Raw genomic sequence first — 56446 nt, 5'->3', positions numbered from 1 at the left:
GAAACTGACGAAGAAAAGCCCTCCCTCAGTCGCCGAACGATGGCTCTTATTGCGGATATGCGTGCACAGTGGAGTGAAATGGATCGCCGCATTGCAGCTTTTGACGATGAATTCAAAGCCCATGCCCGGTCCGATCAACCATGCCGGCTTCTGGCCACTATCCCTGGCATTGGACCTCTCAATGCGACTGCGTTGGTTGCGTCAGTTGGGGAGGCGCAAACCTTCGGACGCGGCAGAGACTTGGCGGCCTGGCTAGGCCTTGTGCCACGACAGATGACAACCGGGGGAAAACCGAGATTGCTTGGTATCACCAAACGAGGAAATGGATATTTGAGAAAGATGCTAATCCACGGTGCGCGCGCAGCTCTTCCGATGCTTTCCAAATCTCCGACAGCTCTTGGCGACTGGTTGCGGGGGCTACTTGGTCGCGCTCACAAGAACAAAGCGATCGTCGCGCTTGCCGCAAAGTTAGCGCGTATCGTGTGGGCTGTTTTACAAAGCGGCCGTCCCTACAAAGATAACAGCTTGGATTCGGTGGTCCAAGCATAACCAAATAATCGGCAACGATCGCCGCCGGCGGGCGCTGCTGAAGATATCTGCATGTGGTTGTGAAAGATGGCCTGACTGTCGAACGGTGTTCCGAAATCCTGGTTAAAAAAATGGCGCTAGCCGCCGAGGAAGTTATGAGGATCGGAATGCGCGGAGCTCCATCTTGGCCAGGGATTTGCCCTGAGACCGGATACGTTGGCGCAGACTGTTTAGACATCTATCAAAACACTTGCAGACGGGGCGAGCCATACGTTTTTTAAATGCTTCTACCGCTTCTGCGTCCTGAGCATGATGCCGGGGGCGCGCCGAAAGCTTGCGATACCCCATAGCGCGCACCTCGCGCCCCAAGGTCTCTTCGCTCACCGAGACCCGGAATTCCTCCCAAATCCATTGAGCCAGATCACACAGGCGCCATCGAACGACCCCATCCAGATACGGGGTCGGCCCGCGTTCAATAGCCCGCGCCAGGGCTGCTCGCTGTTCGTCGTTCAGCAGCGAAGGCTTGCCATTGATCAGGCCGTCGGCACCCCGATCATTGAAACGCACGACCCAGTCGCGAACGATTTGAACCGTGACACTGCCGAGACGAGCGGCATCACCGCGCGAGCCGCCATCATAGATCGATGCAAGCGAAAGAAGTCGCCGAGCCTGATCGGCATTACGTGTCTGCCGAGCCAGAAGCCGCAGCTTCGCCCCATCAAAATCCGACCGCAATGAAATCGCTGAACCCATCGCAAACCTCCCGTTTGCACAATAGATTCAGATTCGACGGCATTTGGGAATCCCGTGAGTCAGATTCACTGACGACTGGTATTAGTCGTGTAGATGCTGAAACCAGCGGAGCTTGTAGTCGAACTTGGCTTAAGCAAAACGGGCATGCGATCGTTGAAAGGCCTGATCTTCTCGAATCGCCGCCATGCCAACAGCGCCAACGGCAGCGCACAGTAATACTAGCTAAGTTTACTAGAGACTTAAAGGTATAGCCTCAATGTATTGACATGGCCGCGCGAATGGTGACAAGAAATACGAATTGATCCGTTAAGAGCCGTGTCATCGCGACAGCTAAACAGGCGCGTTTGTGCCTGCAACCTCTTCGAGAAGCGTCTTTACGAGTTGCGCTGCTGGGAATTCCCGGGCGAGCAGCGCCCCCTGCCCTACCCAATGAGCGGCAAATTCGTTGGTGCCCTCCCTCGTCGCAGCTGCATGAAGCTGCTTTGCCAGATCATATGCTATCGGGTAGTCGGCTGGCGGCAGTCCTGCGCCCGCCTCGCCGTGCTCGATCAGCCGGTTGACAATCCCGCGGGCGGGCCGGCCCGAAACCACGGATGTCAATTTTGTTAAGCCAGATCGACCGCTCTTAAGAATTGCACGGTATCCCTCATCGGCCGCCGATTCAGGACACAAGATGAAGGCTGTGCCTAGTTGGGCGGCCACGGCACCCTGTTCGAGCGCGCTCTTGATGCCGAGGCCATCCATTATGCCGCCAGCCGCGACCACAGGTAGCCTGCTCTTTCGGACCAACAGCCGGACCAAAGGAATTGTACCGAGTTGATCGTCTTTTGCGTGGGGATCAAACATGCCGCGATGTCCTCCAGCCTCGATACCCTGGGCGATTATGCCGTCGACACCGGCTGCTTCGATTGCCCGCGCTTCCTGCAGGTTAGTCGCTGTTGCCAGCGTCTTGATGCCAGCCTCCCTGAATGCGGCTATCTTTTCGACCGAAGGAATGCCGAAATGAAAACTGACGAATCTGGGGCGCACCTCTAGAAGCATTCGGAACGCGTCCTCATTGACAACAAAGGTCTGGTAGATCTCGTTGAGACTTTCCGGCGGCTCCGCACCAAATTTATCGAAAAATGGAGAAAAATGGCTGATCCAAGCTGCCTCGATGGTCCTGTTTCGCCGCGGTGGAGCGTTGCAAAAGACGTTTACGTTGATCGGCTTGTGGGTAAGTGACTGAGTTTGAATGATTGCTGATCTTGCCTGGTCAACCGAACTTGCACCCACCCCAAGTGAACCGAGGGCACCAGCGTTGGAAACCGCCGCAGCCAGAGCCGGAGTAGAAATACCTGCCATTGGTGCCTGGATAATCGGGTGAGCTGTGCCCAATAACTTGATCATGATGGATTCCTTAGTTTTCGAACCTTCGCAGCCTGGCGTCAGGATTGGGAGAAGAAGGCAGGTGTGGTCCGGCTCTTCTCAGTTATTGAGCGACATCGGTTTAGTTCCGCCCCTGGGCAGACCGAAAACGCGTCTTACCCAATTAAGGAATAATCCGTAAGGCCGCCCGAGAACCAGCATCATAACTGTTGCGCCAATGATACCACTCAGCAACCCGGCCCCCGCTGCGCCGCTCACCGCGATAATGGCCGCGTAAATCGGCACCTGGAAAGTCATGAGCGCAGCGCAGTCCCAGATCAGTTGCGAAAGCGCCGTCTCCCTAGCGCGCTTCATGATCCAGTCACGCCAAAGGCCATAAGGCCGCGCAACCGGCACCATAAAGACCGCTCCCAGCAGCCGGGCATGAAAGACCTGCTCCCATGTCATTCCGGCGATCATTCGCTCGTTGATTATGCCTGTCGTCGTAAAGAAAAGAAGAAGCGACAGTGTGTCGGCAATAAAGGATCGTCGACCGACTGATTTTTCCTCCGGACTAACAGGCATGAAGTCGTCCCCTCCTGTGTTCCACACATCATGGCTTGCAGTACTGGCGCCTGAAGCCACGAGCTGTCTTCCAAATCCATTTATTTGGAAGCTTCCTCAATCAGTTCCGCTACGACCTCTGGTTTCGAGATCATGACTACGTGCGACGCACCTTCGACGACGACCGTGCGCTTAGAGCCCGCGCGATCGGCCATAAACCCCAGCGCCTTGGCCGGAATGTTCTTATCGCCGTCACCGTAAACAAAGTAGGATGGGAGTGATTTCCAGGCAGGTTCGCCAGATTTCTCTGTCAGTGCGGCTTCGGTGATCGGCCGTTGGCCGGCGGCCATCAACGCGGCAGCCTCGGAGGGAACGTCGTGAGCAAACTGGTGATGGAATTTTGCCTGATCAATGTAGAGATCGACTCCACCTCCGGACAGCTTGACCGGAGCGGCTAGCGCTTCTCCGAGCGTTCCGCCTGGAAACTTACCCGCCAGATCAGCCGCCGCTTCTCCAGCTTCCGGTGCGAACGCTGCCACGTAGACGAGCGACCTGACGTTATCGTGTCCGTTCGCGGCAGTCGAGATAACCTGGCCGCCATAGGAATGTCCGACGAGAACCACTGGTCCTTCGATGCCCGCGACGACGTCAGAAACAAGGCGCGCGTCGCTCGAGACACTGCGCAAGGGATTAGCAACAGCAACGGCTCTGTATCCGTCTCGCTGAAGTCGGGTAATCACGCCGTTCCAGCTTGACGAGTCTGCAAATGCCCCATGTACGAGAACGATGGTAGGCTTTGCTTGTTGAGCGACAGCAGTTCCGGACAAAAGGGCGCTTGCAACGACAGCCGTGACGGCAAAATTGGACATGGAATTCTCCCTGAGTTCGTAGTTGATGCGATAAGCGGGGTTGATTGTATTTCATTAGTTCGCAGAATTTCGTGAAAGCAGCTAGGGAATAGGCGTTCCTCTATTCGCGACAGACTTTTGCAATCCACGCGTCTATTCAGCCAGTTCACGCAACGTTACGGATCGCTTTACAGAATTGGCAAGGAACGATCTCCAAGTACAGCCAGCTGCATGGCTCAAAGGTGAGCTGCCAAACGCTCGTGGCTGCGTGCCGGGCAAGCTGACAAAACGGGAGGCGAATTCATGGCTGAAGCAAGCTTGGGACAGACGATCGGGCCTGCGATCGTTCTGATGGGAGCGGCCGTGGTCGCAGTGCCGCTGTTCAGGCGGCTCGGGCTCGGTTCGGTCCTGGGCTATTTCGCCGCCGGCGTGCTGGTCGGCCCGTCAGTGCTCGGATTGTTCGCCGACGCCCTGTCGATCCTCCACTTCTCGGAGCTCGGCGTGGTGATGTTCCTGTTCGTGATCGGGCTGGAGCTGCGCCCGTACAAGCTGTGGGCCATGCGCGGCCAGATTTTCGAGCTGGGGCTGGTGCAGGTCGCCTTTGCGATTGCGGCCCTTGCGCTGACCGGCATGCTGGTCTTCGGTCTTTCCGGGCCGGTGGCCTTCATCGCCGGAGCGGGTTTCGTCCTCTCCTCGACGGCCGTCATCATGTCGGTCCTGCAGGATCGCGGCGAGACCTTGAGCGTCGAGGGCCAAAAATCGGTCTCGATCCTCCTGTTCGAGGATCTGATGATCGTCCCGCTTCTGGCGGTGGTCGCGTTCCTGTCGCCCTTGTCTGAAGGGCAGGCGGGCTGGACGGACATCCTGCTGGCGCTCGGCGCGCTGCTGGTTCTTCTGGGCGTGGCAAAATGGGGCCTGAACCCGTTCTTCGCCCTGCTGGCGCGGTCGCGAACGCGCGAGGTGATGACGGCGGGCGCGCTGCTGGTGGTTCTTGGCGCCGCCTTGCTGATGGCCGGGTCCGGGCTGTCGATGGCAATGGGCGCCTTCCTCGCCGGCGTCATGCTGTCGAGCTCCAGCTACCGGCACCAGATCGAAAGCGACATCGAGCCGTTTCGCGGCCTGCTCATGGGCCTGTTCTTCATGGCCGTCGGCATGTCGCTCGATCTCTCGGTAGTCGCTGCGGAATGGCGGGTTCTCCTGTCCATGCTGGTCGCATTCACCATTGCAAAAGGCGCCGTGGTCTATGCGGTGGCACGATCGTTCGGCAGTTCCAATCATCAGGCCTTGCACCGCACCTCGATGTTCCTGCAAGGCGGCGAATTCGCCTTCGTGCTCTATGCCGCCGCAACCACGGGCGGCGTGATCGGCGTTCGCGAAAATGCACTCTTCACCACCGTGGTGATCTTCTCCATGGCGCTGACCCCGCTTCTCATGATCGCGGCTGAGCGGCGGCTCAAAGGCGAGGCGTCGATGGATGGCGTCGACGTCGCCCGTGATCTTGATGGGCGGGTGCTCATCGTCGGTTTCGGACGTTTCGGGCAGATCGCGTCGCAACTGCTGCTGTCCAGAGGTGTCGGTCTTTCCGTGATCGACATGAACCCCGACCGTATCCGCGAAGCCGCGCGGTTCGGGTTCAAGGTGTTTTTCGGCGATGGCACCCGACTCGATACCCTGCACCACTCCGGCGCCGGCACGGCGGAGGCGCTGATGATCTGCGTCGACGATCCCAAGGCCGCTCTCCAGATCGTCGAACTTGCACAGCACGAATTCCCTCAGGCCAGGATACTCGTGCGCAGCTATGATCGCGGCCACGCGGTGGAACTGATCCGCGCCGGCGTGGACTATCAGGTCCGCGAGACGGTCGAATCCGCCTATCTCATGGGGGCGGAGGGCCTGCGGGCGCTGGGTTACGCCGAGATGGATGTCGAGGAAGCGTCCGAAGACGTTCGCCGACGGGACAATGAGCGACTGTCCGAGCAAGTGCAGGGAGATGACATGTCCGGCCGCGACCACCTGCACATCCGTCCTGTTCCGGAACCGCTTATCGGACCGGCTGCATCGCGATAAGGTAAGGCGTCTGGAAGCGAAAGAGCCGAGGGGAAGATGAAGACCTACAAAATCGCCATCGCAGGTTTCGGAGGCGTGGGACGCGCGACGGCAAGCCTGCTTCTGTCCCGGCGGATGCGCTATCGCGACGTCTACGGCGCGGATGTCCGGCTGGTCGCGGTCTGCGGATCGCGGTCGGGCATCGCGGATGTGGACGGTCTCGAAGAGGAACGGCTGCTCACGCTCGAGGACGGTTTGTCCGGCCCGGCCTTCATCGAGGCGAACGGCGCCGACATCCTGATCGAGGCGGGGCCGAGCGATTTCCGCACCGGCGGCCCGGGGCTTGCCTATATCCGGTCGGCCTTGTCGGCCGGGCGTGACACGATCGTCATCTCGAAAGGCGCGCTGGTCCATAGCGGAGGGCAGTTGCGCGAGCTTGCCCGGGGCTCCGGCGCGATGCTGAAACTCAGTGGTGCCGCCTCCGCCGCCCTCCCGACCGTCGATCTCGTCGACCATAGCCTCAAGGGCTGTAAGGTGCTCTCGGTTGAGGGCATCCTGAATGCCACCACCAATTACCTGCTCGACGCGATGACCACACGCGGGATCGGCTTCGAGGCGGCCTTGCGCGAGGCACAGCAGGGCGGTTTCGCCGAGGCCGATCCGCGCAACGATACGGAAGGCTGGGACACCGCCTGCAAGCTGCTGATCCTTGCCAATTTCGGCCTCGGCGCCGATCTGGACATGGATGATCTGACCGTCGAGGGCATACAGTCAATCACCGGGGACCGTATCGAGGCATGGCGCAGCGAGGGGCTCGTTCCGAAACTCATCGGAAGGCTGACGCGCGTGGACGGCACGTTTCGCGCCGCGGTCGGCATCAGGACCTATCCGCTCGCCGACCCGTTCGCCAACATCCACGGAAAGGACAAGGCGATCCGCATCGTCACCGACGCGATGGGCGAAACGATCGCGATCGGATCCGGCAAGGAGCCGCTGGCCACCGCCGCCGCGGCCCTGAAAGACCTCGAACACATCCTGGCGGCGCGGATCGCAAAACCCCTTTCGGCTTCGGAGACGATATCATGACGAAACGCAAAGTTCAGGCCATTCGCCATATAGGCTTCGAGGATCTCGGCAGCTTTCAGGCGCCGTTGCGCGCGGCCGGTTATGAGATCGAATATGTGGACGTGGCGGAACAGGAGGTCGCGAGCCTCGATCCGCTGGCTGCCGATCTTCTCGTGGTCCTGGGCGGCCCGATCGGCGTCAACGATCATGCAGCCTATCCGGTTATCACCGAGGAGATCGAGCTGCTGCGGGCGCGTCTCGCCGCCGACCGGCCGACGCTCGGCATCTGCCTCGGCGCGCAGGTAATGGCCGCCGCGCTGGGTGCTCGCGTCTATCCCGGGTCGCAGAAGGAGATCGGCTGGTCGCCGCTCGAACTCACGGCGACCGATACGCCCAACCCTCTTGCCGCGCTGCATGATGTTCCGGTTCTGCATTGGCATGGCGATACGTTCGATCTGCCGGAGGGATGCGCGCGCCTCGCTTCCACTCCGATCTGCCACAACCAGGCCTTTTCGCGCGGGCCGAACATTCTCGGCCTCCAGTTCCATCCAGAGGCGCTTGCCGCACGGTTCGAGCATTGGCTTTTGGGCCATGCGAGCGAACTGGCGACGGCGGGCGTCAGTCCCGTCGCGCTGCGCCGCGACACCGCGCTCAACGGAAAAACGCTCGAGGAGGCCGGCACCCGCCTGCTGGCGGAGTGGCTGGCAAGGCTCGCCTGATGGCAGCGTAAGCGAGGAGACATCGATGAAAGCAGCAGTCTATGACAATCCCGGTCCCCATCAGTCCTGACATATGCCGAGGTACCCGATCCGGTCTGCGGACCGGACGATGTCCTGATTGCCGTCGAGGCAATTTCGGTTGGGGGCGGCGACCTGATCAACCGGCGCCTGACGCCGCCGCCGCAGTCCCCGTAGATCGTCGGTTATGCGGCCGCCCAGACGGTGGTATCGGTCGGTGAGACGTAAGCGACCGCACGGTCGGGCAGAAGGTCACGGCCTCTTCACGGGCCTGCTCTTCGAGAGGCTGGACGTACATGGCTGGTGGACGATTTTTCAGATCGGTAGCCAAGAAACACCTCGATGTTGCGATCGATTGAACGTTTCCGCTGCAGACGTAGGGTTGGCACACGATGCAGAGACGACCAGACCACTTGGTCGCGATAGAATTACGTCCACCCCTCAATAATTGGCTCTACGCTTAGTAACGAACGCCTTGTCCAGCGTTCAATAACGGAAACGAGAACTCTTATGGTTAAGTCTGAGCTTCCGGAGAAAACCGCCAGCGCGCAATCAAGCTGGATCCCAATCGCAAGGTCGGCTTTAGACCATCCCCACATGACGGATGATTTTGCCCATGTATATGAGATGACCGCGAACCGGAATACAGGGCAGGTCGCCTCCGTGGCCCTGGATCGCATGGGAGGTATCGAGTGGGACACCACTGTCCTCGACATCGCGGCTGGCGCTGGTGCACTGAGCGTTCCGGCGGCTCTTCGTGGCGCAGCGGTGCTCGCCATTGATCATGCACCAGGTATGGTCAACCTTTTGAAACGACGGCTCGCGCCATTTCCATCGAGTGATGCAACGCTGATGGATGGTCAGCAGCTCGCTCTGGAAGATGACTCCTTCGATGCAACATTCTCACTCTTCGGAGCCAGTATCTTCCCGGACTGGCGACGCGGTCTGATGGAGCAGGCGCGCGTGACCCGGCGCGGCGGGAAAGCCTGTGTGGCGACATGGCGTAGACCGCCGGGCGGCGGTCCGTTCATGGTCATGGCGCAAGCGCTACGCTTGGTGTTTCCCGAGATGCGACCGCCTGCGCCTCCCGAGGGGTTTCTCCTGCTTTCCGAACCCGATCGGTTGGCCAAGGAAATGGCTCACGCCCACCTTTCCGCGATTGACGTCGAAGAGATCGAGACCGTCTGGGAAGGCCCCGCCGGGCACGCTTATCTTGACGAACTTCGTGACTTGCACAGCTATATGGGCGTCTACGCGCAGCTTGATAGCGATAAACGACGGCGTGTCGACGCGGCAATACTTGAGGTGATCGACGGATTGGCAAGCGGCAACACGGTTATCCTCCGCGCAACCGCCGTTCTGGCCGTGGGAACGAAACGATGAAGCGAGTTTGTTTCTCGGCTTGAGTGCGGTGGCCAAGCCGCTTCAGGCTGGCTCCCGATCCGAGGCTGGGCCTGACCTCCAGAGGCCCAGTCTTTGCCTAAAACGTCCGATCAATCTCTCCATGAGTGCTCCAGCTACCTGGTAATACTGATGCAGCTGAAACCTGAATGCCTGCCGGCGGTCGTGGCTGTAAGATCGTAAGTGGCAAAAGCACACCCGATGCAATCTGTCCGGAGGTAAAATGGCAGGGAGATCGGCTTCTTCACCCCCCCTCCACCTCGTTGGTCGCGATCGCCATTGTATGCCTGCCACGAGGCAATCTCGCAGATTCGGGCCGATACTCTTTTGTCCACCCGGAAGATGCCATGCCTCCGCGCCGGGAATAAGCCGGGTGGGCATGCAGATCCTCTTGCAAATGGCGTTCCCCATTTTGCGACAGAGCTTCCCAGGATCGAGCACTATCGCATGACCGGCTGTGGTGCCACTCTCAGACTGTCGGTGGCCGTGCACCCGTGGAGAAAGAAGCTCTGCGCTAAAAATCTTTCAAAGGACCCATAATGGAAATCGGTATCGACAGTTTTGCAGCTATCCTCACAGATCCGACGACGGGTCAGGTTCCCTCGGCCACCATCCGTATGGCAGAACTGATCGAGGAAGTCGAAGTGGCGGACCGCGTTGGACTGGACGTGTTCGGTATCGGTGAACATCACCGCGCAGAGTTTCTCGACTCCGCGCCGACGATCATACTGGCTGCCGCTGCGGCACGGACCAGCCAGATCAGATTGACGAGCGCGGTAACAATTATAAGTGCCGCCGACCCCGTGCGGGTTTTTCAGGAATTCGCAACCCTCGATCTGATTTCCAGGGGTCGAGCGGAAATCGTTGTAGGTCGCGGGTCCTTCGTCGAAGCTTACCCACTGTTTGGCTTGGACACGCGTGACTACGACGATCTTTTTGCGGAAAAGCTCGATTTGTTGCTTGCTCTGCAAGAGTCGACGAATGTGAGCTGGGAAGGGCGTTTCCGACCGCCGCTCCGCGGACAAGGCGTCTATCCCCGTCCTCATCAACAACGACTTCCGACATGGATCGGTGTCGGCGGCACGCCGCAGTCGTTCGCGCGCGCCGGTGCGCTTGGTCTTCCCTTGATGATCGCCATCATAGGCGGAAGCTTTGAGCGCTTTCGTCCGCTCGTCGATCTCTATCGGGAAGCTGGTAAACGCGCAGGGCACAGCCCCGAGGTGCTCAAGATCGGTGTTCATGCGATGGGCTTCGTCGGCGAAAGCAATGCTGCAGCCAGGGATGCCTTTTTCCCTGGCTGGGCGCATCTGACAGCGAATATCGGTCGCGAGCGCGGCTGGTCGCCGCCGACGCGTCAGCAGTTCGAGACCATGGCGGGACCCGAAGGGGCATTCCTGGTTGGTGATCCAGCGACGGTGGCAGCCAAAATGCTGCGGGCCAGTGAAACACTGGCTGGCGTATCACGCATCACCTTCCAGATGAGCACAGCCGCTCTCGATACTTCAGCAATGAAACGATCAATAGAACTGCTGGGCAATGAAGTGGCGCCGGTGGTCAGAGCAGCACAACACGCTTGACAGCTAGGCTTGATCGCAAAACGGGGACACAAAATGGACATCGAAGATCTGCGGACCTTTGTCGAAGTTGCAGATTCCGGAGGTGTATCGCCGGCGGCGCGCCGGTTAGGGGTTTCCAAGTCGATGGTCAGTCGGCGGCTCGCCCGACTCGAGGTGGAACTCGGTGTTCAACTTCTTGCGCGCACAACCCGGGGTGCGGGCCTCACTGAGGCGGGCGTTACGTTTCGCGATTTCGCGGCAAAGACCTGCACCGAAATAGACATTGCACGCGAAACGATTTTGCCCGAAGGCGACCTTCGTGGACGCTTGAGAGTTTCCGTTCCGCTGACATCGGGCCCAATGCACTTCGCCTCCGTTCTTGCAGAAATGGCGCGCCGCCACCCGCAGCTTCAGATCCACGCCGAATATAGCGACCACTGTGTCGATCTGGTTGCAGAAGGGTTCGACTGCGCGATTCGAGTCGGCGCGTTGCGTGACTCCAACGTGATCGCGAAGCGCGTAGGCGAGATTTATTTCAAGCTCGTGGCCAGCCCCGACTATATCAGGGTTCATGGCTCACCTGAATCGCCAGATGAAATCGCGACCCATCAAGCCTTGCTAGGTATCGAGGCGTGGCGGTTCCTGGAAGGCGACAGGATCATCACCGTGCAGGCACAGGGTCGCTTCAGCTCCAACAACGGCGCGGCGATAGCCAAAGCCGCAGCTGAGGGGCTTGGCATTGCATGGCTTCCGGACTGTGTCACCCATAAATATCTTGCCTCAGGCGCTCTCGTCCCAATCATGACCCGCTTTCCGCTGCCCGTCGGGGATGTTCATGTTGTCAGGCCATCCAGCATCCATCCACCGCGCAAGGTGCGTATCCTTTCCGAATATCTCATCGCATCTTTCGAAAAACTTCGCGGGGCGTCGGGTGCGGATAACCGATCACCCAATCCTGATCACGAGCTCACATCTCTCAATAGTACGTCGGGCGCGGAACTCCGCCTGAAGAGAAATAACTCCGTCTCAGATGATGCCTTCAGAGAACAGCAGCAACCAATTCACTCCGCGATGTAAATCGCCTAACAGATAAGAAAGGTTTCCTCACATGAGCTGGAACCCTGCAATTGAACCAGGCTGTCCGGACGAGGTCGGAATTGACGCGATCGAAACGCTGATCATTCCGCGCGCCCGCGACCTTGGCGGCTTCGAGGTTCGGCGCGCCCTGCCTGCCCCGAAGCGACAGATGGTTGGACCATTTATCTTCTTCGATCAGGCAGGACCGGCCGAGCTCCTGACAGGCCAGGGCATCGATGTCCGGCCCCACCCGCATATCGGGCTTGGCACGGTCACATACCTCTATCGCGGCGACTTTCATCACCGCGATAGCACGGGAGCGGATCAGATCATCCGTCCCGGTGCGTTGAACTGGATGGTCGCCGGCCGCGGTGTTTCCCATTCGGAGCGTACGACGGCCACGGCCCGAACCGGGCCGAACAGCCTGTTCGGCATCCAGACCTGGCTCGCCCTACCGGAAAAGAATGAAGACATGGCGCCGACGTTCAACCACTACGGCGAGGAGATGCTACCAGTCATCGAGGATCAAGGGGTGTCGGTTAGGCTCATTCTCGGCAACGCCTACGGCAAGACCGCTCCAGCAACCATGTTCTCCGAGACATTCTACGCCGATGTCACACTGGGTCCGAGTGCTCGCCTGCCGATGCCGGACAATCACGAAGACAGAGGCATCTACATCGTCGAAGGCTCGATCTCGATCGCCGGCCAGGAGTTTGAGGCACCGCAGATGATGGTCTTCCGCCCCGGCGACAGGATCACGGTTGCAGCCGGCCAAAAAGGCGCTCGCCTGATGATCCTCGGCGGCGCTACGTTATCTGGACCTCGCTACATCTGGTGGAATTTCGTCGCCTCGTCGAAGGAGCGCATCGAGGAAGCCAAGGCCGAATGGCAGGCGCAGAAATGGGGCGAAGGCCTGTTCGACTTGCCGATCGACGATCGCGACGAGCATATACCGCTTCCGGAATAACGACAGTAGCGTGATCGCCTGGGCGGTCGATCAAACCGAAACAGCATTCACCGCCTCGTCGTGTTTCGGCAGAAAATGGAGTAAATAAAATGAGCAATCTATGGCCACGCCTCGACTACCTCAGCTGGCGTGAAACGTGTTCCGCTCTGCACCTCTACCTGCAGATTGTCGGCAAATACCGGCTGGCTCATACACCCTGGCTCAACCATTCCTGGAACGCGACTTTCTACGTTACCCCTTCCGGCCTGACGTCCTCTCCGATCCCTGATGGCCCTGGCATCGAGATTGTGTTCGACTTTCATGAACATGCGGTCATTGGTTCGAATGGTGACGGACGGCGAGCCTCGTTTGCGTTGGGGACATCTACCGTCGCAGGTTTCCATGCCAATTTCACCCGTCTGATCTCCGAACTCGGCGGCAATCCCGACTTCCATGGCCAGCCAAATGAAGTGGCGGACGCCGTGCCGTTCGATGAGGACCGTCGGGAACGCTCGTATGACCGCGACGCCGTCCGGAAGTTTCATGAGGCACTGATGGCGATAGACCGGGTATTCAAAGCGTTCCGGACATCCTTCATCGGGAAATCCAGTCCTGTGCATCTTTTCTGGGGCAGCTTCGATCTGGCCGTTACCCGGTTTTCGGGACGGCAGGCGCCAATCCATCCTGGCGGCGTACCGGCACTGCCGGACAACGTCGCGCAGGAGGCCTACGACCGCGAGGTCTCTTCGGCAGGCTTTTGGCCGGGAGGCGGCGGCATCGACTATCCCGCATTCTATGCCTATGCCTATCCCGCACCGAGCGGTTTCAGGGCTGCGTCTGTCCGGCCTGATACGGCATTCTGGCACGAGGGCCTGTCGGAGTTCATCCTGCCTTATGAGGCGGTTCAGGCTGCGGCCGATCCTGACGAAGCGCTCATGGCGTTTCTCGTCTCGACTTACGAAGCTGCCGCTGATCTTGGACATTGGGATCGAGACCAGCTCGAGTGCACGCACGGTCAGCGCGGCAAAGTTCGGGAACTGAGTGCGAAGACCCCGGAGAAGGCCACTTCTTCGGTTAGCGAGGAGGTGGAACGGGAAGATGGGGCGTCGAAAGGGCGCTACCGGATCGTGGTTGAGGGCGTCGAAGCGGAGATGACCTACAGTCGAGCTGGCACACAGCTCATCATCATCGACCACACCGACGTCCCCGCGGCTTTACGGGGGAGAAAAGTTGGTGAGCGGCTTGTGCGCCAGGCGGTCGAAGATGCCCGACGCGAGGGTGTTTTTATCATTCCCCTTTGCCCGTTTGCGAAAGCCCAGATTGAGCGACATCCTGAATGGCAGGATGTTCTTCGCAGGTGAGCAGAATGCCCGGCATTGGAGGATAGCATGCAGAAAAAAACCGACCCGATCCTGGAGGCAGATAAGCTCCTGATGGCAGCTGTCGATAAGGCTATTGACAACGCTACCAGGTCCGCTGGACCTGAACTTCAGGCAGGTGGTTCACGCGTCTCGCCCCGTGATTACTTCGCAGATGGCGTTCTGCGCCACCTGTTCCTGCGTTTGTGCGGAGCCGACCCGACAACATACAAGGGAGGGGATCCGGAAACGGCGTGGAAGATTTTGTATGCAGGACGCGGCGTCGCCCGTCACTGGGAGAGGGAAAGCGGCAAGCCGCCCGCGTGGCGAGGGAAGAAAGACCGCCGGGAGGATATCGAAAAGGACGGAAGTGAACGCCAGCAGCTGGCACTCTCCGCGCAGAATTTTGCCATAACCACCGCTATTCAAGCTTTGCTCGATCACGCACGCGCTTCGGATCCGGAAATCACAGATCGTCTCGAAGCAGTCATCGACGCACGCCACGCGAGGCTTGAGTCTAAATTTTATACCGACCACGAGTTTACCGAAAGAGCAAAAACCTACCTGTCGCTCCTCACCCGCCGGCCGGACTAGGCACAATGCTACGCAGTCGGAACCTCAACAGTTGATGGAGTTAAACATGACAGAACGTTGCACTGTTCTTACCCCCTCTGAAACACAGATCGTCGACGTCATCAAGCGTGCAGACGACGGATTGGCTGCTGCGGTCTCTCTGGCTTTGGAGAAGGCGGTCAAAAAGGCTGCCGAAGACATGAGAGCAATCGGTCAAGAAGAATCCGCGCCGGCGATGCAATATTTTGCGAGCGTCATTCATCAAAGAATGTACTGCCTGATGTGCGGTGCGGATCCGGACACACTCAAAGGCGGCGATCCCGACATCGCCTACCACGTTATCCGCAACAGCCAGAATATCGCCAGGCACTACTGGTCAGCAGATATAGAACCCTACCCACCCAAGTAGGAGGGAGTGCGAAAACCACCGGCGGCGAGGTGTTGAGCATGGATCAGCGCGCCGAACGTAATCTCTATTTTGGAAATTTCGTAGCACTTCTAGGAGGTAAGCCATGGTATCAGACGCGGATCTCACCGGCATCGATTGTGAAGTAGTAGACCGAGTGATTGACGTCGGAAAAAACAAATTCCGCGTACTGGAGCAAGGACAAGGGCCAGCAGTTCTTTTCGCCCACGGCTTCCCGGACACGGCCGACACGTGGCGGAGCCAGATGAACGCTGTTGCGGAGGAAGGTTACCGAGCTGTAGCGCTTGACATGCGCGGATTCGGGGAGAGTTATTCACCTTCGGAGGTTGAACAGTATACATCCCCCTACATTGTCGGCGATCTGGTCGGTGTGCTGGACGCGCTGGAAATCCCGAGTTGCACTCTCGTGGGCCATGACTGGGGTGCAGATCATGCCCAGAAAGCAATGCTGATGCGGCCGGACCGGTTTAAAGCACTCGTCAGTGTGAGCATCCCCTACGCGCCAAGGGGTGAGAGAAGCCTCAACGACAGCTTGCGTGCTAAAGGACTGGGTAATCTCTATTACGCACTGGCGTTTGACGATCCGGACACAGGCAAACAATTCCAGCCCGCGCAGAAGAGTATCGCGAGCGTCCTGTACTGGCTTTCGGCGAGCCCGCCGCCCGAGCAGCGATGGGACCCGATTGACCCTGCAAAGCACATGCTTCGCCCTGCCCCCGTAGGCGCGCCAGATTGGGCCGAGCCCGACTATGTCGGCCGTACAATTGCTGCTTTTGAGCGCTCAGGCTTCGAAACAGGTCTGAACTACTACCGCGCCGTTCCTCAAACATTCGAACTCATGTCGGCTTATAAAAACGCCGTCATTCGACAGCCCAGTCTATACATCTGGGGTGCAGCCGATGGGCTTTGCCAGTTCTTCCATCAAGACAACCCAACGATCAACGACATGCGCGCGAGCCAGCCGGGCTTGGTGGATGTTGTGCGTCTGGAAGACACAGGGCACTGGGTGCAGCATGAGGCAGCCGATCGCCTGAATGCCGAACTGCTCAAGTTCCTTCGTACCCACGCTCCACGGGAGATCTGAATTGATCTTGCATTCTACAACACTTGCCGGCGATCTCGCCGGAGCTAGAGATCTCATTCTATCAGGGGCAGATGTGAATGCCCGCGAAACAGACGGATTTACGCCGCTCATGATTGCTTCTGGGCTGGGACAGCCGCAGATGGTGGAATTGCTGCTGAATGCAGGAGCGGATGTTTTGATCCTTGAGCCGCGCATGGGTGCGACGGCGCTTCACAAGGCCGCTCAATCTGGCAATCGTGAAGTGATAAAGCTACTTCTGCACAACGGCGCATTTGTTGATCAGCAGTCACCCGTCTTGGGGAATACGGCATTGATGGATGCCATCTTACACAAGCAGGAAGATGGTGTGAGGACGTTGCTATCCTATGGTGCCAAGACTTCAGTCCGAAACCACTGGGACCAGACGGCACTTGACCTCGCCGAGAGTGAGGGCCTCGATGCTATCACGCAGCTTATCCGTCATGGAATCCGAGCCAATGAGGCCAAAATCCAACGATCTGATCTCGTTCTTGCCGCAAAAGCGGGTGACGCCGCAGAAGTGAAACGTCTGATCGCTATCGGCGTAGACGTCAATCAGAGAACGCCGATCACCGGGACGCCTGACGACGACTACACTCCACTGGGGATCGCGGCCCGAGAAGGGCACGCCGAAATTGTGGGCATACTGAAGGATGCAGGCGCGGACACCCGGCAGGTCGTAGGCCTCATGAAAGGTACACCTTTCCATGAAGCCGCTTATTACGGACATGCAAGTGTAATTGAAATTCTTGCTGAAACCGATTGTATCGGAGCCGCGCAGCCAGAGCTGGATGCACAGGGGCCCTATAATGGTCTGACAGCACTTCACGACGCTGCGTGGCATGGCCACCTGGATGCTGTACGATCGTTGATCAACGTGCGCGCGCGGCTGGATCTTAAGAGCCATGCAGGCCTGACGCCGAGGAAATTAGCTCTTCTCTACGGATATGACGAAATCGCATCGTTGCTCGCTGAAAGCGAGAACCTTGAATATACCTGAAACGACGTGGATCCACCTCCTAACGCTCCTCGTGTCATGCGGTTAGGCTGCGGCCAAAATCACGAGCGCTCAGCTGGCTGGTGCACGATATGCCGTACAACGTCAGCCAACTCACAGCGCTGTTCGACCGCGTTCATCTGTTTGCTTAGACCTTGACCTGATCGCCTCAGAAAGCAGCGGTCGAGCGTATTCAACGAACGCCTGTAGTGTGCTTTGGGACCCCTCGCTTGAACAAAACAGCATTTGTGCGGGCGTCGGCTCCGAAGTGAGATCGCACCAACCACCGAACCACCGGGATTCAAAGTTCGACCAAGGCGTAACTCCTCATCCTCTGGGCATATCGGGCTCTAGGGCCGGTTCTTTGACATAGACTGGATACCTTGCTTTCGCCGCCGCGGTGAGAGTTGTATCGATATCCAGAGTGATCGCTGGCTGTTGGGCAGATGTTACGGCGATCTCGAAGCCGTCGGGATCCACGGTGAAGCCGCCTCCCCCAAACACCAGATTGCTCCCGGGACGAGTTCCGACGCGGTTGGAACTAACGACGCAAGCGCCGCTGGCAATTCCTGCCATGCTGGCAGCAGTCCTCCACATGCGATGGTCGACGCCGGTCGCGCGCGGCACGGCGATCAGATCGGCACCTGCCTTTCCAAGGTGGCGTGCTTTTTCCCCGAACATCAACTCGGTGCATATCAACACACCAACCTTGATTCCCGCGATTTTAACCACGTCAAAACCAGGGCGCTGAAGCTCGAACCACGATTCTTCTTCCCATCCTGTTTCTGATGGAAAATAGTGCTTTTGGTGGATGAACTCGTATCGGCCTTCTGTCAGCACAAATCCCTCGTTCACCAGACGTCGGCCGTTAAATACGGGACGCGACGAGATTACTGCCGCGAGCGGTAGACGAGATAAGGCGTCCAAGGCTCGCTCGTGGAGCGCAGCCCATTCACGCGCGGCTTGGATATCGAAAGGACGCCTTGTTGGCTGCCAAAAGCCAAACGGCATCTCATTCGTTATCAGGATATCATTACGTGCGTCGACGAATTGCCTGGAGATCTCTTCCCAAGCGGCCTCGCCCGGGAGCAACCCTTCCGGCCATTCAACCGACCATGCCTTAACCATCCAAGCCTCTTTTTCAGTTATCGTCGAATAAGTCGTTCAGCGTGAGAGCATTAAGTTGAACTACAACAACCCCACCCATGGCTGTGCATCCTTTACCAGGCAAACTTCAGTTCCGCTCGTACGTAGTTGCTGTCTCGGCCTCCGGCATTGCGAAGCGTCGAACCGACCTGGTAGTGAACTGCTTCTACCGAGCCTGTAAGATTTCGGTTGAACCTGTAGTCGGCCCTCAATTGAACATAGGCGCCCGTCCAAGGATTTCCCCCGCCTGCGGTCCCGGCAACCGGGACGCTCGGCAAGGTATAAACGGCGTCGTCCGTCGTCTGGCGCCAAAGCAGACCGACGCCTGCCAGTAAGGTCAGGTCATCCATCGGCTGAACGGTGATCGAAGGCTTGACGTGGATGAGGTTGGCGTATCCGGTATGCCCGCCGAGCGAGAAATAGAATCCGTTTGGAAACAGCGGATTGAAGGTGCCAAGGGTGCCATCATCCGCATCGCGATCACCTGACGCCATGTCGAACTGCAGACCGATCCTGGGCGACCAGGTTACCCCTTCAAAGGTATAGCCGGTCCTCGCCCCCAAGGCCCATCCCACAATGTCGGCCGAACCTACCTGCCCGACCTGACCCATTGCTTCCGCGTCCCAGTCGAAACCGCCATGCGTCCCGGCCAATCGGATATTGAGCACATGCCGTTCCTCCTCGCCCGATGCGGTCAGGAAATTCGCATTATTACGTTGGTAGAGCGCGTAATACGCGGAAGCCTCTGTTGTCGGGGATAGTTGTCGCTCTACCCTGGCGCCGCTGAACCGCAGATCGCTGCTTGATTGATCATCGAAAGGGTCGTCATCCCGATACTGGACAGGATGGCTGACAAGACCATAGAAGCGCCATGTCTCCGTTTCCCACCCGGCCCAGATCGCGTCGAACGACTGGCGGACATTCGGACCGTCACGGGTCGAGACAAAACGTTCCAGGTCGAACGCGAAGTCCTGCCGACCGATCCTCGCACTGAACGTTCCCGCGTCAGTCTCCTGCGTATATCCGATGAATGCGAGCCGAAGGTCAAATCTGTTTGCATCGTTGGGGCCGACTGCCGTCTTGTCGAAGGCGCGCACATCTTCAAACTGCGTAAACAATTGCCAGTTTTCATTCAGGTGTAGGTCGATATGAAACTGCGCACGCTGCAACCCGTAAGCATCCGTTGGGTTCGCCGCTACGGTTCCGAACGCCGGCGCATCGCTAGTTTCAATGATTTCCCGCAGATTGAACCCTAACGAAATATAGCTGTCGGGATTAGCGGGAAATAACGGGATGTATTTAAGGCGATCCAGCGGTTGCGTCCGCAGTTCTGCATCTGCGAGAGGCGACCAGTCCTCTTTCGAGCGGTCGGGTTTCATCACAGGCCGCTCCGCTGCATTTGCACCGTCGTTGGCGAAGGCAAGCCCGTGCTCCATCTGAGAAAGGGTGATGAGAGCCAACGATAAAACAAGCCTCCTTGCCCAGTGCGTGAAGCCAGTGAGGTTGGGCGGTCGCCTCCTGCATTGGTCACCGGCGGCGTGCCATTGGGTACCTAGATTTAAGTTGATTAATCCCACGAGGATCGTTCTCGGTAGTTCGATGCGGTACTTTCGGAACGACGAGGATAGATGGATCGTCCGTAGTATTCCGGTGCCTCCATCGGTTTCCTCGTTGTTCCGGCCATGACTAAAGTCCTGCTGGGGTGTTCGTCACCGGTGTGTTAAGCAACTGCTGTTCCCACAAGTAGGCGATGCCGCTGCCAGCCATGTGAGATATCAGCACCTCGGTCAGTTCTTCGACATGCTGGGTGCGTGCCCAGTCCCGCTGCCATTCGCTAGCCAAGGCCATCCACGTCATCATGTTGACGCCGGCTGCGATCATGCGCTGTATGGCGACCTGGTGAGACTCGACGGAGCTTCCGCCCGATGCGTCGGTGATGACGGTCACGTCCCAGCCTTCGCCTGCGGCCTGGATTGCAGGCATCGCAACACAGACTTCCGTCCAGAGGCCTGCGATGATGAGTTGCTTACGCCCGGTCGCGTTGACGAGATCCATCACATTCTTGTCTTCCCACGTATTTATCCAAGTCCGGTCGATCACTTTCTGCCCCGGGAAGACATCGGTGATCTGCTTGAAAAGCTTACCGCCGCGATCGGCAATGACACTGGTAAGGATCGTCGGAACATCGAAGGCCTTGGCGACCTTGGCCAGCGCAGTCGTGTTGTTGACGACAGCCTGAGGGTCGTGGCTATTAACGTTGGTCAGCTGATAAGGTTGATGGTCGATAAGTACGAGAACGGAATCTTCGGGACGAAGGAGAGAATCTAGGCCGTTACGAAAGGTCATGGATACATCCTATATTGCAGGTTAATAAAGCTTGGGACGAGGACGCCTCCGGAAAGCCATCAAGCACGAACCTGTCATTCTCTTTTGTGGCCCGGTAGTCCTCGGTTGTGTCAAGCTGTGTTGCAGGAAGGGGAACTCGAATTGCAAATTGAGGATCTTAGGATATTCGTCGAGGTTGCAGATGCGGGAGGGGTGTCATCAGCGGCCGCGCGGCTGGGCATTTCCAAGTCGATGGTCAGCCGACGGATTACCCATCTCGAGGCGGAACTTGGCGCACAGTTACTGGCAAGGACGACCCGTGGTATAGCGCTGACAGAAGCAGGTGCTACATTCAGGGAGTACGCGGCCCGGATTTCTGCCGAACTGGATGTGGCGCGGGAAACGATCCTGCCTGCCGGTGAGCTTCGAGGTCGCATGCGCGTAGCCGCACCACTATCATTTGGCCCGACGCATTTTGCTCCGGTCCTCGCCCAGATGGCGCGCCGATACTCGGAACTCCATATCAGTTCGTCCTACACTGACCGCTTTGTAGATCTCGTAGGAGAAGGTTTCGACTGTGCAATTCGGGTAGGCTATTTGCAAGATTCGAATCTCGTCGCAAGACGTGTCGGGCCGCTGTATGGTAGATTCGTTGCGAGTCCAGCCTACATCCAGGCGTACGGCGCTCCCGAACGACCGGAAGATCTTGTGAACCATCAGATCGTGATGCGGGAAGCCGAGACTTGGCAATTCATGGATGGCGAAAGAGTTGTCACGCTGCGCCCTCAGGGACGCTTTGTCGCCGACAACGCGGTATCACTGATGGCAGCTGCTCTAGATGGCCTCGGGGTGGCCCGTCTGCCGGAACCGCTTGTAGCGGATCATATCTCGTCGGGCGCACTGGTGCCAGTCATTACGGGTTATCCAATCCCACCGGCCGGCATCTTTGTCGTAAGGCCACCTGGCCAGTATTCATCACGAAAAGTGAGAGTCCTCACGGACATGCTCATCGAATGTTTTGGCAACCCGCCTGTTGGCGATGGCGCGCTGAACGTCAGCAGAGAAGACTACCCAACGGCGCAAGGCTAGTGTAAAAAATTCGAAGTCGACCGGTTCGCTTCCGGCTGCTGGCTTGGCGTGTGACTTGCGGCGTCAGCATCGTCGCATATTTGAAGAGCCCGTGATCGGGAGCGGGGCCGTCAGGGTTTCCGAGCGTTTTTCATTGAGCGTACCCCTGCTGAGCTGTGCCACGGGTATTCCAGGATCTTGATGACGCTGACCGCTTGGCATAGGAAAATCCGTCGGAGTACGTCGATAGTCATCCTCGCAGCCTCTGGAGTGCGCATCGACGCCAGCTGATGTAGTCGGAGATGATGCCGAAGTCAGATGCCAGGAACTCCTTAAGTGAGTTCGCGATCACAGCCTGCGTACGTTGCCCGAGCTGATGGACGGCATACGATCGGCTGCTGGCCACGACCACGTCGGACTACACGAAGACCGCTGTCCGACGAGATCGAAATCCAGTTGCCCTACTCTGTGAGCTTATCTGGTGTTACGCGTACCGAGTTACCGAGGAAGTGGGTTCGTCGTCGCGAACGAGTAGCGCGCGATCTTCCACGTGTCGTCATCGCCTTGATGAAATATGAATAGTTCGTGGTTAGCGTCGGGTACGCTCTGTTTGATTGCGTTTACGGTGACGTGCCCGTTCGAGCTCGTCCGGACGAATGCCCATTTCGGAGCGACTTGCACAATCTCCTCGACCGTTAATTCGGTGTCGAAGGTGATCATCTGAAAGATGTCGCTGTAAGCAGCCCGGATTGCATCGTCGCCGACCGCCGAAGGGCTATTAGGAGCCATGAAGACGCCGTCGGGATCGAATACAGTTAGCACCTTGTCAGTATCCGAGGCGTTAAGCGCCGACTCGTAGGTCTGCAATACCTTCTCGATGTCAGCTTGGACTACGTCAGCAGTTTTGCCTGCGGATTTCGCGAGAAATTTCATAAACCTGCATCTCTTTCTTGTTTCAATTGTTTGTTTTGGGCTTCGTATAGCTTCCGGTTTTGCGGGTAATAAGAGGGTCTGAAGCTATCGCTGTTCCCGCACGCCCTCGTGGGAAGAGCTTAGCGGCACGCAGCCGCGGCGCTTGCCCCGGCCGCGCTAGTGTCGCTTCGCGTGAAACACAGCAATGGAGGAAGAACCTGACAGCTAATTTTACTTCGCCTCGTAGTAGCTGCCAAAGTATTTAATGGGCGACCAAGTAGGAAGAATCTCAGGCAGTTCTGGTGATAGATCGCTATAATCCTGCGCACCGAACACTACCTTGCCGTCCATGATAGTTAGAACAGAAGAAATCCTTTTGATCTGATCTTCCGGCACGGCGAAATAGTCCCGGTCGAGCACAACGAAGTCCGCGAGATTTCCCGGCGCGATTAATCCCATTTCGGATTCTGTATCCATGAACCATGCTGCGCCCCTGGTGAACAGTTTCAGCGCTTCGGCGCGGGAAAGACGATTGTCCTTTGCCAGAACTTCGGATCCCGACACGGACTTCCCGGATACCATCCAGCTAATGCCAACCCAAGGGTTGAACGTGGCCGCACGGAAGGCGTCGGTGCTCATAGCTAGCGGAATGCCACTATCCACGAGCTTACGCAGACGCGGGGTCTGCAAAGCTACATCGCGGCCATGGCTCTTGATAAACGCGTCACCGTGCAGCGCCATTTTCGCATCAAGGGCGATACCGCCGCCCAATTTTTTGACCCTTTCGATATTCTCCGGAGTAATGGTCTCAGCGTGTTCTAGGCTCCATTTAAGGCCATCCAAAGGGATCTCGTCGTTCAATTTCTCCAGAGCGTCGAGAAAAGGGGTGATGTTTTCATTGTAGCTGATGTGTTCGCGGAAGGGGATTCGGTGTTGGACAAGCTTCTTGACATCCTGCTCAACTAGCTGTCGCATCTTCTCGGGCTCGATGACGATGGCCGGATGATCGAAGTTCTCGTGATCGTGCACTTCCGCACTCAAAACTTCCCCTGCTCCTCGATATGCATGTCCATGGGCGAGCGATGGATGCAAATTTTGCCCGGGACTAATCGGCGCTTTTCTCGTGATCGCTTCGACTTGTGCGTCCACCATGTTCATCGGTTTGCTGCCATCTCCGAGTTCCAGGAGGATGAAGGGCATACGCACGTTTAGACGATTGTCGCGTGCAAGCACCTCGACCGTCGCCTGCGGCTTGGGGTATCCCCATCGGCTGCCCGCATCGATTATTGAGGTAACTCCGAACCGGTTTAAGCCGTGAATGCTGTAGATCAGCGAACTTACTTCTTCTTCGAAATTAAGCTGTGGCACCATGGTTTCGAGGGCAGTAAACGTCCAGGTGTTTCCGTAGACAACGCCGGTATACTGTCCTTGACTATCCTTCTCAAACTCGGTGTCCGGCAACTCAGGAAACCGATCGGTCCCCACACCTAGGACGTCCATCGCGCGTTTGTTCAAGAAGGCATGGTTGTAGGCATATTGAACGATCAACGGACGATTAGGCACGGCCTTTTGCAATTCATCCGGCGTGGGAAGGCGGTTTTCCTCAAATTGATAGGGAGACCAGCCTCCGATCACTTTTACCCATTGTCCATCCGGTGTGCGTTCAGCCTGCTCGCTCAGCATAGTTAACGCCTCACCTAGCCTCGGCACGCCGTCCCACCGTATATTGTAATTATAGCCGCTGTCGTTGAGGACGTGTGTATGAGCATCGCTAATGCCGGGGATGACCCTTCGGCTGCGCGCGTCAATCACCTTGGTCGCTGAATTCTTCAGACTGAGAATTTCTGCATCAGAGCCGACGGAATAGATGCGCCCCTTCGTAACGGCGAGAGCCGAAGCTTCGGGCTGCGCACGGTTGCCGGTGAATATCTTTGCGTTGAAAACGATCAGATCAGCACCGGGCTCGTCCTGGGTCGTTTGTGCTTGAACGGAGGAAAAAGCTGAAACCATCACAAATGCGATAAGTATTTTTCTGATCATTTTGCCCCTCAAGTGGCTGATTTTTACAAGGTCCGGTCAAGCGGAAGCAGGCGCCTTTCAGCGTGCACCGGGCTAAGAAGTGAGGCGAGGGAGTTACGGAAGGTCACGTAATACATCCTCTGTTGCCCTTCGTCGAAGAGCGCCGCGAAGAGCCCTTTTGAGAAATCCAGCCGCGTTGAGCGTGTCACGCCCCTTAGGTGCGTGGTAGCCCTCATTAGTGCGACGCTGTGTTGCATGATGGGGAACGCAAATTATTCTGTACGCCCGTCCGATAGCGAGGGCGCGATGAGCCTCAGCTAGCAAGTAACGATCGGTGTGAGAGCAGCGTCAATATTTCGAAGCCGGTCCGCTCGCTACCAGTTCCTTTACCTGGGTTTCATCCAGCATGACATTGCGACCGGTTCCGCCAATCAATGATCCTCTGAATTTTGAGGCACCGCTTGGTTCGATCGCTTTCCGGCAAAGGCCGCGACTTGGTCGCTCGGCGTATCGTTCCTGTTTGTGAAACACAGTTTCGCACTTGCGGAGACTACCTTGATCGGAACTGCATCACTAAAGTTGAACGGCTGAAACCAATGTCCGGAAACGATATAAAGATGAATTTTGCGGACCACCTGAGTTATGACAGAATGCCCCGGATTTGGCTCAACCATTGAAGTGGTTCGGTGCAACTGTTCCGGCTCGGGCGTTAGCTATTCCCTGCGCCTAATCGCTGAGTGTGGGGCATTGGTCCCCGGCGTTTGGGCGCTGTACAGGGGCTGGGACGATGGATGTTCGTGCGGCTCCAGCACGAACGGCTGGCACCCGGATCATCGCTGCTCAAACGGGGGCTATTTGTCCATGCTGCGAAGCGCTTCAAAAACCGTGCTACCTTGAATCAATCCCAGAGAGGACAAACATGACGACCAGCAACAGTCGCGAGTCGGAGTATCCGATCGCCCCGCTTTTTCTTGATCGCTGGTCTCCCCGCGCTTTCAGCAATGAAACGATGCCGGAGACGGATCTGCTAACGATCCTCGAGGCCGGTCACTGGGCGCCCTCTTCGTTTAACCATCAGCCTTGGCGCTTCGTCTACGCGATGCGTGGTTCAGAGTACTGGGACAATTTCCTCGGCCTGCTAATCGAGTTCAACCAGAGTTGGGTGAAGTCCGCTGCCGCTCTGTTCTTCGTCGCTTCTCGCACCCATTCGGGCGAGCTGGGCTCTGCAGACCAGAAGCCGATTTACAGCCACTCCTTCGACGCAGGTGCGGCTTGGGCGTCCATAGCATTGCAGGCTCATCTGTCGGGCTACGAAGCGCATGGCATGACCGGCGTCGATTTTGACAAGGTGCCTGAGGTCCTCGGGATCCCAAATGGTTTCCGCGTCGAATGCGCAGTCGCCATCGGCAAGATCGGTGACAAAAACCAGTTGCCCGAGGGGATCCGCGAACGCGAAGTGCCAAGTCCGCGCAAACCGCTTTCAGACGTGGCTTTCAACGGTATTTTTGTCGCGAAGTAAAGCAAGAATCTTCGCTTCTCCCTCGGAGACGAGTCGAACAGAGGGAGCGGAAACCTAGCAGCCTGATAACGTTCTCGACTTGCGTTTCTCGCAGCGGCATGGAGCGTTAGCGCCGCAGCCATGGCCGTTCGGATAGGACCTGGGACGGCAAACCATAGACCTTTACGCACACGACTTTGCCAATTTTGATAGCATAGCTAGACGTTTGTGATCTCATGCTGGTGGGCTGTCGACTACCTGAGGTGGAGTCGTGCAATGATATCTGCAAAACTGTGTCGCGCGGCGCGGAACGCATCAAGCCTTGTTGTGCGAGTCGGCAGCTGATAACGCTATGAAGATGCATAGTAACCCGACTAACCCTACGATGATGATGCTGCGCTTTTAGCGTGGCGGGGTTTCGTGCGTCTTCGTTGCACAACAAACCGCCCTTTGAGGCGGTTTTTCTTCGGTAATCCACCTCAAAGGCTTTTCTAGCTCTCGAGAGGATTCTCCAATGAAAACCCCGTCCGTCTACCTCACCACCTCGATACCCTATGTCAATTCCTCACCGCATGTCGGGTTCGCACTCGAGCTCGTACAGGCCGATGCCTATGCTCGCCATTTCCGGCTCCTTGGCAAGGATGTTCGGTTTCAGTGTGGGACCGATGACAACAGCCTTAAAAACGTGCGAGCGGCAGAAGCCGTGGGACGGCCTGTTGCGGATTTTGTCGCTGCCAATGGTGACATCTTCGAACGGCTCGGGAGACAGCTTGACATCTCCAACAATGAGTTCATTCGCACGTCGTGCGATCCAAGGCACATCGCTTGCGTTCACTCCCTCTGGAATGCCTGCGCCGCCAGTGGCGATCTTTATCGCAAGGCTTACGAAGGCTTCTATTGCGTAGGCTGCGAGCAGTTTTACGAACTATCGGAACTCCATGATGGGAAATGCCCCGAGCATGGCGTGGCGCTTGAACTCATTCGGGAAGAAAACTGGTTCTTCCGCCTTTCCCGATACGGCGACGGGATCCTTGACCTGATTGAAACGGAAAAGCTTCAGGTTACGCCTGCGCATAGACGCAACGAAATCGTCGCTTTGCTCCGTCGCGGACTGACGGATATCAGCGTGTCGCGCAGCGCAGACCGGGCGCGTGGATGGGGCGTGCCGGTTCCCGGCAGCGACGAGGTCGTCTACGTCTGGTTCGATGCGCTCGCCAATTACTTGACCGGTCTCGGGCACGGATCTAACGATTTAATCTATCAGCGCTACTGGGCCGGTGATGGCGAACGCCTGCATTTCCTCGGAAAGGGCATCTCGAAATTCCATGCCATATATTGGCCGGCAATTTTGCTATCCGCCGGTCTACCCCTGCCCTCATCCATTTTCGTACACGGCTATCTCACGGTCGACGGCAGGAAAATCGGCAAGTCGGCCGGAAACGGAATTCCGCCGGATCGCCTCATCGAGACCTACGGCACACCGGATGCCCTCAGATACTATCTGCTTCGGCACATGCGCTCCGCAGATGACGGCGACTTTTCCGAAAAACGATTGGAGGCCGCATGGTCGGGGGAGCTTGGCGGACAACTGGGAAACCTGGCGAACCGGGTGCTGAAACTTCTGGGAAATGCGTTCGACGGCGTCACCCCTCAAGTCCCGGACAGTGCACTGGTGCGGCAGGCGTCAGGACTTTACGAAAGAGTTCATCAGGCTTTCGACAATTATGAGCTTCATGTGGGCCTTGCCGAGATTTTTGCCTATCTGGGCGAGGCGAACAGGGAATTCACGCGGGAGACCCCCTGGGTGGATGCGAAAGCACTGCTCGGACACATTGAAACAGACGAGCGAGCCGAGATAGCGCTTCGCCTCGGGGCCACATTGGCGGAGCAGGTCCACGGCCTCGCCATCGTAGCGCGTTGTCTTCTGCCGTTCCTGCCAAAAGCCGCGGCCGAATTGCACGACAAACTTGGCCTTGTGACGCCGGCAAGATACGACGCCCCCTTGGCGGTATCAGGCGGCAGAACGTTGCCTGGCACAGTTCTGTTTCCCCCACGAGCTTAACTCTCCTCTGCTCAACCAGCACTGACGCGATTTCGTCGTGTTTATAAAGCATAGCCAGCTTCGCCGACGCTTTGAACCGATCGTCGACGTTAACGCGCCCTGTTCTGCGATCTAAAGAGGTGGTTTCTTGAGTTGGCACATCATTGGCATCTGGCGCTTGGGAACAGCATCTGAAGGTCCACTTTGCGTTGTGCAAGTTCACACGGTCACATGTGTCTCGCGCAAGCACCCTCCGAACCGCCGGATGCAACAGTTACATTATCGGACATTGTCCGCTTTCGCTGACCGGATCCGCAGGGGGTGATCTCGAAAAGCAGGTCAGCCTGCAGAATAGTCGCGTAGATCCTCAAATCGCACCGCGCGGTCTGCCCTGACCGCACGGTGCGATCGTCGGAATCAACTAGGCCTTCTCCCGATATAGTAGTCAGAGAGATCAGTCGCCGCCGCCTGACTTAAGCGTTTGCGCCTCCGTCTACGGTCACGGTTGTACCGGTAACCATATTTGCGCCGGGGCTTGCCAGAAATGCCACAACGTCGGCAATTTCGCGCGGCTCCGCAAAGCGCCCGATTGACGAGAGGCTCCGCTGAAAATCAGCGTTTGCGCCATCTGCCGGATTTGCCTCGGTATCGGTTGATCCGGGCGAGACCAGGTTGACGGTAATGCCTTGTGGCCCAAGTTCTCGCGATAGACCGCGCGTAAACGAATGCAACGCCGACTTCGACATTGCGTAAGCCGTCACACCAGGAAAGGGGACGCGGTCGCCAAGGGCCGATCCGATTGAGATGATACGGCCGCCCTTGGTGAAGTGAGGGATAGCCGCTTTTGAAAAAGCGACGGGCGCGCGCACGTTGATGTCCATGAGGGCCTGGAATTGCGTCAGGTCGAGGTCGGCGATTGGTCCGGCCAACCCGATGGCCGCACTATTCACCAAAATGTCGAGGCCACCGAGTTTTTCGACAGTCTTAGTCACGGCCCGCTTAGCAGCGTGCGGATCGGCACTGTCGGCCTGCACGGCCAGCGCACGGCGCCCCAGCTTTTCGATGGAAGACACGACGCTGTCCGCGCGCTCAGGTGACTTGTTGTATGTGATTGCCACGTCCGCGCCCTTCTCGGCCAACACCAGCGCGATCGCAGCGCCGATACCCCGAGACCCTCCGGTAACCAGAGCGCGCTTCCCCATAAGATCAGCCATGTTATATCCTTTTGCTACATGTTTTCGGAGGCCCACTGTCGGGGCCGGAAGGGAACGTCAGCATTTCCGTTCCCTTCCGGCCTTTAGATAAGCGGTCACGAAAGAATCGACATCTCCGATCCCGCCACATACTTGCCTGATCCTTCCAAACTTGACATATCTCTGGGAATGAACAGCTCCGAGAACGTGACAGGTCGCCTCCTGAACGACGTCGCTCCTTTTGTTGCCGGCCGCACGGGAACTGTAGGGATTGCGACGCCTGTCCCACGTCTGATGGTTTGGACGAGTACGGTCCCGACCTTACCCACGCCAGCTGTGTTCGAACCGATGTTTTACGCAGTCTTGCGCGGGACAAAGGTATTAATCATGGGTGCCAATCGCTTCGAACTGACGCCAGGTGTTTGCGCGGCATCGTCCTTTGGTCTGCCCTTTATCCATCAACTCTCCGACGCTACGCCCGATCTCCCTTACGTCGCGATTAGCCTTCATCTTGATACAACAATGCTTACGCGCGTCATGCTTAATATGCCCAAACACGACGACCGCTGGACCTGCGCGGTTGCGGCGGGAGAATTGAACGGCCTGTTTGGCGATCCACTGGCACGGCTGATTGGGCTCTTGAACAGTCCGGACGACATAGGCGTACTTGCACCGCACTATGAGACTGAACTCTATTACCGCCTGCTCCAGAGTACGATGGGAGATACGCTACGTCAGATCGGTCAGCGGAACGAGCGGTTCCAGCAACTCAAGACGGCGGCGGATTGGCTGGCTTCCAACCACAACGAGCCCGTCAATATCCCCGATTTGGCAGCGTCCGCGGGAATGAGCGTCACTTCTTTTCATCGGCATTTCAAGGGTGTGACGGGATTCAGTCCGCTTGCTTTTCAGCGCCATATCCGCCTTTTGGAAGCTCGAAGGCTATTGGCTTCCGGGTCCGCCAATGTGTCGCGTGTTGCTTATGAGGTCGGTTACGTTAGTCCGTCGCAATTCAGTCGGGAGTACAAGGGCATGTTTGGCAGTCCCCCGGTCACTGACCTACAACGTTAAGCCTCATGAGCCGGAATCTTTCGGAGTTTCCTCAGATCCGCTCTCGAGGACTTCCGCGAAATGCGGATACGTGACACAGGCCGTGAGCGCGACCTCGCCTTCCGTCGTGATGGTCACTGCCTCGCCTTTGGCATAGAGACCATCTCGCCCAGCCCGGCGGTCGCCGTTCCCACGCTTGTGGAAACGGTGAGCCTACTTCCAGGACGAACATGACGTCATCGTCCATTGTCTTTGTTAGGCTCTTTCCTGGACCGTAACGACCGTATCCGATGGTTATTGGCACGCCGTCTTTCTCATCGACCAGATTTCGGATTACAATGTCGCCGTCCTCTGCTGGAGATCGCACCAGATTTGCATTAGCGACGTTGAATTTCCGGACCTTCATTGCTTTCGTCGCGTTATCCCAACTGAAGTAAGCGCAGCGACTAGGGTCGCCAATCCCGCTCGAAAATGCTGTCATATGGTGAGCGACCTCGTGGTCCTCAGATGATCTATCATCGCTCTGAAGGCAGGGGCTGTCCTCGCTCTGTTAGGATAGTAAAGACTGAAACCGGGCAGGTCTGGCAGCCAATCCATCAAGACCTGAACCAAGTTTCCCAAATCGATATCGTTGCGCACTTGCGAACGAAACACGTAGGCCAGTCCGAGTCCGTCCAGCGCTGCGGCGCGGATCGCCTCGCCGTCATTGAACACAAGAGTTCCGTTGGTCTCGTACTCGGCTTTCTTTTTGCCCTTCGCCAGCGGCCATTTATAGAGCCTGGTCGAGCTGACAAAACGGTACCCGATACAGGCGTGATGAACGAGGTCCTCCGGATCGGCCGGCACCCCTCGCTTTCCAAGATAGTCGGGTGAGGCGACAATCGAGACAGCGGTGGACGGGGTCAAAGGCACCGAGATCATGTCCTTCTCGATGAGCGTGTTAAACCTGATACCCCCGTCAAAACCTTCGGAAACAATGTCGCTCAAACCTTCGTCGATCGAGACCTCGACCGAGACGTTCGGAAACGTCGCCCTGAACGATTTCAAGGCGGGCCTGAGTATTGTCTCAAAGGCGACAGGGACCATGGTCAGACGTACCGAACCCGAGATCGTCGCGCGCATCTCCTGAAGACTTGCCAAGCCAGCATCGATGTCCTTGAGGGCAGGCACTAACATATCCAGCAGTCTTTGCCCCGCTTGCGTCAGGGAGACGTTCCGCGTGGTTCGCGCAAGGAGCGCCATTCCGATGCGGCTTTCAAGCTGGCTCACCGCATAGCTGAGAGAGGATTGCGAAATACCGAGTTCTGCGGCCGCGGCGGTGAAGCTCCGGTGTCTCGCGACTGTTTCGAAGACGGCAAGGTCACGAAGGACAAGACGATCCATTTATTCAACCCATCGATATCTTCATGCAAATTGCATGATCTAATAGATAACCACGGCAACGGTTATCTTTCACCCATCATAATCGAAAACACCGAGGCAGAGATGACCATAAAGAAATCCTTGTTCGCCCTCATTGCCGGACTGGCGATCTCCGACCCCGCGTATGCCGATGCGCGGAACGTTGTCCTCGTCCATGGCGCGACCATGGACGGTTCGGGTTGGCGCCAGGTATATGACATCCTGAAAATCAGGGGCCTTTCTGTCAGTGTCGTTCAGTTGCCGCATACGAGCCTAGCCTATGACATTGCGGCGACCCGTTTAGTTTTGAAGCAGCAGATCGGCCCGACTGTGCTGGTCGGGCACAGCTACGGTGGCGCTGTCATCACGGAGGCGGGCAGCGAAGATACCGTGAAGGCGATGGTCTATGTCGCAGCACTTCAACCGGACAAAGGTGAAAATCTCACGGAGCTTTCCCAGCGCTTTCCCATGAAGATCGACATGAAGATGCTCGACAACCAGAGCTTCGTTCCGTCTCCCAACACGTACCACGATAGTATAGGTTCGGACTTGCCCACAGACGTCACTGACTTTATGTCCGCGTCGGCAAAGGCAATGACACTTGAACCCTACCTAACGAGGTTTCAGCATGCCGCCTGGCATGCGAAGCCCACGTTTGGCATCGTGACGACGCAGGACAAAGTGATTCCACCGGCTCTGTTGCGTTGGATGTACAAGCGCGCCGGTACGGAAACAACAGATATTGTGTCGAGCCACATGGTTTACATGTCCCATCCCAAAGAGACGGCAGACGTTATTCTCAAAGCGGTGGCCTCGGTTGATTAACGGGCGAAATGCATGAGAAATGCCTGTCCATGAATTTATTGATCACGTTCGTCTTGGTCACAACCGGCCCCACGGCGCAAACGCGACTTGGACTTGCAATGTCAAGTATAGCCCCGGGATAGCACCTTTACCGAAGTCCTGAGCCTAGCTAGGGGTGAGCTGACGAGATCTAACTTGGCTCATGACGGGAGCCGGTTTTACCTCTCCTGCCAGCGACGCAGATGCCAACCCACGGCAAGCACGTAATTTCTACGTAACTATGAAATCCCATAAGCTTACGGCGGGATTGCGTTTCGCTCTCGCAATCGAATGACTTATCTAAATAGAAGGTACATGAAATGAGCAAAGCCTCACCAGATCACGTCTTCATGCGACGCCTGTGCGCCGGAACGATGTTCGCAGGCCTCCTCATCCTGACCGGTTGCCAGACACCTGAACAGGACCGCTACGCCGACCAAGATATCTGCGCTGGAATGGGCGCGCGATACGGATCATCATCTCATACCGGATGCATGCTCCAACAGCAGCAGCGTCGCGAAGACGCGCAATTGCGGACCCTTGAATCGGCAAGGTTAAGCCAAATCATGGCGGAAGATGCGCGCCGACAGCACGAGCGCATGAGGAGAGAGAGGCAGCGGGACTAGGTTGAAGTTCGGTGGGAGGCTCGAGCAGATCAAGGCCGACTTAATTGACCAGCCGTCGGGTGATGAAGCCAGTCCTCAGACGTATTGTGCGCCAGCCTCTCACCAATGCTGCCAAACCTCTACTCAGCAAGCGATCACAGCCAAAAATCGGGAGCTCACTCCTCATGTCCAATCCATTGCGCCATGCGTTAAGTCTCATCCGGCGCCATAGGAAAGAGTTCATCGTCGTCAACGCAGCATTTTTTGGCCTGTTTGCAGCAACCATGATGGTGACGCTGCTGAACCCGGAAATCCAGCCAGGCATATTGGATACGGTTGCAGGGATAGTGCGCACCGACCTTGCCGTGAAGGCCTATCTCAGCGGAAACCTCTTCTATGCAGCATCAGCAACATTGGCGGTCAATCTAGGGGTCGCAGTGATGCTCATTTCGATCCCTTCGTTTCTTGTGCCTTTTTTCGGCGTCGTGTTCGCGATGGTGTTTGCTGCCGCTTATGGTGTCACGCTGGCGCCGATTGGTCCTTATGCGGCTGCGATGGTGCCTCACTCCATCACGGTCCTTATCGAGTTCCAGGCCTACATCATCGCTGCCTTCGGCGCCTACCTAACAGGTCGCGCCATTTTCCTGCCTGCGGGAGGCGAAAAGCGGTCCGTCAGCCAAAGATACAGGACGGCTGCCGCGCGTGTCGTCTCGCTTTACGCGCTGGTAGTCCCGCTTCTTCTTCTGGGCGCGGTATATGAAGCCTTTGAAATCATCTATCTCGTAGGGTACTTTATTTAGCGACATGAAAATCCTGCTGGTCGAAGACGATCCCGAAATGACTGACGCGCTTCGGACAGCGCTTTCGAGGCATAATTTCGTACTGGCGGCGGTGGCGGATCTCGCCATGGCGCGAGAAGCGATAGCCATCGAACGATACGATGTTGTTCTCATTGATCGCCAGCTTCCCGACGGTGACGGCAGCACTTTGCTCGCCGAGATCCGGCACACTGTCAATCCACCGCGCTCGATAATCATCTCCGCGATGGGATCCACAAAAGACAGGATTGCCGGCCTTAACGGGGGTGCCGATGACTATCTGCCCAAACCGTTCGAGGTCGATGAATTGGTCGCCCGCCTCAATGCAGTGGCACGCCGAACGTCTGAGACCAAGGCAGACGTTATCAAGACCGGCAATGTTCGTTATCATCAGGTAACAAGAGACCTGTACGTCGACGGCATCCGGCAGGAACTTGCTCGACGAGAACTACTGATCATTGAGTCGCTTCTCAAAAACCTCGGACGAACGGTGCTGCGATCTTCGTTGGAGGAAAGCGTTTACACCTTCGACGACGAGATCCAGTCAAATTCGCTGGAAGCCAACATGTCGCGCCTGCGGCGCAAACTGGCGGATGCTGGTGCGGATATTGTCATCCGTAACATTCGCGGCGTCGGATACTTCCTCCACGAGCAGAAATAACATGTCTCACCATTCTCTCCGCTGGCGCTTCACACTCGGCTTCATCACGCTTCAGCTCCTCACCATCATCGTCTCGTTCGGGCTCGTTCTATACATCGCGATGTTGAGTGCGCCCCGTGGCGCGGTTCCATCGACGTGGTACCCGCAGGAAATCGCAAAATCCGTCACGATTGACCAAAATGGTGTCGTCGCGGTCAGCCCCACGCAGGCCCTCCGAACCGTGATGGCTGAGCGGCCTACATCGTGGTTTGCGGTTCGTCTTGCAGATGGCACGACCCTCACACACGGAGAGATCCCGACGGATATCGGCGATAACGCTGCTTTCCTAGATAATTTTCGCAGCGTCGAACTCCGTGGTTACGTCGATGCCCCCGATCGACAGGCCACAATTGATAAAATCGAGACAGCAGCTGGTGAAGCAACGGTTATGGCTGGTGGTGTGTCGATGTCTCTTTACCAGCTCGTATTTGTGGTAGGGCAAATAACAATCGGCGTCCCCGCCCTCATACTTCTCCTGGTCACCCTGGTCGGTGTCCCGTGGGTGACAAAATGGTCGCTTCGTTCCCTAAGGAAGCTCACCGACCGATTGAACAATGTCGATTTCGAAGCCCGTGGGGGTGTGGTGGACGAAAATGGACTGCCCAAAGAGCTGTTGCGGGTCGTCAGGGAGATCAATCTGGCTCTCAATCGGCTCGACGCCGGGTTCGAGAAAACAGAGCGCTTTTTCGTTAACGCTGCCCACGAGCTGCGCACCCCCATCGCCATCTTACAGGTTCGTGCTGACACGTTGCCGCAAAGCGAAGAAAAGCTTCACATTCAGAAAAGCATCAGACGGCTGACGGCTATCACGAACCAGCTGCTGGATATCGAGCGATATCGACAGAATCCGCCGATATCGAAGGAAATCGAATTAATCCATCTCCTGTCAAAAGTCGTTGCCGACCTCGCGCCATTGGCGATTTCCGAGGGCTATGAAATCTCATTCGACACCGACGTTTCCAAAGTATTCATGGAAGGTGACGATGAAGCCTTGGACCGCGCCTTTTCCAATCTCTTGCGTAATGCCATTCAATATGGAGGCGGGCGCGGCGACATCGCAGTCAAGGTGGAGACCGATGGATCCGTCCTTATCTCCGATCAAGGCATCGGCGTAGCGGGCGAACTTCATTTCGCATTTTCGAGGCGTTTTATCGCGTGAATCCGCATGGATCCGGGGCTGGTCTCGGTTTGAGCATGGTCAACGAGATTATTGAAAAGCATGATGGCTTCATAGAGCTCAGCTCAACACCCGGCCAAGGAAGCGTCTTCGCTATTCGCTGGCGCAATGCGTTGCGGGTCCAAAGTGATCGTGAGAGCACTAGACCCGGCCTTTCGTGACGGACGGTACAGGACATCCCCTTGGCTGCGCAAGTCTCCGAGCTCAAGGCCTCCCGGATAATGGCCGCTCCGGCTCAGTTATGGACAACCCAGCCAAGGGTGATGATGACAGCCAGAGCCGCACCCATGGAAATCTGAAATCCGGATAATGCCATCATACCTCGCCTTTGTTTTTGAGACATCTGATGTTCCGGCGGGCAGCTATTCTGCCCGTCGGATTTCTGATCAAGCTTTGACGTCTGTTCAGGCAAAGCCTACAAGCACGACCTTCCCGATCGTTGACCCGCTTTCGAGTTGTTCGTGAGCCTTCTTCAGGTTTGCCGCATTGATCTGACCAAAATTGTTCGTAGCGGTTGTGCCAATCCTTCCATCGTCAACGGCGGCCGATATCTCGTTCAAGATGCGTGCCTGCTCGTCCATGTCCGGTGTGCGATAGATGGCGCGCGTGAACATGAGCTCATGGTGGATCGATACTGCTTTCCGCTTGAACGCCATGACGTCAAAGCCCGATGGATCATCGATGAGGCAGAAACGGCCCTGCGGCGCAATCAGTTCGACAATGTTATCGACATGCTGCGAGGTCTGGGTCGTGGAGAAAACGAACGCCGGAGCACCGATGCCCAGTGCCGCTATCTGGCTGGCGAGCGGCTTCGAGTGATCAACGACATGATGCGCACCGAGTGACTTGACGAATTCCTGCGTTTCCGGTCGCGAGGCCGTGGCAATGACAGTCAGGTCGGTGAATTGCCGGGCGATCTGGATGGCGATCGACCCCACTCCGCCGGCACCGCCGATGATCAGGACAGCGGGCGCCGCGCCGGAAACCGGCTTCTTCACATCCAGACGGTCAAAGAAGGCCTCCCATGCCGTCAGCGACGTCAGCGGCAGCGCCGCGGCTTCGGCCCAGTCCAGCTTGGACGGCTTCTTGCCGACGATGCGCTCGTCAACCAGATGGAATTCGGCGTTTGCCCCCGGACGGGTGATAGACCCCGCATACCAGACCTCGTCTCCCACTTGGAAACTGGTAACTTCGTTGCCGACCTCTGCGACGATACCCGTCGCGTCCCAACCAATGACTTTCCATTCAGAACCGTCGTCTGGTGAGGCGCTACGGCGAACCTTGTAGTCGACGGGATTGACCGAAATCGCTTTCACCTGGACGAGGATATCCCGACCTTCGGGCTGCGGCTTCGGCAGTTCGATGTCGATGAGCGAATCCCGGTCGGAAATCGGTGAAGGTATCTTGTATCCGACGGCTTTCATGTGGGTCTCCATTTCGGTGTCCTCGGCGTCACTTGTGTGTATTCCTGCGTTCCCGCGAGCACCGGAAGGAGCCGACTGGCCCCTTCCTTGCGCTTCTTTGGAACATGCTGTTGCTGGCAGGGCAGACGTCGCCTGGGTCAGGCGGCGGCATCTCCAATTTCATTTTGACTTGGGGCAAAGGCGTCGCCCTCGAGATGGTAGACCGTCGGTTCCTCCGAGAAGTATTCCTGTAAGCCTCTCATGAACTCCTCATGATCTTCGCTCGCCTCGAAGCCCGGCGTATGGTCCTCAAGCGAGCGCCATCGCACGATCAGGTTGAAGACCTCCGGCGTTTCGATCCCCTTTGCCAGAACGTGACCGCGATAACCCTGCGCACGCGCGAGCAGAGGAACAACGTCCTCGAATGCCTGCCTGAATTCTCTGATCTTGTCCGTGTAGACAGGCAATACAGCGATCTCATAGATCATGATTGCACCTTTGTGCCGGCCGATGGGTCAACGGCGATCGCGATCTTACCCCGCAAGCCGTTGTTGGGTGTCTCGAGCAGTGCATGGGCGAGCGGAAGGTCGGCGAGCGAATAGACGGCACCCACGTGCGGCCGCAGCTGACTGCGTTCCACCAGTGTGCTCAGCTCGTCGAGCTTGCCTTGGTTCTGCCTTGTGAAGACGAAGTGGTAGCTCGCGTTCTTGCCCCATGCCTCGATGAGGTTTTGCGGCTGTGCAATGTCCACGATCGAGACGACGCGGCCAAGTTGCGCGAGTACCTTCGGGCTGTGGGACAATGTGTCGCCGCCGAGGGTGTCGAACACGACGTCTACTCCGAGGCCTTCGGTTTCCCGCATGATGGCGTCGACATAATCTTCTTTCCTGTAATCAATGACGACGTCCGCTCCGACACTTCGGGCAAACTCGAAGTTTTCCTCGCGCACAGTCGTGAAGACCTTCGCACCGATGGCTTTCGCGATCTGGATAGCCACATGCCCTACCCCTCCCGCGCCGCCATGGATCAGGATGCTTTCTCCCACCCTGAGGGCAGCACGCGAGACAAGGGCTTCCCAGGCTGTTCCGCCGACCAGGCTTAGGCTGGCGGCTTCCAGATGGCTGAGCGCGCTGGGCTTCCTTCCAATGATATTCTGGTTTGCGACGTGATATTCGGCATAACTGCCCGGCCCGTCGAATATTTGCGGCGTGTACCAGACTTCGTCTCCGGGGGAGAAAGTCGTGACGCCCGGACCGACGGCTTCGACTACGCCGGAAACGTCATGACCGGTAATCGCCGGCAACGGCACCAGGTCGCGATAGTCACCTCGCCGAACCTGGTAGTCCAGGGGATTGATCGAGGTGGCATGGACCCGCACCAGAACCTGTCCCACCTGAGGAACCGGATTTGGCACGTCGGAAAGCTCAAAGGCTTCCGGACCACCAAATGAGTTGAGTGTCATCGCTTTCATTGCAAATCCTCACTTCCTTAAAACGGCATGTCGTGCCTGTTGAAGCTCATTCACGATATTCGCCGGTGTTTTTCCTGTGATTTCTGAAGGAGCGGATAGTCGTCACATCGCGCAAGTCCGCTCCCCGAAGTTCGCCATCAAGTCATTCTATCGATTGCTCAATCTCTGGCGGTGCACGAGCTCCAGCGACCGGTCTTCGCTGACTTTGTAGGTTTCTTCGTAATGTGCTCCATCGACATAAAAGCGGTGAGAAAACGTACTTCCTATGGGAGACTTCAGCAGCTTCGTTGTCGGCTGTCCCTCAAACGTGATGCTGCCCGGAATAGGTTCGAGTGCACGTGCTTTTGTAGCAAGTGCCGTCTGGACTGCCAGACCGGCCAGTAAAATGGCTGCGGCAATGGCCTTTCGAGTTGTTACGGTCATAACACTTTCCTTTCTTGACGTGATACCGCGGCGCTTACCGCCCGGTTCGTGTGTTGATTTACTGAGCAGAGGCAGTTGCCTGCCTAATGCGATGTCGGGATACTGTGCGCAGGAGGATGCCAGGACCGCCCAGGCTCTTCCTGACGGTGGCTTCGCGCCTCATGTCGCAGCGATCCTGAAATGCGGAATGACTTCAGTTCCGATCTCATCGAGAACATCGGCGACAGGTCTCTTGCTGAACTTGAGGTTCAGTGCGACGTGGTTGATCCCATTAGAGCGCAGGGCGTCCAATAGGTCGGCCAGCCGCCGCCGCCCGACCCGGTATCCGAGATGGATTGAGCTGGGCGGCGTATCCGGATCTGCGGCCAGATCGACATAGAGCGAATGCGCGATCGGTTTGAATTCTGCTCCGATATGATCAAGTGCCTCGCGCCAGCGTCTGGCGACCTGCGCTTGCTGCCACATGTCGCGCGGGTAAGTGAGCCAGCCATCGCTACGTTGTGCGATCCAGTCCAGTGATTGCTGGCTCTGCCCGGTGACGAGAGTGGGCAGCCGGGGCGAAAACGGTTTGGGCACCAAATCGCCACTGCCCGTAAGCCGGCCATAGTGTGCAGACGCGTGGACGGGAAAACGCTTCGTCAGCAACGCCTCCACATAGTCAAACGCGTCGCGGAAGAGTTCGCCACGCAGGTCGGCATCCCGCCGGTATGCTGGATACTCGACTGGCCGGTCGCCCGAAGCCACGCCAAACACGAAACGTCCGCCGGATAGGCGATCAAGCGAAGCCGCCGCCTTGGCGACATCGATCGGGTGGTGAAGCGGCAGAATGACCGCGCCCGTGGCGAGCGCGATGGTGGATGTGCTCGCTGCGATCGTCGCAAGCCAGACGAAAGGGTCGTAAATCTGGCCCAGATCGCCAAAGGTCGGGTCGTTCAGCGGCACGTCCCGCGCCCAGAGAGCGGCAAAGCCAAGACGCTCGGCTTGCTGGGCGAGCTCTATCTGGTCGCGCATGGCCGGCTCGGGTCCATCGAAAGACTCGATCGGGAAATAGACGCCTATCGTCAACTGCTCCGGTGCGAACGTGGACGCATAGCCGCGTCCGAAAGGATTCGGACCGACATTTACGGCCGGTGATTTGGTGATTGTCATAGTAATCTCTTTCCCGAAACAGGCCGGCCGGGGGGGTAAACCCCGACCGCCCGTGTGACACTGCAGGTGCCGAATTAGGCACTCGCCTCACCCGACACATCGATCACGACCTTGCCGCGCAAGCCTCGCGCAGAGCCGTTTTCCAACAGCTCGTGGGCTTCATCGATGCGGGCAAGCGGCAGTGTGGCGCCTATGACGGGCTTGACCAGACCGCGCTCGATCAAGTCCGTGAGCGCGTCGAGCTTGCCGCGATTTTGTCGGGTGAACACAAAATGATAGGCTGCGTTCTTCCCCCAGGCTTCAATGAGATTCTGCGGCTGCGCGATATCGACGAGGCTCACCACGCGTCCGCCATCAGCCAGCGCGAGCGGGCTTCGCGTGAGTGTATCGCCGCCGATCGTGTCGAAAATCACGTTTACGCCTTCGCCTCCGGTCAGCCGGGCGACCTCCTCCACATAGTCTTCCGTGGTAAAGTCGATCGCCTCGTCGGCGCCGAGCGAGCGCACGAAGTCGTGGTCGCGGGCGAGTGCTGTCGTGATCACTCGTGCGCCCATCGCCTTGGCGACCTGCACCGCAATCGTGCCGACGCCGCCCGCACCACCGTGAATGAGGATAGTTTCGCCGGTCCGCAGCTGCGCACGCTGGCTGAAGGCTTCCCAAACAGTGCCGCCAACCAGTGTTAGGCTTGCCGCCTCGATGTGTGTTAGATTCCGGGGCTTTCGGCCGATGAGTTCGACGTCAGTGACGTGCTGCTCGGCGTACGAGCCCGCACCGCCGAAGATCTTTGGCGTGTAATAGACTTCATCACCGACTGCGAACTCGTGAACCCCGGAGCCCAGTTCCTCGATCACGCCGGAGATGTCATGACCCGTGATTGCAGGCAAGGAAACGTAGTCTTTGTAGTCGCCGCGGCGGATTTGGTAGTCGAGGGGATTGATGGCGGTGGCATGCACCCGTACCCGCACTTGGCGAGGACCGACGTCCGGCACTTCCACGTCGCGCAGTTCGAATACGTCCGGCCCGCCGAAACGGGTGAGGACGGCTGCTTTCATGGTCTTGGTGGTCTTGGTCTTGGTCATGGAGATATCCTTTCGACAGTAGCTCTGACGGGCTCACCAACGGTGGTGCCGTCTTGATGGCTCCTATTTGATCTATCGAGATTGCTTTCGGTAGCGCCGGCGTTTTAGGATCAGTTTCAACAAAATTTTGAAAGTCATTGTATGGATGTCGACGATCTGAATCTCTTTGTGCGTATCGCCCAGCTGCACAGCATCAGCGCCGCTGCCCGTGACCTTGGCCTCACTCCCGCTGGAGCTAGCGCCAAACTGGCCGCTCTCGAGCGAAAACTCAGCGCCAGGCTTCTCCATCGCACCACGAGGCAAGCGACGTTGACCGAGGACGGTCTCGCCTTCCTGCCGCATGCCGAACATGTTGTGTTCGCTGCGGAGGCCGCCCGAGCAGCGCTTGGGCGAGAGCAAGCTGCGCCTCGCGGCACATTGCGAGTAGCCGCCCCCGCCTCATTCGCGCGAATGCATATTGTGCCGGGTCTGCCTGACTTCTGTGGTAAATATCCCGACTTAGCGCTTGATTTGCGCATCTCGGACAGCATCGTTGATCTGGTCGAAGGTGCCTTCGATGTGGCGGTTCGTTATACCGAGCTTAGCGACTCGTCCTTCGTCGCGCGGCGACTTGCTCCAGACAATCGGGTGCTGGTCGCGTCACCCGAATATCTCGAGCAACGTGGCCGGCCGAGCACACCCGACGACTTGGTGGAACATACCTGTCTCGTCGTCGGCACGCTGGATCTATGGACGTTTCGCGGAAAAGATGCGGAGGTAATCGAACGTCGTGTTACTCCGAGCCTGCGCATCAACGACGGTACTGCAGTGCGCGATGCCGCATCTGGCGGGCTAGGCATCGCTCTGATGGCTACGTGGTGCGCATCGGAAGAGCTGCAATCTGGCACCCTTGTTCCAGTCCTCCCCGAATATCCGCTGATTTCAACGCAGACCCTATGGGCACTGTATCCAAGTTCTCGCGAACTGGCACCGAAAGTGAGAGTGTTCATCGATTGGCTCATCCATCGGTTTGGTCATCAACCGTACTGGGATCGTGGGCTGGAGAGGATCCTTAGTACCCGTCGATGACACGTGGTTTACGACCGACATGCGCGGCAGGCTTGCGAAGCAACCAAGCCTGCCGAAAGAGCTCGCGCTCAATGACCGTGTTTGGCTCAGAACGTACGAGCGAGGCGGGCATCCACAGAATGCCTGTTCCCACCCCGCACGCTAAAGAAGAGGAAAATCGCTGCCCAAAGAAGTGACTTCTCCGAGCCGGCAAGCCCTTCTGCCTTCACGACCCCATGGAAATAGACGGTCACGAGGAGGACGATCATCGCCGCGAACGACGCCGGACGAGTCAGCAGACCAATCGTGATAAGAATACCGCCAAAGAACTCGGTCGCAGCGAGCAATGGCGACCAGAAGACACCTGGATAAAATCCGATACTTTCTACCAGATCTGCCATGCTAAACGGGTCTGCGATCTTACCGTAACCATGCGTTACGAGCAGAACCCCTGCAGTAAAGCGCAGAATGGTTTCTACAATTTGATCGAGCGAAGAAAAAACGGATGCGAACGCTGGAAAGAACAGGCGTGTAGGCTGAAGCTGCTGGTTCATCGTTAACCTATGGTGTGATGTAAACCTGGATTTCAATTCGCGTCTTCGGGAGGCGGTGCACAACGCTCTCTGAAGGCGATATCGATGCATTAGTTAGGTTGGGTTGGTAAGACAAAAAACTCAGAAGCGGCGCTCGCTTTGATCGCGGTCCAAAGGGACATGCTTCGAGCAAATCAGAACTAGCCGAGCACTGGAGCGTAGGCCAGGTTTATGTGGTTCCCCTTTGTGCGACACAGTTGATCGGGATGCAGGCTTTCACATACCGACCCGTATCGATATTCTGCGACCACCTCCCGCACCCATACTGTACGGTCTGCGGCTTTTCAGGTTTTGCCGCATCAGGTGGAGAACGCATGCCCGATACAAACATACGAGATTTATTCACAGGCTATATTGCCGTTCTGAACACGCACGATTTTCAGCGGCTTAGCGAGTTCATGCACGATGAGCTTCTTGTAAATGGGCAAAAGCTGACCTTGAGCCAAATGATTGCTCAACTCGAGGGACACATAGCCGCGGTTCCGGACCTCGTCTGGCGGGCTGAAGAGATCGCTGTGGAAGGTAATCAGGTTGCCGCCCGGCTGCTCAACAGGGGAACCCCCGTGAGGGAGTGGCTTGGCTCTAAGCCGAATGGCTCGAGCGTTGAGTTCTCGGAGCACCTGTTTCACAAAGTCCTCAATGGCCGTTTCTTCGAGCAAAACTTTTTACTTGATGCATGGTCGGTGCAAAAGCAGCTTGCTTCGGTCAGCAGGGAAAATCCGTCAATCGAAGACCACAGCTAACTCCGTCGCCGTTGGTAACGAATAACCTCTCGCATGCTTGATACAGCCGAACCTGGCCCACCGCACGTCGATGATGCTGCTGCGATGGGGCAAGCCCTTTTTAAGCCGGGCGGAATTCTTTAATACGTGTTGTCGGCGTCGAAGCTGCTTCTCGTGAGAGGATTTTCTGAACCGCGGCATCGCGGAATATCCTGTCATGCAACGACTGCACATTAGGATACTCCATCAGACCACTCGGCAAAAGCTTCACCGCCCAACGGATCATCGGAAACGAATAGGCATCGATGATCGAGCGTCTATCACCGAGAACAAATTCGCGTCCGTCAAGATGGCAATCGAGTATATGAAGCTGTTTCGACACCAGCGCCTGTCCGGCCTCGATCACGGCCAATTGGGCCTCCTTGCTCACGTCGGTCGAGTATCGCTTGGGAACGAAAATTGGCCAGAATGACGCATGGACGTCTGAGGTAAAAAAGGCAGACCAACGACGCGCTTCAGCTCGAGCGCGCATATTCTCGCCGCCACCTAGCAAAGCCTCAGGATGCTTGTTTGCCAGATAATCCAGAATCGCCCCCGCCTGCGTCAGGAGCCAGCCGTCATCCTCGCGAAAAGTGGGAACAGCTCCCGCTGGATTAATCGAGAGTAGCTCTTCGGAGCCGTATTGAACCCTCACTGCCTCATAAGGTGCACCAATCCATTCAAGGACGATGTGCGGAGCCAGCGAACAAGCGTTGGGTGCATAGTAGAGTGTAGGCATGGTTCTAATAGACCTTTCTGCACAGGGTGAAGGCATCACCACTCGGGCAAATCCGTAGGGCAGTCACTTGATCCTCACACAGTCCGCCGAGCTATTGAGTGGATCAACCGAACTTGAACGCCGTTTGCGACGGCGTGACGAGACTGACCCTGTCACTCGCGCGTAAGATGCGGTAGTACTGCTAAACGCCAAACAATGTCGCTGAAAAGGGAACGCAGATTGGAAGTGGAGGATATGCGGACATTCGTGGAGGTAGCGGATGCCGGTGGAGTAACCTCAGCAGCGAGGCGGCTGGGCATTTCCAAATCGATGGTGAGTCGGCAACTTCGTCGACTTGAGGCCGAGGTGGGTGCGCAATTGCTTGCACGGACGACGCGCGGCGCTTCGCTCACTGAAGCTGGCGCAACATTTCGAGACCATGCAGCGAGAGTTTGCGCGGAGGTGGACGCCGCGCGCGAAACGATCACTCCGGGAGGCGAGCTGCGCGGCTTGCTTAGGGTCGCAGCTCCACTTTCCTTTGGCCCAACCCATTTTACGCCAGTTATCGTCGAGATGGCGCGCCGCCATCCTAATCTTAAAATTCACATCGACTTCAGCGATGACACCGTCGATCTGGTCGCGGGCGGTTTTGATTGCGCGATCCGACTGGGATACGTCAAGGATACGAGCTTGGCGTCTGTAAAGGTGGGGCCGCTGTCGGGAATGGTCGTTGCCAGTCCTGACTATATTGGAGAATATGGAACACCCGAAACGCTGGACGACCTGACCACGCGTCACCAGGCGCTAATGCGGGGCGATGAAGCTTGGTTTCTCACAGATGGAGATGAAGTCGTTGCCGTTAATCCTGCGGGACGGTTTAAAGCGGACAATGGCATTTCTCTCGTTGCAGCCGCCGTAGCGGGACTCGGGGTCGCAATCCTTCCCCTCGGCCTCATCCACGAGCATCTTGAGACGGGCGCTCTCGTGCCTGTCATGACCCGTCACCCAGTCCCTCCAGCGGGAATATACATTGTGTGCCTCCATGGGCGACATTCTGCAAGGAAGGTCCGGGCTTTAACCGAAATGCTCATTCAGTGTCTCGATTGCGCACCGGTCTCAGGACGCTGACTCGTCGCAGTCAATTATGAGATATGCGAAACTTCTTGTGCAGCGTAGGAGAATAGTTGCAATCGGGATCAGATCCCATCAGCCGAACGGCACAGGTCTGCCTCCAGATGTTCTATTAACATCTCCGTGAGAACCCTAACCTTGCGATTTGGCTGCACTCCTGGAGGTCTGACCACAAAAATTCCCGCTCGGGGAAGGGGATAACGCTTCATCACAGGCACCAGTGTCCCAGCGGCTAGATGGTCTCGGATGTACTGATTTGCCAGCGCTGCCACGCCCAAGCCCGCGACGGCGGCGGCGGTGAGAGCCAGTCCGCTATTTGCCTTAAAGCGTCCCCTGGGTTTAACGGCGATTAGTTTGTCTCCATCGACCAGCTTCCATGTATCCGATTCACCCATCAGGGCTCGGTGGGAAGAGAGTTCCTTGAGGGTTTCGGGTGATCCGTATTTTTTGATGTAACTTGGACTGGCGACGAGTTTGCCGTGCAGAGGGCCAACACGCCGTGCGATCAGGTTCGAATCATCAAGAAAGCCGACACGGATTCCACAGTCAAAGCGTTCGGCGACAAGATCAACGAAGCGCTCGCTATACGATGTATGAATATGAAGATTAGGATGCCGTCTGCCCATCTCCGCCAAAACCGGAGCGAAATGGGTTGGGCCAAAGGAAAGTGGAGCAGCAACCCGGAGCAGACCTCGCAGCTCTCCAGCTGGCAAGATGGTTTTTTTCGCGACGTCTACCTCATCACAAACTCGCACCGCGTAGTCATAAAAGGCACTGCCAGCCTCTGTGATAAAAACGCCTCGCGATGTTCGTGCAAAAAGGGAGGATCCAAACGCGGCTTCAAGGCGGACCAAGCCGCGACTTACCATGGATTTTGAAATACAAAGCCGGTGAGCAGCGACCGCCACTCCTCCCGAGTCGGCAACTTCCAGAAAAATCCGCAAATCATCGGTATTCACAGGATGCCCTCCTCCTAGATGACCGCAAGATCATAACGAAGCTGGCCAGCTGTAGCCATGGCTGAACGCGCGGATAGTTGGCGCGACCTCGGTACCAAGAAGTACGATCGACCGGTTCATCGCGGCCGTTTCAGCCGCTACGGAAGTCATCTGAAACGCAATTCGCGATATTCCGCCAAGAACGTCGTTCACGTGAAGGATTTTGGCCATGACCGTAGTAGGATCGCCGACAATAAAAGCGCCGTTAGGACTGGCCATTTCATCGAATTGTGCCCGGCTCGGCTGCGCCCAGCCGCGCTCCTGCGCATATTTTCCGACCATCTGCGCCCAGCCGGGAAAAAAAATATCGTGCGCCTCATCGTCCGTGTCGGCGACGAAGCCCATCGCATGCACGGCTACCTTCAACGCTGCCGGATCATGGCCGGCCCGCGCCCCGGCCTCGCGGTAGAGATCGACAAGCGGGCGGAAGCGCTCGAAAGTGCCTCCAATGATTGCGATCATCAGTGGGAGGCCAAGCTTACCGGCACGTTCGAAAGATTGCGGCGTGCCACCGACGCCCACCCAAATTGGCAACCGTGCCTGATGGGGCCGCGGGAACACACCCTGCCCGTTCAACGCAGGGCGGAAGCGGCCTTCCCAGGTTAGTGTGGTGGTTTCACGGAGCTTCAAAAGCAGATCGAGGTTCTCGGAAAAAAGGTCGTCATAGTCGCTCATCGGCAGGCCAAACAATGGAAACGCCTCTACCGACGATCCTCTGCCAACGACGACCTCAGCACGACCGTGCGCTATGAGGTCGAGCGTCGCAAATTCCTGGAAGATGCGCACCGGATCGGCCGCGCCCAGAACCGTCACGGCGCTTGTCAGTCTGATCCGACTGGTATGCGCCGTGGCAGCCGCCAGAATAACGGCAGGTGCAGAATCAAGAAACTCGGCCCGATGGTGCTCGCCGATGCCGAAAAAATCTAGCCCTACACGATCTGCAACCTGGATCTCGTTGAGAAGGCCTGCCATGCGGTCGGCTGCAGATGGAAGCGCACCTGTTGCAAGATCGGGAAAAAGGGCGGCGAAGCTGTGAATACCGATGTCCATGATGTTCCTTGACGTTTCAGCCGGGCGACGAGGATTGGCGAACGTCGCGATGCGGCGGACGAAATCCTCCCCATCCCGTCTAGACTAAAAGCCAGAGCTTTCGAGTGACTTTACATCAGTATTGAGCAACTGCTGTTCCCATAGGAACGCAATCCCGCTGCCGGGTTCATGTTCCTTGAGAACATCCACAAATTCGGCGACATGTTCGAGTCGAGCATGGTCGCGCTGCCACTCCGATGCAAGCGCCAGCCATGTCATTGCATTGGCACCGGCGGCGATCATGCGCTGGACAGCTCTCTCATGGGCTTCAACGGAAACTCCACCGCATGCATCGGTGATCACTGTCACATCCCAACCGTCACCGAGGGCGTGGATCACTGGCATCGCCACGCAAATTTCCGTGTAGAGGCCTGCAATGATCAGTTGCTTGCGTCCCGTAGCTTTGACGGCATCCACAACGTTCGGATCCTCCCAGGTGTTCAGGGTGGTACGGTCGATCACCTCCTGTTCGGGGAACACACTAGTAATCTGTGGGAAGATCAGACCGCCGCGATCGGCTACGACACTGGTTAGAATGGTCGGAACACGGAAGGCCCTAGCAGCTTTTGTCAATCCAGCCGCGTTGTTGACCACGACTTGGGCGGTGTGGCTGTGGAGGTTCGCGAGCTGGAAGGGCTGATGATCGATTAAGACGAGTACAGAATCTTCGGGGCGAAGGAGTGAGTCGATGCCGTTGCGAAAGCTCATGATAATCCTCTGCGGTTAGTTGAATGGGATGATTGAACAGGGCGACCGCTGTGGCTTCGCCCCCAGGCAAGCTGTCATTCCTATCGTCAAATCGCTAGGCGCGTTATCGGCCACACTGTGTAGCGGATAGCGGAACACGGACCGAGGATGGGGCCAAAGAGGCGATCACTTCGGGCAGATCTTGCCGTCATCCAAATCCGTACGGCGCTGACCGGGTGCGCTGACCGATGCGACGCTGAGGAGCGCCATCGAATCCTGTGTCGAGAATACCAGCGGATTGTTTCGTGCCAGGCATAAGGTCAGCGCTCGTTCACCTGTCGCATGATCCGGCGGCCCCGCACCCGTACCGATCCGCGAGCTCCGACGTGGCTGACATCGGAGTTGTGCGAAAATGCGCTGTTCCCGTCTCCGCGACACTGTGGAGCGGACTACGCGCCTACAGGGCAGCCTTCTCCGGTGCTACCGTTAATCGTTGCCAAGGAGGACCTCACGTGAGTAACAATCTCGTCACCAACCACAACATGTCTGAACACCCTTGCGATGCACAGAGGCATGCGGACAGGGAAACCCGTTCCGAGAACTTCAAGATGGAAAAAGGCCGTCGGCACGCGCGGTTTCTGCTGGGCTTGACAGCGGCACTTCTGACGACGGTTGCGAGCTCGAACGCTGACGCTGATCCGAGACCGATAAATGAGAACAATTGGCCATCCTATAACAGGACACTGGCTGGTGATCGGTATTCGCCGCTTAAGGAGATCAATCCGGACAATGTCGCGAACTTGACGCGCAAATGTGAATACGCGCTTGCCGAACCGACATCGTTTCAGACAGGCCCGCTCGTGATCGATGGAGTTCTCTATTTCACGTCGCCCAGCGGGTCGTTCGCGATCGATGCCGCGACCTGCGAGGAGCGCTGGCGTGTCAGCCATACCGTTCCGACAGGCGAAGGCGTCATCTCCGCCAACCGCGGCTTCGCCCATCTCGACGGCAAGCTGTATCGGGGAACGATGGAAGGCCATGTGCTAGCACTCTCCGCGGAGGACGGTCGTACTTTGTGGGATGTCAAGATCCCTGACGCGGGGCCTGGCGTTACGATCCCGATGGCACCCATCGCCGCGGACGGAAAGGTGTTCGTCGGCAATGCAGGCGGTGACCGCGCCAATGTGCGAGGCCATGTCTACGCATATGACGCGCAGACGGGCAAGCTGCTCTGGCGCTTCGAGGTCATTCCCGACACGCCCGAAGTCCGGGCGACCTGGAAGATGCCCGAGGGCAACCCACTTTCCGGCGGAGGCGTATGGGTCTCTCTCAGCTACGATGAGGAGACGGGCGTTGTTTATGCCCCCACCGGCAATCCCGCGCCGGACTTCGACGCCGAACTTCGGGAAGGCGACAATCTTTATGTCAACTCGATCATAGCCATCGACGGCAAGACTGGCAAGCTGATTACCCACAATCAGGTCGTGAAGCGGGACTTCCACGACTGGGGCGTCAGCGCCGCACCAGCACTCGTCACGACCAAGCGTGGCCGACGCATCGCAGCGTCAGCCAACAAGGACGGACTGCTCACCGTGCTCGATAGAACGAATCTCGATGCCGGGCTTCCTTTCGTCTATGCCCAGCCTACGACCACACGAGAAAATGGTGATGTTCCGCTTTCACGCGAGCGTCCCACTCTATTTTGCCCCGGACTGTTCGGGGGGACGGAATGGAACGGCGCAGCTTACCACCCTACTGAGAACACGTTGTTTGTGGGGGCCGTCGATTGGTGTTCAACGGTAACGCTCCAATCTCGCGACGCGCCTGTTCCGCCGACTGGCGATATCTGGCTAGGCGTGCTTGAACCTCTCAACAAAGTGCTCGCTGACTGGTCGACAGCCCGCGGCTGGCTAACCGCCTTTGACGCCGATACTGGCGACATCCGCTGGAAACTGGAGACACCAAAACCCGTTCTGGCCGGCATCACCCCTACGGCGACTGGACTGGTCTTCGGAGCCGATCTTGCGGGCAACCTGTTCGCACTGGAGGCTGCGAGTGGGCAGCGGCTGTGGAACGACAATTTGGGCGAGCCTCTCGGCGGCGGGCTTATCACTTATAAGGCCGGCGAGAAGCAGTTCGTCGCAGCCGCTGTCGGCAACGGTGGCGGGGTTTGGCCGATCGACGTCACCCGCAGCAGCATCGTCATTTACGGTCTCCCGTGACGCCAGAGGCGTTCGCCGAACCGGCGGTCTCGCGTTGTGGCACGCAACGACATTTACCGAGACCGCACCCTTCCACGAACCAACCAAACAGGTGTTTCATGACTGAACTCAGTGGAAAACGCGCGCTGGTCACGGGCGCATCAAGAGGCATCGGCGCGGCGATCGCGCTCATGCTCGCCGATAGGGGGGCCGACGTTGCTATCACCTACGAAAGCTCCGCCGACAAGGCCGCAAAAGTGGTGAACGAAATCGAGGGTAAAGGTAGAAAGGCGCTTGCCCTTCGGGCAGACAGCGCTGATCCTGAAGCTGTCAAGCGCGCCGTCGAGGAAACGGTCGCCGGTCTCGGTGGGCTCGACATTCTCGTCAACAATGCCGGCATCGCTCGCTACGCGAATGTTGGAGATGACGGAAGCCTTGCGGACCTTGAGGCGATGTTCAATGTGAACGTGCGTTCAGCCGTTGCGGCCTCTGGCGCCGCCATGCGGTATCTCGGGCAAGGCGGACGTATCGTCATAATCGGGTCGTTTTTGGCGGAGCGCGTGCCGTTTGCCGGTGTCACCCTTTACTCGACGACGAAATCTGCACTTACGGCTTTCAGCAGGGGTCTTGCACGCGACCTCGGCTCACGAGCCATAACCGTGAACCTCGTGCAGCCAGGGCCGACCGATACAGACCTGAACCCAGCAAACGGGGATCACGCTGACGGCTTGCGTGCACTCACCGCGCTCGGACACTACGGCGAGCGGGAAGATATCGCATCGGCGGTGGCGTTTCTCGTCAGTCCTGCGGCCAAATTCATCACCGGAACGGTGCTCAACGTGGACGGCGGGATTAGCGCCTAGCACTTTTGCTCGCCTTTGGAGGAAATGACGATGCGACACTTTCGCCTCAAAATGGGTCTGTTGATCTTGACGCCCCGGAACCGTACAACCGCCCTTCCGCGTGTCATCTTGACCGCCTTGGCAATCGCTTGCGCCGGTCAGGCAGCCGCCTCCCCCACCGAAATTGTCATAGAAGGCGCGAACACCTTCCCTGAGAATATCACTTCGACGCGAGACGGAACCATCATCACCGGCTCGGTCGGCTCGGGCGGCATATTCAAGGCTGCGCCGGGCGCTACGGTCGCGACTCAATGGATAGCGCCCGGAGACAACGGCCTGCTCGATACGTTCGGTGTCCTGGCTGACGAAGCTTCCGATACATTGTGGGTCTGTTCTTCGCGCATGGACCCGCCTGTTGCCGGAGAGCCTCCCGCCGTTCCGGCGCTATACAGATACCACCTCGATACCGGCGCCTTCCGCAGTAAACATCCGCTACCAGGGAGGACCGGCTTGTGCAACGACATCGCCATCGGTCCCGATAGAGCGGCCTATGTCGCCGACACAACCGGCGGCCGCATCCTGCGCCTGCGGGACGGTGGTGAAACCCTTGACGAATGGTCCAAATCCGCGGAACTCGAGGGTGCGGACGGTCTCGATTTCCAAGAGCGGCAACTGTTCGTAAACAGCTTCACGACGGGCAAACTGTTTCGCATCGAACTGAAACCAGACGGCACCGCCGGAGCACCGGTCACGCTTACCGCCTCCCGCCCGCTCATCCAGCCCGATGGCTTGCGCCGGCTGAACGACAGACAATTCGTCATGGCAGAAGGTGCGGGCACAATCGATCTTCTTACCGTCAACGGCGACACAGTCGAGGTCGAAACCCTGAGATCCGGTATGATCGGCCCGGCAGGTGTCACCATCATCGGCGACATCATTTGGGCCTTGGAATCCAAGCTTTCGATGCGCGGTCAATCCGCTGTCGATCCGGCACCATTCAAGGCTTACGCAGTTCCCGTGATCGGAGACTGCTATGGTCTTGGCGCTAGATGCGCCAAGTAGCAGTACTGAACGATATGCCTTCAGCCCGTCGTGAGGTTTAGCTGCGAAGACACGTTATCCGACACCTAACGTGTTTGAGAGGGTTGGTTTGAATACCGCCAGCCCAACTACCTTCAACCCGCGGCCTTGGCCGCCAAAGAGTCAAGATAGGAGTTCTACCATGAAGTGGACTGCACCAAAGTTTGTCGAAGTATCCTGCGGCATGGAAATCAACCGCTACGCACAGGCGGACGGCCCAGAGCCGGTTCTGTTCTAGTCGTGAAGGGCACGGGATCATGACCGAACTTCGGTTTCTCGTGCTCGGCTCTGCCGCGGGCGGCGGTTTGCCGCAGTGGAACTGCAATTGTTCCAATTGTGCCGCCGCCCGCGATCCGTCATCCGGACTTGCTCCACAGACGCAGTCGTCGCTTGCCGTCAGTGTCGGTGGCAAGACCTGGGCGATTTTCAATGCCTCGCCGGACATCCGACAGCAGATCCAGCAGACGCCGCAGCTTCACCCCAGCGCACTTCGCCAGAGCCCGATCAAAAGCGTCGTTATTACCAATGCCGATGTCGATCATATTGGGGGTTTGTTGACGATCCGCGAAAAACAGGCATTCGACCTGATCTCCTCTTCGGCGATCGACGCGGTGCTCGACGCCAACCCTGTCTTCCGCGTTCTTGATCCGGCTTTCGTCAGACGGCACGTCATCAGCCTCGACGAAATGTTCTCGCCGCTTGACGGGATCGAGGCACGCATATTTGCGGTCCCCGGCAAGGTGGCGCTGTTTCTGGAGGAGGGCGAGCCGGAGCTGGGTCTGGAAGGCGAGCAGACGATAGGCGTGGAATTTGTCGCCGGCGGCAGGCGCGCCTATTACATTCCGGGCTGCGCGACGTTGCCGGACTGGCTGTGCGCGCGTATCCGCGGCGCGGATCTCGTCTTCTTCGACGGAACCGTGTTCACCGATGACGAGATGATCCGTGTTGGAACCGGTGTGAAGACCGGCCAACGGATGGGGCATATGCCGATCACCGGTGACAGCAGGTCCGGCAGCCTCGATGTAATGTCGAAACTCGATATAGCCCGCATGGTCTATGTGCATATCAACAACACGAACCCGATTTGGCGCGACGGCCCGGAGCGGGGTGCCGTCACCGCCGCCGGATTCGAAATCGGTCATGACGGAATGGAGATCAACCTTGCCTGACGTACAAAATCGAACCGATTTCGAAGCCCGCCTACGCGTCATCGGCGACATGCGCTATCACGACAAGCACCCGTTCCACGGGATGCTGCATGGCGGTGAATGCTCGATCACGCAGGTGCGTGCCTGGGTGATCAACCGCTTCTATTACCACAGCCGAATTCCACTGAAGGATGCTGCCTTCATGTCGCGCTGCGAGGATGTCGACATCCGCCGCGCCTGGCGCAAGCGCATCGAGGACCATGACGGTGGCCGCGAAGAGGGCGGCGGTATCCGCCGCTGGCTAAAACTTGCCGAGGCTGTCGGTCTCGATCCCGATTACGTGGCGTCCAGCCGCGGCGTACTACCGGGCACGCGCTTTGCTTGCGATGCCTATGTGCACTTCGTACGCTACATGCCGATGCTGGATGCGGTCGCCGCCTCGCTGACTGAGCTGTTTGCGCCGGCCATCCACAAGAACCGGATTGCCGGTCTCATCGAACATTACGCCTTCGCCAATGACGAGGCGCTTTCCTACTTCCGCAAGCGTCTCGACGAAGCGCCGGTGGATGTCGCCTTCGGCCTCAACTATGTGCTCGACCATGCCGACACGAAGGAAAAGCAGGATGCGGCCGCGGCCGCGCTGACCTTCAAGACCGACGTTCTCTGGGCGCAGCTCGACGCGCTGCATAACGCTTATGTATCCCCAGCCCTTCCTCCGCCCGGCGGCTGGGACGGAAAAGAAGGCGTGATCGGCGATCTCGATCAACCGGCACGCAAACCCGTTGTAACGCCCGAAATCATGGGAGCGGCGAAATGACCGAGCCTTCTGTAGTTACAGTCACGGCGCAGACCGTGGCAAGGCTTGCCCGCGGAGTACGGCTGCGGGAAGACGAGGTGCGCGGCCAGACCGTGCTTCTGGCGCCCGAACGGGCATTGGCGCTCGACGAAGTCGCCGTGATGATCGTGAAGGCGCTCGACGGTGAACGCGATCTCGACGCCATCGCGCAGGAATTTTCGATCAAGTTCGAGGCATCGAAGGTGCAGATTCTGACCGACGTAATCGCCTTCGTCGACGAATTCTCCAAGCGCCGGATGCTGGAGCTGAAATCATGAACGAGCATGTCAAGCCTGCGCGCTCGAGTGAATGGACGGGCAAGGATGGAGTGACCGGCCGCATCCGCATTCCCCCGCCGATCGCCATGCTTGCGGAACTGACGCATCGCTGCCCGCTCGCCTGTCCCTACTGTTCCAACCCGCTGGAACTGGAGGGGGCGAAGGCGGAGCTTTCCACCAGGGAATGGATTTCCGTGTTTGAACAGGCGGCAGCGCTGGGCGTGCTGCATCTGCATCTGTCAGGCGGAGAGCCAACAGCGCGGCGCGATCTGGTGGAAATGACAGCCGCCGCGGCCAGGGCCGGGCTCTATACCAACCTGATCACCTCCGGAATCGGCCTTACCGAAAAGCGCATTGCCGAGCTTTCAGAGGCTGGGCTCGATCATCTGCAGCTTTCCATCCAGGGGGCGACCCGGGCGCTGGCCGACAAAGTGGGCGGCTACAAGTGCGGATATGACCGCAAGATCGCGGTAGCTGAATGGACTCATGCGGCCGGCATTCCGCTCACCGTCAACGCGGTCTGCCACAAGCAGAACATGGACCAGATCGGCGACATGCTGGATCTGGCCGTCAAGTTGGGCGCCCGGCGCATCGAGATCGCCACCGTGCAGTTCCACGGCTGGGCCGAGAAGAACCGAAAGGCGCTGATGCCGACGAAGGAGCAAGTTCTCAAGACCAACGCCTTTGTCGTCGAAGCGCGCAAGCGACTGGAAGGCATCATCGTCATCGACTATGTGCCGGCCGATCACCACTCGACTTATCCGAAGGCCTGCATGGGCGGTTGGGGTCGTACTGGCCTCAACGTTACCCCCTCCGGCAAGGTTCTGCCCTGTCATGCGGCCGAAAGCATTCCGTCGCTCAGTTTCGAGACGGTGCGCGACATGCCGTTGGCCGACATCTGGTACGAAAGCCCGGCCTTCAACGCCTACCGCGGCGATAGCTGGATGCCGGAACTGTGCCATTCCTGCGACCGCAAGGCGATCGATTTTGGCGGCTGCCGCTGCCAGGCGATGGCACTTGCCGGCAATGCATCCGCCACCGACCCGGTCTGCATCCGCTCACCGATGCGGCAATTGCTGGTGGAGCAGGCCGAAATCGACAGCCGCGCCGAACCGCCGAAGTTTGTCTATCGCGGCCGCTAGCCGTGGATGATGGTAAATTGTGGAGCATACGCCTTGAATGGATCAGAACTAACGGTAATCCCCCCGTTTTTAACGGGGCTCCGCAGTAGAATTCACGCGGCCATTTTCAGTTTCTGTGCGGGCGTTATGCCGCCGATGCCCATATTGGGCCGTTCGTTGTTGTACGTCCATATCCACTGCGTGGCGAATTCCTGTGCCTCCTCGATGCTTTCGATGATGTATTGGTCGAGCCATTCATGTCGGACGGTGC

At 57.7% G+C, this 56446-nt stretch carries 56 protein-coding genes (1 of these 56 cut by a window edge); 33 read left to right on the top strand and 23 right to left on the bottom strand.

What is annotated here, in order from left to right; genetic code table 11:
- Positions 1–549 carry the 3' portion of an IS110 family transposase gene (locus AAIH70_RS24200; protein ID WP_430035960.1) on the top strand. It extends 489 nt beyond the left edge of the window, so 549 of the gene's 1038 nt are visible here — the last part of the coding sequence; the start codon falls outside the window, past its left edge; the stop codon is at positions 547–549.
- Positions 550–681: 132 nt separating this feature from the next.
- Here the strand turns inward: AAIH70_RS24200 and AAIH70_RS24195 are convergent, their stop codons facing one another.
- From AAIH70_RS24195 to AAIH70_RS24180, 4 genes are all read right to left on the bottom strand, one after another.
- On the bottom strand, positions 682–1281 hold the full coding sequence (locus AAIH70_RS24195; RefSeq protein WP_430035958.1) for a helix-turn-helix domain-containing protein: 600 nt from the start codon (positions 1279–1281) through the stop codon (positions 682–684).
- A 330-nt stretch (positions 1282–1611) separates the two neighbouring features.
- Entirely contained in the window at positions 1612–2670 is a 1059-nt protein-coding gene (locus AAIH70_RS24190) for an NAD(P)H-dependent flavin oxidoreductase (protein ID WP_430035956.1), read from the bottom strand.
- A gap of 78 nt (positions 2671–2748) precedes the next feature.
- A complete protein-coding gene (alaE, locus tag AAIH70_RS24185) occupies positions 2749–3213 on the bottom strand; it encodes an L-alanine exporter AlaE (RefSeq protein ID WP_430035954.1) in 465 nt (154 codons plus the stop codon).
- An 80-nt stretch (positions 3214–3293) separates the two neighbouring features.
- Positions 3294–4061 (bottom strand): alpha/beta fold hydrolase, encoded by a 768-nt coding sequence (locus AAIH70_RS24180; RefSeq protein WP_324185270.1) that lies wholly within the window; start codon positions 4059–4061, stop codon positions 3294–3296.
- 282 nt (positions 4062–4343) lie between these two features.
- On the opposite strand from AAIH70_RS24180, the gene AAIH70_RS24175 reads away from it, so the two are divergent.
- The 12 genes from AAIH70_RS24175 to AAIH70_RS24120 all read left to right on the top strand — a co-directional run bounded on the left by AAIH70_RS24175 (position 4344) and on the right by AAIH70_RS24120 (position 17328).
- Entirely contained in the window at positions 4344–6107 is a 1764-nt protein-coding gene (locus AAIH70_RS24175) for a monovalent cation:proton antiporter-2 (CPA2) family protein (RefSeq protein WP_430035952.1), read from the top strand.
- 36 nt (positions 6108–6143) lie between these two features.
- Positions 6144–7172, top strand: a complete 1029-nt coding sequence (locus AAIH70_RS24170; protein WP_430035950.1) for a homoserine dehydrogenase — start codon at positions 6144–6146, stop codon at positions 7170–7172.
- A complete protein-coding gene (locus AAIH70_RS24165) occupies positions 7169–7870 on the top strand; it encodes a glutamine amidotransferase (RefSeq protein WP_430035949.1) in 702 nt (233 codons plus the stop codon). Before AAIH70_RS24170 ends, AAIH70_RS24165 begins: the two co-directional genes overlap by 4 nt.
- A 528-nt stretch (positions 7871–8398) precedes the next feature.
- Positions 8399–9271 carry a class I SAM-dependent methyltransferase gene (locus AAIH70_RS24160; protein WP_430035947.1) on the top strand — a complete coding sequence of 291 codons (873 nt, stop codon included), beginning with the start codon at positions 8399–8401 and terminating at the stop codon, positions 9269–9271.
- A 557-nt stretch (positions 9272–9828) separates the two neighbouring features.
- Positions 9829–10866 (top strand): LLM class flavin-dependent oxidoreductase, encoded by a 1038-nt coding sequence (locus AAIH70_RS24155; RefSeq protein ID WP_430035945.1) that lies wholly within the window; start codon positions 9829–9831, stop codon positions 10864–10866.
- A 33-nt stretch (positions 10867–10899) separates the two neighbouring features.
- Positions 10900–11922 carry a LysR family transcriptional regulator gene (locus tag AAIH70_RS24150; RefSeq protein ID WP_430035943.1) on the top strand — a complete coding sequence of 341 codons (1023 nt, stop codon included), beginning with the start codon at positions 10900–10902 and terminating at the stop codon, positions 11920–11922.
- Between the two features lie 31 nt (positions 11923–11953).
- Complete coding sequence (locus AAIH70_RS24145; protein WP_153353381.1) at positions 11954–12889, top strand: pirin family protein; 936 nt, start codon at positions 11954–11956, stop codon at positions 12887–12889.
- An 89-nt stretch (positions 12890–12978) separates the two neighbouring features.
- The gene (locus AAIH70_RS24140; protein WP_430035941.1) at positions 12979–14229 is read left to right on the top strand and encodes a DUF5996 family protein; all 1251 of its coding nucleotides are present in this window, start codon (positions 12979–12981) and stop codon (positions 14227–14229) included.
- Between the two features lie 27 nt (positions 14230–14256).
- Positions 14257–14820, top strand: coding sequence for a hypothetical protein (locus AAIH70_RS24135; RefSeq protein ID WP_430035939.1), 564 nt, complete (start codon positions 14257–14259; stop codon positions 14818–14820).
- A gap of 46 nt (positions 14821–14866) precedes the next feature.
- Positions 14867–15208, top strand: a complete 342-nt coding sequence (locus tag AAIH70_RS24130; RefSeq protein WP_430035937.1) for a hypothetical protein — start codon at positions 14867–14869, stop codon at positions 15206–15208.
- 103 nt (positions 15209–15311) lie between these two features.
- Positions 15312–16310 (top strand): alpha/beta fold hydrolase, encoded by a 999-nt coding sequence (locus AAIH70_RS24125; RefSeq protein WP_430035935.1) that lies wholly within the window; start codon positions 15312–15314, stop codon positions 16308–16310.
- 1 nt (position 16311) lies between these two features.
- The gene (locus tag AAIH70_RS24120) at positions 16312–17328 is read left to right on the top strand and encodes an ankyrin repeat domain-containing protein (RefSeq protein WP_430035933.1); all 1017 of its coding nucleotides are present in this window, start codon (positions 16312–16314) and stop codon (positions 17326–17328) included.
- 324 nt (positions 17329–17652) lie between these two features.
- Here the strand turns inward: AAIH70_RS24120 and AAIH70_RS24115 are convergent, their stop codons facing one another.
- From AAIH70_RS24115 to AAIH70_RS24105, 3 genes are all read right to left on the bottom strand, one after another.
- A complete protein-coding gene (locus tag AAIH70_RS24115) occupies positions 17653–18453 on the bottom strand; it encodes a carbon-nitrogen hydrolase family protein (RefSeq protein WP_430035931.1) in 801 nt (266 codons plus the stop codon).
- A 92-nt stretch (positions 18454–18545) separates the two neighbouring features.
- Positions 18546–19907, bottom strand: a complete 1362-nt coding sequence (locus AAIH70_RS24110; RefSeq protein WP_430036111.1) for an alginate export family protein — start codon at positions 19905–19907, stop codon at positions 18546–18548.
- Between the two features lie 250 nt (positions 19908–20157).
- Entirely contained in the window at positions 20158–20817 is a 660-nt protein-coding gene (locus AAIH70_RS24105; RefSeq protein WP_430035929.1) for a hydrolase, read from the bottom strand.
- Between the two features lie 141 nt (positions 20818–20958).
- Here AAIH70_RS24105 and AAIH70_RS24100 point away from each other — a divergent pair, with 141 nt between their 5' ends.
- Positions 20959–21885, top strand: coding sequence for a LysR family transcriptional regulator (locus AAIH70_RS24100; protein WP_430035927.1), 927 nt, complete (start codon positions 20959–20961; stop codon positions 21883–21885).
- Positions 21886–22362: 477 nt separating this feature from the next.
- Here AAIH70_RS24100 and AAIH70_RS24095 read toward each other — a convergent pair whose 3' ends face one another.
- Positions 22363–22797 (bottom strand): YybH family protein, encoded by a 435-nt coding sequence (locus AAIH70_RS24095; RefSeq protein WP_430035925.1) that lies wholly within the window; start codon positions 22795–22797, stop codon positions 22363–22365.
- Positions 22798–23007: 210 nt separating this feature from the next.
- Positions 23008–24816, bottom strand: a complete 1809-nt coding sequence (locus AAIH70_RS24090) for an amidohydrolase (protein ID WP_430035923.1) — start codon at positions 24814–24816, stop codon at positions 23008–23010.
- An 898-nt stretch (positions 24817–25714) separates the two neighbouring features.
- Here AAIH70_RS24090 and AAIH70_RS24085 point away from each other — a divergent pair.
- Positions 25715–26314, top strand: coding sequence for a nitroreductase family protein (locus AAIH70_RS24085; protein ID WP_430035921.1), 600 nt, complete (start codon positions 25715–25717; stop codon positions 26312–26314).
- 493 nt (positions 26315–26807) lie between these two features.
- Complete coding sequence (locus AAIH70_RS24080) at positions 26808–28355, top strand: methionine--tRNA ligase (protein WP_430035919.1); 1548 nt, start codon at positions 26808–26810, stop codon at positions 28353–28355.
- Between the two features lie 452 nt (positions 28356–28807).
- Here the strand turns inward: AAIH70_RS24080 and AAIH70_RS24075 are convergent, their stop codons facing one another.
- Positions 28808–29548, bottom strand: coding sequence for an SDR family NAD(P)-dependent oxidoreductase (locus AAIH70_RS24075; protein WP_430035917.1), 741 nt, complete (start codon positions 29546–29548; stop codon positions 28808–28810).
- 168 nt (positions 29549–29716) lie between these two features.
- Between AAIH70_RS24075 and AAIH70_RS24070 the strand changes: the two genes are divergently transcribed.
- A complete protein-coding gene (locus tag AAIH70_RS24070) occupies positions 29717–30598 on the top strand; it encodes an AraC family transcriptional regulator N-terminal domain-containing protein (RefSeq protein WP_430035916.1) in 882 nt (293 codons plus the stop codon).
- 456 nt (positions 30599–31054) lie between these two features.
- Here the strand turns inward: AAIH70_RS24070 and AAIH70_RS24065 are convergent, their stop codons facing one another.
- Positions 31055–31960, bottom strand: coding sequence for a LysR family transcriptional regulator (locus AAIH70_RS24065; RefSeq protein WP_430035914.1), 906 nt, complete (start codon positions 31958–31960; stop codon positions 31055–31057).
- Positions 31961–32062: 102 nt separating this feature from the next.
- Here AAIH70_RS24065 and AAIH70_RS24060 point away from each other — a divergent pair, with 102 nt between their 5' ends.
- From AAIH70_RS24060 to AAIH70_RS24040, 5 genes are all read left to right on the top strand, one after another.
- On the top strand, positions 32063–32803 hold the full coding sequence (locus tag AAIH70_RS24060; RefSeq protein ID WP_153353363.1) for an alpha/beta fold hydrolase: 741 nt from the start codon (positions 32063–32065) through the stop codon (positions 32801–32803).
- A gap of 808 nt (positions 32804–33611) precedes the next feature.
- Positions 33612–34226 (top strand): hypothetical protein, encoded by a 615-nt coding sequence (locus AAIH70_RS24055; protein ID WP_430035912.1) that lies wholly within the window; start codon positions 33612–33614, stop codon positions 34224–34226.
- A 4-nt stretch (positions 34227–34230) separates the two neighbouring features.
- Positions 34231–34905, top strand: a complete 675-nt coding sequence (locus tag AAIH70_RS24050; RefSeq protein WP_430035910.1) for a response regulator transcription factor — start codon at positions 34231–34233, stop codon at positions 34903–34905.
- A 1-nt stretch (position 34906) separates the two neighbouring features.
- Positions 34907–36103 (top strand): sensor histidine kinase, encoded by a 1197-nt coding sequence (locus AAIH70_RS24045; protein ID WP_430035908.1) that lies wholly within the window; start codon positions 34907–34909, stop codon positions 36101–36103.
- Positions 36104–36138: 35 nt separating this feature from the next.
- Positions 36139–36282, top strand: a complete 144-nt coding sequence (locus tag AAIH70_RS24040; RefSeq protein WP_430035907.1) for a hypothetical protein — start codon at positions 36139–36141, stop codon at positions 36280–36282.
- Positions 36283–36525: 243 nt separating this feature from the next.
- Here the strand turns inward: AAIH70_RS24040 and AAIH70_RS24035 are convergent, their stop codons facing one another.
- From AAIH70_RS24035 to AAIH70_RS24010, 6 genes are all read right to left on the bottom strand, one after another.
- Positions 36526–37545 carry a zinc-binding alcohol dehydrogenase family protein gene (locus AAIH70_RS24035; protein ID WP_430035905.1) on the bottom strand — a complete coding sequence of 340 codons (1020 nt, stop codon included), beginning with the start codon at positions 37543–37545 and terminating at the stop codon, positions 36526–36528.
- 137 nt (positions 37546–37682) lie between these two features.
- Positions 37683–38012, bottom strand: coding sequence for an antibiotic biosynthesis monooxygenase family protein (locus AAIH70_RS24030; RefSeq protein WP_430035903.1), 330 nt, complete (start codon positions 38010–38012; stop codon positions 37683–37685).
- Positions 38009–38995, bottom strand: a complete 987-nt coding sequence (locus AAIH70_RS24025; protein ID WP_430035901.1) for a zinc-dependent alcohol dehydrogenase family protein — start codon at positions 38993–38995, stop codon at positions 38009–38011. Before AAIH70_RS24025 ends, AAIH70_RS24030 begins: the two co-directional genes overlap by 4 nt.
- Positions 38996–39142: 147 nt before the next feature.
- The gene (locus AAIH70_RS24020) at positions 39143–39418 is read right to left on the bottom strand and encodes a hypothetical protein (protein ID WP_430035899.1); all 276 of its coding nucleotides are present in this window, start codon (positions 39416–39418) and stop codon (positions 39143–39145) included.
- Positions 39419–39577: 159 nt separating this feature from the next.
- Positions 39578–40567: an LLM class oxidoreductase gene (locus AAIH70_RS24015; RefSeq protein ID WP_430035897.1), complete on the bottom strand. Its 990-nt coding sequence runs from the start codon at positions 40565–40567 to the stop codon at positions 39578–39580.
- A gap of 74 nt (positions 40568–40641) precedes the next feature.
- Entirely contained in the window at positions 40642–41619 is a 978-nt protein-coding gene (locus AAIH70_RS24010) for a zinc-dependent alcohol dehydrogenase family protein (RefSeq protein WP_430036109.1), read from the bottom strand.
- 168 nt (positions 41620–41787) lie between these two features.
- Here AAIH70_RS24010 and AAIH70_RS24005 point away from each other — a divergent pair, with 168 nt between their 5' ends.
- Entirely contained in the window at positions 41788–42714 is a 927-nt protein-coding gene (locus AAIH70_RS24005) for a LysR family transcriptional regulator (RefSeq protein ID WP_430035895.1), read from the top strand.
- A gap of 86 nt (positions 42715–42800) precedes the next feature.
- Here AAIH70_RS24005 and AAIH70_RS24000 read toward each other — a convergent pair whose 3' ends face one another.
- Positions 42801–43247, bottom strand: a complete 447-nt coding sequence (locus AAIH70_RS24000; protein ID WP_430035893.1) for a DoxX family protein — start codon at positions 43245–43247, stop codon at positions 42801–42803.
- A 353-nt stretch (positions 43248–43600) separates the two neighbouring features.
- Here AAIH70_RS24000 and AAIH70_RS23995 point away from each other — a divergent pair, with 353 nt between their 5' ends.
- Positions 43601–44029, top strand: coding sequence for an ester cyclase (locus tag AAIH70_RS23995; RefSeq protein WP_430035891.1), 429 nt, complete (start codon positions 43601–43603; stop codon positions 44027–44029).
- 100 nt (positions 44030–44129) lie between these two features.
- On the opposite strand, the gene AAIH70_RS23990 is transcribed toward AAIH70_RS23995, so the two are convergent.
- Positions 44130–44786 (bottom strand): glutathione S-transferase family protein, encoded by a 657-nt coding sequence (locus AAIH70_RS23990; RefSeq protein WP_430035890.1) that lies wholly within the window; start codon positions 44784–44786, stop codon positions 44130–44132.
- 219 nt (positions 44787–45005) lie between these two features.
- Here AAIH70_RS23990 and AAIH70_RS23985 point away from each other — a divergent pair, with 219 nt between their 5' ends.
- A complete protein-coding gene (locus AAIH70_RS23985) occupies positions 45006–45893 on the top strand; it encodes a LysR family transcriptional regulator (protein WP_430035888.1) in 888 nt (295 codons plus the stop codon).
- 68 nt (positions 45894–45961) lie between these two features.
- On the opposite strand, the gene AAIH70_RS23980 is transcribed toward AAIH70_RS23985, so the two are convergent.
- The 3 genes from AAIH70_RS23980 to AAIH70_RS23970 form a co-directional block, all read right to left on the bottom strand.
- Positions 45962–46855 carry a LysR family transcriptional regulator gene (locus tag AAIH70_RS23980; RefSeq protein ID WP_430035886.1) on the bottom strand — a complete coding sequence of 298 codons (894 nt, stop codon included), beginning with the start codon at positions 46853–46855 and terminating at the stop codon, positions 45962–45964.
- A 30-nt stretch (positions 46856–46885) separates the two neighbouring features.
- Positions 46886–47944, bottom strand: coding sequence for an Atu2307/SP_0267 family LLM class monooxygenase (locus tag AAIH70_RS23975; RefSeq protein WP_430035884.1), 1059 nt, complete (start codon positions 47942–47944; stop codon positions 46886–46888).
- A gap of 84 nt (positions 47945–48028) precedes the next feature.
- Positions 48029–48691, bottom strand: a complete 663-nt coding sequence (locus tag AAIH70_RS23970; protein ID WP_430035882.1) for a hydrolase — start codon at positions 48689–48691, stop codon at positions 48029–48031.
- Positions 48692–49182: 491 nt separating this feature from the next.
- On the opposite strand from AAIH70_RS23970, the gene AAIH70_RS23965 reads away from it, so the two are divergent.
- The 8 genes from AAIH70_RS23965 to pqqE all read left to right on the top strand — a co-directional run bounded on the left by AAIH70_RS23965 (position 49183) and on the right by pqqE (position 56196).
- On the top strand, positions 49183–50892 hold the full coding sequence (locus AAIH70_RS23965; RefSeq protein WP_430035880.1) for a pyrroloquinoline quinone-dependent dehydrogenase: 1710 nt from the start codon (positions 49183–49185) through the stop codon (positions 50890–50892).
- 98 nt (positions 50893–50990) lie between these two features.
- Positions 50991–51734: a 3-oxoacyl-ACP reductase family protein gene (locus AAIH70_RS23960; protein ID WP_430035878.1), complete on the top strand. Its 744-nt coding sequence runs from the start codon at positions 50991–50993 to the stop codon at positions 51732–51734.
- Between the two features lie 15 nt (positions 51735–51749).
- The gene (locus AAIH70_RS23955) at positions 51750–52775 is read left to right on the top strand and encodes an SMP-30/gluconolactonase/LRE family protein (protein WP_430035876.1); all 1026 of its coding nucleotides are present in this window, start codon (positions 51750–51752) and stop codon (positions 52773–52775) included.
- 160 nt (positions 52776–52935) lie between these two features.
- Positions 52936–53031 carry a pyrroloquinoline quinone precursor peptide PqqA gene (pqqA, locus tag AAIH70_RS23950; RefSeq protein WP_112512042.1) on the top strand — a complete coding sequence of 32 codons (96 nt, stop codon included), beginning with the start codon at positions 52936–52938 and terminating at the stop codon, positions 53029–53031.
- 19 nt (positions 53032–53050) lie between these two features.
- Positions 53051–53962 (top strand): pyrroloquinoline quinone biosynthesis protein PqqB, encoded by a 912-nt coding sequence (gene pqqB / locus AAIH70_RS23945; protein WP_430035874.1) that lies wholly within the window; start codon positions 53051–53053, stop codon positions 53960–53962.
- Positions 53934–54758 carry a pyrroloquinoline-quinone synthase PqqC gene (pqqC, locus tag AAIH70_RS23940; protein WP_430035872.1) on the top strand — a complete coding sequence of 275 codons (825 nt, stop codon included), beginning with the start codon at positions 53934–53936 and terminating at the stop codon, positions 54756–54758. The genes pqqB and pqqC overlap by 29 nt, the downstream gene beginning before the upstream one ends.
- On the top strand, positions 54755–55054 hold the full coding sequence (pqqD, locus tag AAIH70_RS23935) for a pyrroloquinoline quinone biosynthesis peptide chaperone PqqD (RefSeq protein ID WP_430035870.1): 300 nt from the start codon (positions 54755–54757) through the stop codon (positions 55052–55054). The genes pqqC and pqqD overlap by 4 nt, the downstream gene beginning before the upstream one ends.
- Positions 55051–56196 (top strand): pyrroloquinoline quinone biosynthesis protein PqqE, encoded by a 1146-nt coding sequence (gene pqqE / locus AAIH70_RS23930; RefSeq protein WP_430035868.1) that lies wholly within the window; start codon positions 55051–55053, stop codon positions 56194–56196. Before pqqD ends, pqqE begins: the two co-directional genes overlap by 4 nt.
- Before the next feature lie 92 nt (positions 56197–56288).
- On the opposite strand, the gene AAIH70_RS23925 is transcribed toward pqqE, so the two are convergent.
- On the bottom strand, positions 56289–56446 hold a 158-nt coding region (locus AAIH70_RS23925; protein ID WP_430036107.1), incomplete at its 5' end, for an integrase core domain-containing protein.

This window comes from Neorhizobium sp. BT27B (genome assembly GCF_050455485.1).
Classification (GTDB): Bacteria; Pseudomonadota; Alphaproteobacteria; order Rhizobiales; family Rhizobiaceae; genus Neorhizobium.
The sequence above is the reverse complement of the archived record's forward strand: the minus strand, read 5'-3'. Positions and strand labels throughout refer to the sequence as shown.

Excerpts from the sequence above, each read along its gene's own strand:
- AAIH70_RS24195 (WP_430035958.1), bottom strand. The coding sequence starts at position 1,281 with ATGGGTTCAGCGATTTCATTGCGGTCGGATTTTGATGGGGCGAAGCTG.
- AAIH70_RS24190 (WP_430035956.1), bottom strand. The coding sequence starts at position 2,670 with ATGATCAAGTTATTGGGCACAGCTCACCCGATTATCCAGGCACCAATG.
- alaE (WP_430035954.1), bottom strand. The coding sequence starts at position 3,213 with ATGCCTGTTAGTCCGGAGGAAAAATCAGTCGGTCGACGATCCTTTATT.
- AAIH70_RS24180 (WP_324185270.1), bottom strand. The coding sequence starts at position 4,061 with ATGTCCAATTTTGCCGTCACGGCTGTCGTTGCAAGCGCCCTTTTGTCC.
- AAIH70_RS24175 (WP_430035952.1), top strand. The coding sequence starts at position 4,344 with ATGGCTGAAGCAAGCTTGGGACAGACGATCGGGCCTGCGATCGTTCTG.
- AAIH70_RS24170 (WP_430035950.1), top strand. The coding sequence starts at position 6,144 with ATGAAGACCTACAAAATCGCCATCGCAGGTTTCGGAGGCGTGGGACGC.
- AAIH70_RS24165 (WP_430035949.1), top strand. The coding sequence starts at position 7,169 with ATGACGAAACGCAAAGTTCAGGCCATTCGCCATATAGGCTTCGAGGAT.
- AAIH70_RS24160 (WP_430035947.1), top strand. The coding sequence starts at position 8,399 with ATGGTTAAGTCTGAGCTTCCGGAGAAAACCGCCAGCGCGCAATCAAGC.
- AAIH70_RS24155 (WP_430035945.1), top strand. The coding sequence starts at position 9,829 with ATGGAAATCGGTATCGACAGTTTTGCAGCTATCCTCACAGATCCGACG.
- AAIH70_RS24150 (WP_430035943.1), top strand. The coding sequence starts at position 10,900 with ATGGACATCGAAGATCTGCGGACCTTTGTCGAAGTTGCAGATTCCGGA.
- AAIH70_RS24145 (WP_153353381.1), top strand. The coding sequence starts at position 11,954 with ATGAGCTGGAACCCTGCAATTGAACCAGGCTGTCCGGACGAGGTCGGA.
- AAIH70_RS24140 (WP_430035941.1), top strand. The coding sequence starts at position 12,979 with ATGAGCAATCTATGGCCACGCCTCGACTACCTCAGCTGGCGTGAAACG.
- AAIH70_RS24135 (WP_430035939.1), top strand. The coding sequence starts at position 14,257 with ATGCAGAAAAAAACCGACCCGATCCTGGAGGCAGATAAGCTCCTGATG.
- AAIH70_RS24130 (WP_430035937.1), top strand. The coding sequence starts at position 14,867 with ATGACAGAACGTTGCACTGTTCTTACCCCCTCTGAAACACAGATCGTC.
- AAIH70_RS24125 (WP_430035935.1), top strand. The coding sequence starts at position 15,312 with ATGGTATCAGACGCGGATCTCACCGGCATCGATTGTGAAGTAGTAGAC.
- AAIH70_RS24115 (WP_430035931.1), bottom strand. The coding sequence starts at position 18,453 with ATGGTTAAGGCATGGTCGGTTGAATGGCCGGAAGGGTTGCTCCCGGGC.
- AAIH70_RS24110 (WP_430036111.1), bottom strand. The coding sequence starts at position 19,907 with ATGGAGCACGGGCTTGCCTTCGCCAACGACGGTGCAAATGCAGCGGAG.
- AAIH70_RS24105 (WP_430035929.1), bottom strand. The coding sequence starts at position 20,817 with ATGACCTTTCGTAACGGCCTAGATTCTCTCCTTCGTCCCGAAGATTCC.
- AAIH70_RS24095 (WP_430035925.1), bottom strand. The coding sequence starts at position 22,797 with ATGAAATTTCTCGCGAAATCCGCAGGCAAAACTGCTGACGTAGTCCAA.
- AAIH70_RS24090 (WP_430035923.1), bottom strand. The coding sequence starts at position 24,816 with ATGATCAGAAAAATACTTATCGCATTTGTGATGGTTTCAGCTTTTTCC.
- AAIH70_RS24085 (WP_430035921.1), top strand. The coding sequence starts at position 25,715 with ATGACGACCAGCAACAGTCGCGAGTCGGAGTATCCGATCGCCCCGCTT.
- AAIH70_RS24080 (WP_430035919.1), top strand. The coding sequence starts at position 26,808 with ATGAAAACCCCGTCCGTCTACCTCACCACCTCGATACCCTATGTCAAT.
- AAIH70_RS24075 (WP_430035917.1), bottom strand. The coding sequence starts at position 29,548 with ATGGCTGATCTTATGGGGAAGCGCGCTCTGGTTACCGGAGGGTCTCGG.
- AAIH70_RS24070 (WP_430035916.1), top strand. The coding sequence starts at position 29,717 with ATGAACAGCTCCGAGAACGTGACAGGTCGCCTCCTGAACGACGTCGCT.
- AAIH70_RS24065 (WP_430035914.1), bottom strand. The coding sequence starts at position 31,960 with ATGGATCGTCTTGTCCTTCGTGACCTTGCCGTCTTCGAAACAGTCGCG.
- AAIH70_RS24060 (WP_153353363.1), top strand. The coding sequence starts at position 32,063 with ATGACCATAAAGAAATCCTTGTTCGCCCTCATTGCCGGACTGGCGATC.
- AAIH70_RS24055 (WP_430035912.1), top strand. The coding sequence starts at position 33,612 with ATGTCCAATCCATTGCGCCATGCGTTAAGTCTCATCCGGCGCCATAGG.
- AAIH70_RS24050 (WP_430035910.1), top strand. The coding sequence starts at position 34,231 with ATGAAAATCCTGCTGGTCGAAGACGATCCCGAAATGACTGACGCGCTT.
- AAIH70_RS24045 (WP_430035908.1), top strand. The coding sequence starts at position 34,907 with ATGTCTCACCATTCTCTCCGCTGGCGCTTCACACTCGGCTTCATCACG.
- AAIH70_RS24040 (WP_430035907.1), top strand. The coding sequence starts at position 36,139 with ATGGTCAACGAGATTATTGAAAAGCATGATGGCTTCATAGAGCTCAGC.
- AAIH70_RS24035 (WP_430035905.1), bottom strand. The coding sequence starts at position 37,545 with ATGAAAGCCGTCGGATACAAGATACCTTCACCGATTTCCGACCGGGAT.
- AAIH70_RS24030 (WP_430035903.1), bottom strand. The coding sequence starts at position 38,012 with ATGATCTATGAGATCGCTGTATTGCCTGTCTACACGGACAAGATCAGA.
- AAIH70_RS24025 (WP_430035901.1), bottom strand. The coding sequence starts at position 38,995 with ATGAAAGCGATGACACTCAACTCATTTGGTGGTCCGGAAGCCTTTGAG.
- AAIH70_RS24020 (WP_430035899.1), bottom strand. The coding sequence starts at position 39,418 with ATGACCGTAACAACTCGAAAGGCCATTGCCGCAGCCATTTTACTGGCC.
- AAIH70_RS24015 (WP_430035897.1), bottom strand. The coding sequence starts at position 40,567 with ATGACAATCACCAAATCACCGGCCGTAAATGTCGGTCCGAATCCTTTC.
- AAIH70_RS24010 (WP_430036109.1), bottom strand. The coding sequence starts at position 41,619 with ATGAAAGCAGCCGTCCTCACCCGTTTCGGCGGGCCGGACGTATTCGAA.
- AAIH70_RS24005 (WP_430035895.1), top strand. The coding sequence starts at position 41,788 with ATGGATGTCGACGATCTGAATCTCTTTGTGCGTATCGCCCAGCTGCAC.
- AAIH70_RS24000 (WP_430035893.1), bottom strand. The coding sequence starts at position 43,247 with ATGAACCAGCAGCTTCAGCCTACACGCCTGTTCTTTCCAGCGTTCGCA.
- AAIH70_RS23995 (WP_430035891.1), top strand. The coding sequence starts at position 43,601 with ATGCCCGATACAAACATACGAGATTTATTCACAGGCTATATTGCCGTT.
- AAIH70_RS23990 (WP_430035890.1), bottom strand. The coding sequence starts at position 44,786 with ATGCCTACACTCTACTATGCACCCAACGCTTGTTCGCTGGCTCCGCAC.
- AAIH70_RS23975 (WP_430035884.1), bottom strand. The coding sequence starts at position 47,944 with ATGGACATCGGTATTCACAGCTTCGCCGCCCTTTTTCCCGATCTTGCA.
- AAIH70_RS23970 (WP_430035882.1), bottom strand. The coding sequence starts at position 48,691 with ATGAGCTTTCGCAACGGCATCGACTCACTCCTTCGCCCCGAAGATTCT.
- AAIH70_RS23960 (WP_430035878.1), top strand. The coding sequence starts at position 50,991 with ATGACTGAACTCAGTGGAAAACGCGCGCTGGTCACGGGCGCATCAAGA.
- pqqA (WP_112512042.1), top strand. The coding sequence starts at position 52,936 with ATGAAGTGGACTGCACCAAAGTTTGTCGAAGTATCCTGCGGCATGGAA.
- pqqB (WP_430035874.1), top strand. The coding sequence starts at position 53,051 with ATGACCGAACTTCGGTTTCTCGTGCTCGGCTCTGCCGCGGGCGGCGGT.
- pqqC (WP_430035872.1), top strand. The coding sequence starts at position 53,934 with ATGACGGAATGGAGATCAACCTTGCCTGACGTACAAAATCGAACCGAT.
- pqqD (WP_430035870.1), top strand. The coding sequence starts at position 54,755 with ATGACCGAGCCTTCTGTAGTTACAGTCACGGCGCAGACCGTGGCAAGG.
- pqqE (WP_430035868.1), top strand. The coding sequence starts at position 55,051 with ATGAACGAGCATGTCAAGCCTGCGCGCTCGAGTGAATGGACGGGCAAG.